The sequence below is a fragment of the Chryseobacterium taichungense genome (genome assembly GCF_900109935.1).
GTDB lineage: Bacteria > Bacteroidota > Bacteroidia > Flavobacteriales > Weeksellaceae > Chryseobacterium > Chryseobacterium taichungense.
The window spans coordinates 115,343-173,013 of sequence record NZ_FOBV01000008.1 but is presented as its reverse complement, the minus strand read 5'-3'; the positions used below and the strand labels follow the sequence as shown (position 1 = coordinate 173,013).

Here is a 57,671-nt window from a genome sequence, read left to right as displayed (position 1 = left end):
GTGGTAAGCTGTCTTTAGAAAGTTATCTCACAGAACATTTGGTCTTCCTAGTCAACGGTCAGCTACGCTATTTGCCGAACAGTCAGCTTGGTCAATTTTACGCTTTGTATGGTTTTGGAATGCGATTTAATTTTTAAAAAAGCTTGTAAAATGAAAAATATAATCAACAAAAAGATCTTACAATTATGTACTAATTCACTGGTAATTTTCGTAATCAGTTTTGTCCTTTATTCATGTCAGGACAGCGATCTGGAAATTCAGCAAGACTTTCCTTTTGAAGTCCATATAATGCCTGTTCCTGATAAAATTGCTAAGAATGAGACGGTAGAGATTCGTATCTCACTCATTACTCCTTATAATTTTAAAGGGACTACTTACAATGTTCGTTATTTTCAATATGAAGGAGCCGGTCAACTTCAATATTACAGTGATCCTCCATATCTACCGAATGATGAATACCCTTTAAAGCAAAAGCAATTCAGGCTATACTACACATCTCAGGTTTCTGAATCACATCAATTCAGTATTTGGATCAAAGATAGTTTTGGTAATGAAAGAAGGGTCGATTTTGAATTCGACAATGCATCTTAAAATTTGCAATTAATTTCTAGCGGCTTGGTTTTTAAACCAAGCCGCTTTTTTTATTAGGACATTAAAAGCAAATTCAGGTCAGGGTCGGACGAATTAAAGTGTAGGCGGCATTTTACGAGAGATTGCAAATAAAAATGAATTATTTGGGATCTAAAAAAAGACTATCGGGGTTTATCTACAATGTCATTTCTCATGCTGTAGGATATCAACTCGCTGATTGTAGCTTCTGCGATCTGTTTGCAGGAACAGGAGTAGTAGGAAACTATTTTCATGATAAAGTTAAAAGTATCATTTACAATGATAGGGAATACTATAGTTTTGTGATTACAAGTGCATTCTTTAGCAAAGTGCCAGAAGAGAAATACAGGGCAATCCTTTCGGAGCTAAATCAATTAGATGGCACGGAAGGATTTATATTTAATGAATACTCGGAAAGTGGGGCAGCAGGAAGACTCTACTTTTCATCCGAAAACGGTGCAAAGATAGATGCAATAAGGACGGATATTGAAAAACGATTTCAAAGCTCTGACATAGATCAAGATTTTTATATACTTTTATTGGCTACCTTGTTAAAAGCGGTCGATAAAGTTGCTAATACAGCCTCCGTGTATTGCGCTTACCTAAAGACACTAAAAATAGCCGCCACCAAAAACTTACAATTACTTCCTCTTAAAAGAACGTCATTATCACATCCGGACTGTCAAATATTTAATCAGGACAGCAACGAATTAATTGATCAAATACAAGGTCATATCCTTTATTTGGATCCTCCGTACAATGGAAGAGAGTATAGTTCGTATTATCATTTGCTGAATACCATCGCTTTGTATGATATCGATTTTGAGCCTCGGGGAAATACTGGATTGAGATCCTATAATACATCAAAGTTCTGTTTAAGATCAGAGGTTGAAAATGTGATGTTCGATCTTTTACAAAGATGCAATTTTCAACATGTTTTTCTAAGCTATAATAATGAAGGGTTTCTAGGACATCAAATCATTTCGGAGATGATGAATAGTCTGGGCAAATACCAATGTTCAAAAATAGATCATCAGCGATTTAAAAGTAATAAAGGGATGGATAAAGGACGAACTGTAGAATATCTTCATCATTTAATTAAATGATAAATATGTAAAAGCTCACAACTTTTATGATACAGTGGCTTCGTGAGGTCTATCATAGGAGTTGTATCAATATTCTTTGCGAAAAGACGTTTTCGACCGTAGGAAGGAATTGTCTTTTCGCCCGAATTTGAAAATACACGACAATAAAATCTTGTCGTGTATTTTGTTAATAATATGAATTTATTTATAAATGACCCTCGTCGGCAAATGATAAATAATCGGTTGATGTAAGGATGACATGATCCAGTAATTTTAAGTTTAAAAATTCTGATGCGATTTTAATGCTCTGCGTAATTTTCAGATCTTCGGCAGAGGGTTTCAAATTTCCGGAGGGATGATTATGTGCCAATATTAAAGCTGAAGCGTTACAAAGCAGTGCCGCCTGCATGATGATACGGACATCGACAACCGTGGAAGAAATTCCCGATTCAGAAATTTTTCTTATCCCTAAAACTTTGTGAGCCTGATTTAAATATAAGGCAAAAAATGATTCTCGATAATCTATTTCATCACGGTCAAAATGCTGACGGAATATATCCACTGCATCGCGTGAACTACTAACTAATTTTTCAGAATTTCCTTTTCTGGAATAACTTAATTTTATCTCGTTGACAATATTAAATTTCATAATGGTCGCTCTTATACGGTAGAGACTTGAATTTCCCGTACTTAATTTTTAAAACAGTTTTAATTCATGATCAGAGTTTCTGCGCCAGAAAGGGCAAAACTTTCGCATAGATCAAAAGCCTTTTGAGACCTTAACTGTGCTGTCCCTCCCAAGACAATGGATTGAAGTTTGGCTTCGTTATCTTTGTAATTTCTGACATTCTGAAAATAACCTGTGACAGCATTATATGCTCCGAACAAAGTTCCCTTCGTTGTTTCCATTTGTTGGCTTTCGCTGATCATCGCATAAGCAAAAGCATCATCAACTGTATTTTTAAAAACAGTTGACAGATCATCAAAATTCCCTCTTTGTAAATGCTCTAAGGTTTCTTTATTGGGGCAGAGTGCCAATTGGATCAGCTTTTTCATTTCATCATCACCGACCTTTATTTTTGCCCAATGATTAAACGTGCTTTCCAATTCATTACTTAGTTTATTCGCTAATCCCATAACCTTGTGGGCATCGTCCAAACGCTGTTTTGCTCCTGCAGTATGTCTGATCCGTACCACATTGCTCATATTTTTTAGTGAAGCGTTTAAAGTATTTTGACAAACAATGCGAACGGGGGTAAATGCGGCGGTGATGCTTCCGCTCCCATCGTGGGAGGTGGTCAGGAAAATATATTTTTCCGTAATATCATCACCATTTCCAACACGGATATAATCAGGTAATTTAGCCGTGATAAAAATTCGCTCTCCATTTCCCAAAGCTCCTGCAGTCTCGTATAAAATTCCATCTCCACCGCCTACAATAGAATCAAAAAATGAAAAGGCTTCACGGTTTTGTACGATCTGGTAATCTTTTCCGACCACGCCTAAAACGGTGTTATTATCGGTGCGGATATTGGCAAAGTAGTTGGGAACTTCCAATTCTGAATCGATCATTTCTATTCCGTTGGTATTTTCGATAATGCCTGCACCTTTTGTAAAGAGGGGAGACTTTTCAACCTCGTAGTCAAGTCCTGCAAATTTGATGGATTCTTCACTTGTCGGGTATTCCTGTACGATCTGCCCCAAGTTGTGCCATGCTTTTTCCTTTACGCTGAAAAATGAATATTTTCCTGTTCTGTTGTTGAAATTTAAATTATGTGCCATGATGTTAATATTTAACTGTTAGAGAATTCTGTTTGATGATCTTAAAATGGTAGGTTATCATCGTTTTCACTGTCGTTAGAATTAGAATTAGAATTAGAATTAGAAGTTTCCTTCTTAACTTTTTTATTCGATTCAGTAAACTTATTTTCAGTTCGTTTACTACAGCTGTGAACTTTGATCTGCGAGGTGTGGAAATTCAGACCTGCATGGGGTTCTCCGTCTTTTCCTAACCATGCAGAGGTGTAGGCTCTTCCGCTTAATTCAACCAAAGTCCCTTTTGTTAAAAAGTCTGCAACTTTTGGAGAGATCCAATAGGCGCATTCAAAATAGGTGGTCTGTTCGATTCGTTCGCCCTGTTTGTTGCGATAATTGTCATTCGTAGCAATTGAAAAATTAACTACCTGTTTTTCATTTGGCAAGTTGCGCACTTCCGCATCCCTGGTCAGTCTTCCGATAATGTTCATAATCGTAGGTTTTTAAGATTGTACATTTTGATTTGTTCTCAATCTCTTCTCCGTCATTTCTCTGAAAGCCCTTTGGGCTTCGCTGAATATTTTTCAAAAGAAAAACCGGAAAAAAGAAAGCAGATAATCTTATCGGGCAAAGGGCAAAGCCAAAAGGAAACGGAATAATTGGAGGGTACCTTCAGGGAGGAGACCGTTTATGCCGTAGTCTTTTGGCTGGTTGAAGAAATGGATGACCGATATACCTTAGCTGCCTTTTTACCGGTTTATTATGAAAAAAATTAGTTGTATGTAATATTTAATAATTTCTCCCTGATGGTTAGTTTTAGTGTTTTTCGATTTGTATTTTACACAGTAAATACACTATATTTACATTATTCATTTAAATCTTGAAGACCTATGCAGATCAGTGCTTTTAACGAATACTACGATAAGCTTACTACCGTTGAGAAAAAGAACAGTCCCAAAGAGTTGTTTTACAAAGGGGATTTTTCGTTACTGGAAAATGGAAGAAGGGTAGCGGTCGTTGGATCCAGAAAGGTTTCTGAACTGGGTATAAGAAGAGCAAGAAAGATAGCGAAGCTCTTGGTTCAAAATGACATTACTGTAGTCAGCGGCTTAGCAGAAGGTGTCGATTCTATCGCACATAAAACTGCCATTGAATTTCAAGGTCACACCATAGGTGTTATCGGGACACCCCTTGATAAATATTTCCCTGCTGAAAATAAAGACCTTCAGGATTTTATTGCTGAAAATCACCTGCTGATCTCGCAGTTCCAGGAAAACTATCCCGTAACTCCAAAAAGTTTCTCTATAAGAAACCGCACAATGGCGTTGATTAGTGACGCAACGATCATCATTGAGGCGAGTGAGAAAAGCGGAACAAAACATCAGGGTTGGGAGGCATTGAGGTTGGGAAGACAGTTGTTCATTATGGAGAATGTACTCAACGATAAAATCTCATGGGCAGAAGAAATGTTAAGCTATGGTGCATAGGTATTGACCAATGATAATTTTGAATTTTTGATCGAAAGTATTCCCTATTTAACAACAAAGAAAGAGTATGTCTTTTGAGTTTCCTACTTTTCTGGCCTATTCTCCAAGAGGTAAGTCCGAGATAGAAATTTCTTCAAGGACGGTTGCCGGTTCCTGTAAAAACGGAGATGTAAGCTTCAGTACGAGATTAAGCCAAAGAATAAAAGAAGCAGATCTATCAGAATTTTTTGCTAACTCAGCTTTAGTTCCGGTACCAAGAAGTACACCTCTAGTTGATGGCGCTGTTTTTCCGGCGAAGATCATCTGTGAGACGCTTGCCAGCAATGGAGTGGGAGAGAGTGTGGCAAATTGTCTACAACGTAAATATGCAATTCCCAAATCAAGTGGACAATTTCACGCAGACACCAGAAATACAGTGCAAGCACATCAGGAAAGTTTAGAAGTGACCCCGATATTAATCACTGAACCAACTATTATTGTAATCGATAATATTCTGACTTTAGGAAGAACATCTATGGCTTGCGCACTAGAACTTCAGAAAGTTCATCCTGATAAAGAGATCAAAATATTCTGCGCGATTAGAACAAGAGGTTTAAGAGAAGTTGATAAAATAATTGATATCAGCAAAGGGACTATGCATTTGACCGCTAATGGTAATGTAAAATTACCTGATTGATTATTCAATTTTTTTTATTTATTCCACCTTTTGTTTATTAATAGGTGCAAAGATCTTCACGGGAAGTTATTATAAAATCAGGTAGTGAATATTTTTTTGAAACAAGGGAAGGAATATTGAATTTTATGCTCATTACATCTATTTCTTTTGTCCCATTTTTATCTCCATATTATTCAGCATTGGAACTAATAATTCTTATATTTTTCTCATGAATCCTTTTTTGAAGCCATTGCGTAAGCTGATCCCGGTCAACATCCTTACCGGAATAAAATAAAGTAAACTGCAGTCTTGCGCTGTCTGTCCTCGGATATTGCTCGATTTTTCCGTAAGAAATATCACCAATGGCAGGATAAAGGATCTTTATTTCTTGAATAAGTGTTGAATCTGTCACTTTATAGCTGTCCAGTTCCTGTCTGAGCTTAGAAATAGCAATGTCTTTTTCCGAAATGTTATTATCAAACTTATTGATCTCGTTTAAGATTTCAGACTTAATATCGGTATCATTCTGACGTATGCTAAGCTTGGTATCTGTAAGTCCGTTGTCTACCAGCATTTTATTAAATGAGGTAATTTCACTGTCCGTAAATTTTTTGTTGAGAAAAGCAAGGTCAATCGTTTTAGGGCTTGAGTTATAATTGATCTTCTTGTAAATAACCGTATAACCGTTATTTTCAAATTCCTTCTGGACAAACTGTTCAGCGGTCTTCGTAAACTTCTTTTCTTTATATAGGTTATAAGCCAGATAAAAGCTTGGTACAATCATAACGATGATCAGGATAGAGATCCCGTACCTGATTCTTTTCTCATATTTGTTATCAATAATAGAAGATGGGTATTGCAGAAACTTTACCACGAAAAATGTAGCAATACAAATAAAGAAGCAATTAATGGTATAAAGATAAAAAGCCCCGAAAAAATATGAAAAATTAAAAGTTGCCAAACCAAAACCTGCGGTACATAGTGGCGGCATCAAAGCGGTGGCAATGGCAACGCCGGGAATCGGATTTCCCTTTTCAACCCTTGTTATAGCAATCACACCCACTAATCCACCAAAAAACGCGATGAGGACATCATAGATATTGGGCGCTGTTCTTGCCAGAAGTTCTGACTGCACGTCTTTAAACGGGCTGACATAAAAGTAGATCGCAGACACTGTAAGACTTACAAAAGTGGCGATCAAAAGGTTTTTAAACGACTTTTTCAGCAATGAAAAATTGTAGGTTCCCAGAGCAAACCCGGCTCCTACGATCGGTCCCATTAACGGAGAAATCAGCATCGCCCCGATAATTACTGCCGTAGAATTAACGTTTAGACCAATTGAAGCGATAATAATCGCACATGCCAGGATCCACAGATTTGAACCCCGGAAAGAAATGTTGGAAACAACATTCTCAAGAACCTTATCTTTTTTTTCTTCACCATTGTGAAGGTTGATAAAATTGAAGATATTTCTGATCATCCGTAACTATTTTGCAGATCGGTTGAGAATTACATAGCCTATAATCCCACCAATGAGTGATGCGGCAAATATACCGATTTTTGCCTGGGTCTGGTATTCTTCATGGCTGAAGGCGAGTGAGGTAACAAAAAGCGACATGGTAAATCCTATAGAAGCTAAAAATCCGAGTCCCAAAAGATTTTTAAAGGTCATACCATCAGGTACTTTTGCGATTTTCAGTTTGATAAAAAGAATACTGAATCCTACAATTCCCAGGACTTTACCTATGAGAAGACCTAAAGCAGTTCCTAATGCGATATTGTTGTCAAAAAGACTTTCCATATCAATGCTTAAGGAAACCCCAGCGTTCGCTATCGCAAAAATGGGAATAATAAGAAATGATACGGCAGGATGCATGGCATGTTCCAGTCTTTGTAATGGAGGTGTAGCAGCCAGGGTTGCTTCGTTCATTTTTTCAAGGACATGAAGCTGTTCATTGGTAAGCGTCGGTGTATTTTCGGTCGGATCAATATTTTTGAATCGTTCCAGATAGGAATTAATTTTCGCAATGAAAAGATTTTCTCTGATCTTCACATCCGCAGGAATTGTAAAGGCGGCCAGTACAGCGGCGATCGTTGCGTGAACTCCTGATACCAGAAAGCACGTCCATACTCCGCCAATTCCGAGCACAGCATAAAAAATAATGGATCTTACACCAAGCTTGTTTCCTAAATACATTAAAGCAAGGATGATAAGTCCTGCCAGTAAAAACGTCATATTGATTTCTGCAGTATAGAAAAATGCGATGACCAGTACCGCACCCAGGTCGTCCACAATAGCCAGAGCAGTTAAGAAAACTTTGAGCGCAAGAGGAATCTTTTTTCCTAACAGGTAGAGAACGCCCAATGCAAAGGCAATATCAGTAGCCATCGGTATTCCCCAGCCCTTGTGTGGTTCTCCTGAAGGATTGAAAAGAAGATAGATGAGGGCAGGCATCACCATACCGCCAACAGCGGCCACAATAGGTAAGAGAGCCTTTCTGACATTGGAAAGTTCTCCACCGATAATTTCCCTTTTCAATTCCAACCCGACCACGAAGAAAAATATTGACATCAGACCGTCATTGATCCAGTGGTGGATGTTGTAATCAAAGTAAGTGTGATCGTTCCACCTGAAACCGAAAGATTGTGCGAGGATCTCGTGATAGGCATGAGAGAGTGGTGTATTAGCCAGGATCAAAGCAATGATCACGCTGATTCCCAACAGAAGACCTCCCGATTTTTCCTGTTGAATAAACCGTTGCATAGGCTGCACGATCTTATCGATCGGTTTCTGGTTATAACCGTTACTCATTGTTGAATTTTTAAATGCGCCTAAATTTACGGCTTTCAAAACTTTTTCCCAAGTGAATACTTTTCCAATAAAGTTATAAGGATAGTTTCACAGTAATACAGCGTCGGAGGAGATGTTGATTTTTAGAACATTGTCTGATAAAATTTAAGCATAAATTTTAAAATAAAAAATAGCACTGGCTGTAAATTAATTTATAATATTACATGTCTAAAACAATAAATCAACAAAAATGTCGACAAAAAAACTTGGCGAATGGTATGCCACTGCCATCTGTGGAAACGATATCACTTCTTCCTGTTTGTATGTTTCTGCACTTGCTATTGTTGCAGCAGGGCAGTATGCCTGGATCGCTCTTCTGCTCGTTGCAGCGGTTCTGTATCTGTTCAGAAAGATCTATGGTGAAGTTGTTGGAGCGCTTCCTCTTAACGGCGGCGCTTATAATGTTTTGCTGAACACAACATCGAAAAGCAATGCATCTGTTGCCGCTTGCCTTACCATTCTATCTTATATGGCCACTGCGGTGATCTCCTCCAGTGAGGCAATGCATTATCTCCATCACATCCTGCCATATTTCAACGTAAACATTGCTACATTTGTTTTGCTGCTTATATTTTTAGGACTGACGATTCTGGGGATCTCAGAGAGTGCGGTCGTTGCGCTGGTTATCTTCATTTTTCATCTTACGACAATGGCTTTGCTCATTGGTTCGTGCATCTATTTTGTTTTTGAGAATGGCCTGTCTATATTGATAGAAAATTTTCACCTGCCTGTTCGAAATGGCAGTATTATGACAGCTATTTTTTTTGGTTTTTCAGCAGCGATGCTGGGTATATCGGGTTTTGAAAGCTCATCCAATTTCGTAGAGGAACAGAAAAGGGGGGTATTTGCAAAAACGCTGCGAAATATGTGGATCGCCGTCTCTATCCTGAATCCACTCATTGCATTCCTTGCCATTTGCATTATTCCAATCTCTGAGGTTCAATCCCATCAGAATTCTTTTCTGAGCTATGTAGGAACACTTACCGGAGGCAAGTGGTTGGCAACCATTATTTCGATCAATGCGGTATCTGTTTTAAGCGGTGCCGTTCTTACTTCTTTCGTTGGTGTAAACGGACTGATTAAAAGGATGACCCTGGACAGAATACTTCCCAATTATTTCCTGAAGGAAAATAAAAGAGGGAGCACCTACAGGATCCTGATTTTGTTTTTTCTGCTTTGCTGTTCGGTCCTTTTGGTGACTCGTGGTCAGCTTGGGCCTTTGGCAGCGGTCTATGCTTTGTCGTTTCTTACCGTAATGGCTTCTTTTGCTTTGGGTAATATTCTCTTAAAGCTGAGACGCTCCCGTCTTCCACGGCCCGAAAGTGCTAGGCCGGGCGCTGTGGTCATCGCCTTATTTGCAATTATAATTGCTTTGTACGGTAATATTAAAACCAAGCCTCAGTATCTCGTCACTTTTCTCCAATATTTTATTCCCTCTGTACTTATTATTCTCGCGATGCTGATGAGGAAAGATATCATGCATTTTGTAGTTAATATGCTGGAATCCGTATCCCGCGGATATAAAAAATACACCGTCACAAGACAGCGCTTCCTGAACCGAAAACTTAAAAAACTCTATGAGCAGAATTTCGTATTCTTCTCAAAAGGTGACGATATCGCAACCTTAAATAAGGTGATGATGTATCTTCATGAGAATGAAGTAACCAATAAAATGAAGATTGTAACAGTCCTTGAAAAGGAGCAGATCCCTGACCCGAAGTTCCTTGCAGATTTTGAAGTTTTGGACCGGGCTTATCCGGATGTTGACATGGAATATATTACTTTGGTTGGTAAATTCACGCCGGAACTCGTAGAAGATCTCAGCAACAAATGGAACATTCCGAAGAACTTCATGTTTATCAGCAGCCCTGGCGACCGGTTCAGTTATAGAGTGGATGAACTGGGAGGTGTACGATTGGTATTATAACACCACTGGAACTTTTTATGAATAAATTACGTATACGCTTTAACAAAAATTTGTAATTTTTAGTAAATATTTAACACTGCTTAAAAAAAGATTAAAAACCAAAGGGGCTACCTTTGTATGTGCCACATATGATAGTGTGGAATTTTCAAAAATTTCTGTAGATAATGGTATTTAAGTCATCCGTATTTATATACATTCTTACAATCTTTACTCTTGTTAATTCGAAATGGACCAAAATGTCTATTGCGAATATTTTGACGACCCAAGATTGTGCACAGAAAGGTTTTAATGTTTGTTCTCAATCTTATAAAAATGTAAAAGCGCTGCCCGTTTGCGGTAAAAATTTCTCTAAGTTTTTAAGCTCAGCGGATGTTGATGGAGATTATGAAAGTTCCACAAACGAGCATTTTGAAATCTGTGAGGTTTTTCCTTCTGCTTCTACTAAACCAATTTATAGTTTTTTTACTTCTTATCTCCATTTACTGCAACTTTTCTGAGAATTACTAAATGTTAATGTTTAATCAAGTTTAGTAATCAAAAATTTTCAATGAAAACAAAAAGTCTCATATGGTGCAGTCTCGCATTGATATGCACATGGTCATGTGGTAAAAACCATCAGAATAAAAATAAAAGCACTAAAGAAGTTCCTGTTTATGTCGTAAAGCAGAAAGATACTTTGGTAACCAATCAGTTTGTAACCGATATTCAGGCTAAAAGAAATGTAGAAATACGTTCCCGGCTGAGTGGCATCATTCAGAAGATATATGTCAACGAAGGTCAATTCGTAAGAAAAGGACAGGCATTATTTAAGATCAATGATGCCGAGCTTCAGGTTGAATTGCTGAAGGCAACTGCAAGCCTGAAACAAACTACGGCCGATGTTCGTATTGCAGAAGTAGAACAGAAGCAGGTCCAAAGTCTGCACAGCAAAAAATTTGTTGCCGATAATGAATTGGAGCTTGCCAAAGCCAAACTTTCTTCTGCAAGGGCAAAATATGCGTTTGCAGATGCCGAAAGAAAAGCAGTGTTGCAAAAGATCGATTTTTCAACCATTAAAGCTCCTTTTGACGGTGTTCTTGATATTATCCCGCATAAAGACGGCAGTCTTGTGACCAACGGAACATTGCTTACTACCTTATCGCAGCTCGATGAAGTCTATGCTTATTTTTCGATTCCGGAAAATCAGTATTTTGAACTGTTGGCTCATGACAAATTGGGAAAGCATCAGAAAATCGAATTGACATTACCTAATGGTGCAGCTTATCAATTTAGCGGCACTTTGAAGTCGGCTGAAAGTGAGATCGACCGGGCAACGGGTTCCATTCGCTATAAAGTTCTGTTTCCCAATCCTGATCATTTGATCAAACACGGTGCGTCCGGAAAACTTTCTATTTCGGAAGTTCAGAATAATGCCATAATGATCCCTCAGAAAGCAACGTTTTCCATTCAGGATAAAACCTACATTTTCAAAGTGGATAAGAACAACAAAGTAAAGATGACCAACATAGAGGTCAAAACGGCTCTGAAAGATTCATACGTCGTGGAAAGCGGCCTCAAAAAAGGAGATTTGATTATTTACGAAGGCACGCAATCGCTGAAAGACGGAGATCAGATCACAATCAAAAACAGACTTTAATTCTTAAATAATCAATCATGGTAGAAATGTTTATAAAGCGAAAGGTTCTTTCGCTCGTGATTTCCATTGTCTTTGTTTTGGTAGGAATTATGGCCTTAATGAAGATGCCGATCACCCAATTTCCAGATATCGTTCCGCCTTCGGTAACGGTGACGGCCAAATATACCGGAGCGAATGCCGAGGTGTCTGCAGATGCAGTGGCACTGCCTTTAGAACGTGCCATCAATGGCGTTCCGGGAATGACCTATATGTCCACAGTGACTTCCAATGACGGTTTGACGTTGATCCAGGTGTTCTTCGAGGTAGGAACGGATCCAGATCTGGCGGCAGTCAATGTTCAGAACAGGGTAACCACCATTCTGGATGAATTGCCGGAAGAGGTGATCAGAGCCGGGGTTACCACCGAAAAAGAAGTGAACAGTATGTTGATGTATCTCAACATCACCAGTACAGACCCAAGTCAGGATGAGCAGTTTATTTACAATTTTACAGACATCAATGTTCTTCAGGAACTGAAACGTCTGGATGGAGTGGGCCGTGCTGAAATCATGGGGCAGAAAGAATATTCGATGCGGGTGTGGCTTGACCCTCAGAAAATGGCAGCGTACAATATTTCGGCGGATGAAGTGGTAAATTCCCTTCAGAAACAGAATATTTCCGCAGCTCCCGGAAAAGTAGGGGAATCATCCGGTAAAAAGGCCGGTCAGCTGCAATATGTTGTAAAATACAAAGGTAAATTTTTTGAGCCTAAGCAGTACGAAGAGATCCCGGTCAGGGCCGATGAAGAAGGAACGATCTTAAAGCTGAAAGATATTGCCAAAGTAGAATTTGGGGCAATGACGTACGGAATGGTTTCGAAGACCGACGGGAGGCCTTCCGCATCGATAATGTTAAAGCAGAGGCCTGGTTCAAATGCTTCGGAAGTCATCCAGAATGTAAAGGATAAGATGGCTGAGCTGAAAATGAATTCTTTTCCTCCGGGAATGGATTACAATCTGGCGTATGATGTTTCGAGATTCCTGGATGCATCCATCAGTGCAGTATTGCATACTTTGATCGAAGCATTTATTTTGGTAGCTATTGTCGTATTTCTTTTCCTTCAGGATTGGCGTTCTACCTTGATCCCTGTTTTGGCAGTTCCTGTGGCATTGGTCGGAACGTTTGCCTTTATGGACATGCTTGATTTCTCCGTGAATTTATTAACGCTTTTTGCGTTGGTTTTAGCCATCGGAATTGTTGTCGATAATGCGATTGTCGTTGTCGAGGCAGTCCATGTTAAAATGGAAGAGGGTTTTCCACCTTACCAGGCCACGGTTATTGCGACAAAAGAGATTGCAGGAGCGGTCGTGGCGATCACCTTGGTCATGTCGGCAGTGTTTGTTCCGGTGGCATTTCTGGATGGTCCGGTCGGCGTTTTCTATAGACAGTTCTCTTTAACGCTGGCGATAAGCATCGTGATCTCGGGGATCAATGCCTTGACACTGACTCCGGCTTTATGTGCTTTAATTTTAAAACCTCACAACCACGATAAAAAGAAAGGAATTATTGACAAATTCTTTATTAAGTTCAATATTTTCCTTGAAAAAATAACCAAAGGATATGTGAAAGTCTTATCTAAGTTTGCCACCCGAACCATGGTTACTTTCGGACTGCTTTTCTTATTTGTTTTCCTGATCGGATTGACTTCGAAATTTTTGCCTTCAGGCTTTATCCCGATGGAAGACCAGGGAATGGCCTACGTGAGCGTTACAACTCCTCAAGGTGCGACTGTTGAACGAACGGAAAAGGTTTTAGATGAAATTACAGCGATTGCCAAAAAAATCGATGGGGTAGAAAATGTAACGACTTTGGCGGGTTACAGCGTAGTGACTGAAATAGCAGGCTCGTCATACGGTATGGCAATGATCAATCTCAGAGACTGGAAAGAAAGAAATAAGTCTGTTGAAGATTTTATTAAAGAACTTACTGAAAAAACAAAGGGAATCTCTGATGCTGAAATTGAGGTCTTTGCACCACCTACCGTTCCGGGATTCGGTAATACGAGTGGTTTTGAACTCCGGCTTCTCGACAGGACAGGCGGAAGTATCGAAAATATGGATAAGGTCACCAAAGATTTTGTCAAAAAACTGAATGAAGCACCCGAACTGAAAAACAGCTTCACAAGTTTTGATGCCACTTTCCCTCAATACATGATCAATATCGATTATGACATGGCGGCAAAAAAAGGAATCTCGGTGGATAATGCGATGTCGACCTTGCAGACGATGTTAGGTTCTTATTATGCTACCAATTTTATCCGATTCAGGCAGATGTACAAAGTAATGGTTCAGGCAAGTCCGGAATATCGTGAAACGCCGGAAAGCATCCTGAACTTATACTTAAAAAATGACAAAGGGGAAATGGTTCCTTTTTCAACCTTTATAACAATTGAAAGAGTTTACGGACCGGAAGTTTTAACACGATATAACATGTATATGTCCGCGATGATCAACGGTGAACCTTCCGAAGGGTACAGTTCCGGAGATGCCATTGCGGTGGTTGAAAAAGTCGCTGAACAAAGTCTTCCGAAAGGTTTTGAGATTGAGTGGTCGGGAATGACAAGGGAAGAGATCTTATCGGGTAATCAGACCATTTATATCTTTATTGTCTGTCTGGTTTTTGTGTATCTTTTATTATCTGCACAATATGAGAGTTTCCTTTTACCACTGCCAGTTTTACTGAGTTTACCCACGGGGATTTTCGGTTCTTATATTGCGTTGCTGGTTTGCGGATTAGATAACAATATTTACGCACAGGTCGCCTTGGTCATGCTGATAGGATTGCTGGCTAAAAATGCCATCCTGATTGTAGAATTTGCTGTTGCCAGTCATAAAGACGGCAATGCTATTATTCCCGCAGCAATTGAAGGCGCAAAACAACGTCTCCGTCCGATCCTGATGACATCCTTTGCATTTATTGCAGGTTTGATTCCGCTGTGTGTCGCTTCCGGAGCAGGAGCTATCGGAAACCGTTCGATCGGAACCGCGGCCGCTGGAGGAATGCTTATCGGAACCGTTTTCGGACTGGTGATCATTCCTGGATTATACATTTTTTTCGCAACCCTTGAAAACAGAAAGAAGAATGAAATTAGATAAATTAAAATTTGCGGTCTGGAGTACAGCCACATTGGCATTAACGTCTTGCGCTGTTCCAAAAGTAACCGCCATAAAAGAAGTAAAAGAAACGCCTGAATTACAAAACTCTGAAACCATCGCAACCAGGGGAGATTTTACCGGAATTGATCTGAAGACCTATTTCACAGACCGGAATCTTCTGAAACTTTTTGAACAGGTAAAACAGGCCAATCCGGATTTTAAAATTGCTCAGCAACGTGTTGAAATGGCGAACAGTTTTCTGAAACGTTCGAGGACGGAACTGCTTCCGTCTTTAGATGTCGGAGCGACTATATCGGGTGACCGTTATGGAAAATATACGATGGAGGGCGTAGGGAACTATGATACCAATCTTTCTTCAAACATCACCGAACAACAGAAGATCAATACGGATTTCACACCCAATTACTGGATGGGCGCAAGAAGCAGCTGGGAAATCGATGCCTGGGGAAAACTGAAAAACAAAAAGCTTTCTGCACAGAATAAATTTCTGGCTTCAGAAGAAGGCTTGAAACTGATTCAAATTGATCTGTTTACCGATATCGCTAATCTGTATTATGATCTTATCGCTTTAGACAAGCGTCTGAAAATTTATCAGGACAATTACAATTTGCAGAAAAGAGCTTTTGAAATCATTAAGGCTCAGCGTGAAGTCGGGAAAGTCACCGATCTTGCCGTTCAGCAGTTTAAGGCTCAGAACAACAACTGGCTGGCGGAAATCGAGCACATAAAAGTCGAAATTGTAACGGTAAAACAAGCTATTGCAACTTTGACAGGAGTCTACGGTGGTGAAATTGAAAGAGGTTCGACACTTGTGTCAACTAATTTTGAGATTTTGAATAAGAACATCAATGTGGATGCAGTCATTCATTCGAGACCAGATGTCGTAGCCAATTACTATTCACTGAAGGCTTCACACGCTGATGCAAAAGCGGCAAGAGCCGCATTTTACCCCAGAATTGATCTGGGTGTAACCTTTGGACTGAACTCTTTTTCAGCAGAAACATTTTTTAGGCCGGCTTCTCTGGCAGGTCAGCTTTTAGGCGGATTGATGGTTCCTGTTTTCAACAAAGGACAATTGAAATATGACTTCAATATTGCCAACAGTGAGCAGGAAATTGCCTTTTTAAATTATCAGAAAAGTGTAACGACTGCTTTTAATGAACTTCAGTCTATTGTAAAACAGACAAAGATATTTCATCGCGTTCTGGATTTGAAAGAAGAGGAAGTCCGATTTCTTGAGAAAGGGATTGAAGTTTCCAATGATTTGTACATTACGGGCTACGCCAATTATTTTGAATTGATCAATGCTCAAAGAAGCAAGCTTCAGGCAGAACTGGATCTGCTTAGATTCCAGCATGAGAATACAAGGAATAATGTATTGCTGTTTAAAGCTTTAGGAGGAAGGCTGCAATAACACATTAAATTTCTAATATTTAATCGATAATATTATGGACGTTTTTTTTAGTCCTCAGTTAATTACTTGTAATATGTTGACTTAAAAAGTTCTGAGAACCTGGTTAAAATATTTTTTGTAAATTACTTATCGTTTAAATGACTAACAGGGCAGGGTTTGCTGTTTTGATACATATCCATTGCCCATTTAAATTATATATGATTATGAAGATAGGCCTTATTGGTTTTGGAAAAGCCGGGAAAGCCGTAGCTAATGTAATTCTTGGCAGTAAGGACTTTTCCTTAGAGTGGGTGTTAAAAAACAAAAGTGAACCAGGACTGTCAACAGCCAAAGTAGCTTTGAATATAGAAGCTGATGACGCAAGTATTATTTATTCGAGATCAGGGATGGAGATGGATCGATTTTTTGAGATACATCCTGTAGATATCATCGTAGATTTTTCAGATGCGGAGAGCATTTTACAATACGGCAGCACCGCCGCAAGTCATCGGATAAAGATCATATCTGCCATCTCACATTATCAGGAGGAGCAGATTGCCTATTTGGAAGAACTTTCTAAGTCTACAACGGTATTCTGGTCGCCCAATATTACGCTGGGTGTCAACTATCTCCTGTTTGCTGCCTCACTGTTGAAAAATATTGCCCCCGGTGTCGATATCGAACTAATAGAAGAGCACTTTAAAGCCAAATCCGGTGTATCAGGCACAGCGGTTAGAATTGCCGAAACATTAGACCTTGAGACCGACTCTATCAATTCTGTCCGTGCTGGAGGGATTGTGGGCAAACACGAGGTTATCTTCGGATTTCCCTACCAGACCGTGAGACTTGTTCACGAATCCATATCCCGTGAAGCATTTGGAAGCGGGGCATTGTTTGTAGCGGAAAATCTGAAAGACAAAAAAGAAGGCTTTTACAATTTTGAGGACATACTTCGCCCTTATTTCTTCGATCAGGCCAGCTCATTATCCTAATGATGCATCAGCGTAGTCTCTCGATCATTCTTTTCATCTCATCAATTTCCCTTTGTTGCGATCGGATGATGCTGTCAGCCAATTTTCTGACCTCAGGATCTTTGATATCTGCATTTCTGCTGGTCATAATTGCAGAGGAATGATGAGGGATCATCGCTTTGAGATATTGTTCATCATCAATGGGTACCTGCTTCCTGATACCTGTTAAGGTGAGTGCGAAAACCAAGGCTGAAGCCACAATTATTATGCGGTTGTACTTTTTATTAGGATACATTTTTTCCATCATAATGATCATCAGAATAGCCATTGGACATATCATCATAACCGCCATGTAAATTCTGGTAAGACTTGTATAATAATCGTTGATGGAATTCATATTCAGGAACATCATCAAATACATCAGAACAGCTGATATGGCGAGCGTGATCAATAATTTTTTGTAGTTCATAATTTTGGATTTATATTAATTACAGCAAATAGCAGACCTAATAAAGATATATAGGAGTTATTTAAATTTATATACTTGGTTTAAAAAAATAATATATTGTACTCTATTTTTGATTATAGATGATTGTTGAAAGTTCTTCAAGTTTATTCAAATCTTCTACAAAAGTGTTCGGAAAATGCACCGCTGAGTCACTTAAGGAGACAACTATTTTTTAGTTGTCTCTTTTTTGTAGCCATAAATATCTCTTTGTCAAACCTTTATGATTTGACTTTTAGTGTTCGACATTTTAAACGTAAAATGCTTAGTCTGTTTGAAAAAAACAGTCTGAAATTACCACAGTAGGCTTGTAGTCTACAATTGTTAAGTGTTCGAAATCTTCTTAAGGTTAGGGCTTTTTCTCTTTTTGATTTATTGTAGATCTTTGATATTAAAGATAATAATTCTAATATAATTTTACCTTTCTTTTATTTCCCATACTATCATTCTTGTCTGTAATAATAATTGCTTGTTATTAATAGATATTCTTCTGAAAAATCTAAATTCTGATAAAAAGACTTTTGGATTAAATTTTATTTCTAAATTTGCCATATGAATTTCTTGAGACTATTCCTTACAATCTATTTTGCGGTACTAACTGTATTACCGTGCAATGATGTCAAGGCACAGTCATCCGCTGGAGAATTCACAAAAATATCCAGCTATTCAGAGGATTCTCACTCCAAAGACAAAGGAGATATATGTTCTCCACTTTGCATTTGTAATTGCTGCCAGATGACAGTAGGTTCATTTAAGATAGAGCCAATATTAAGTTTTCCTGAGCAGATAAAATTGTATTATTCCAAGAAAATTCTTTTCCACAAGAATGATTTTGCTTATTTGGTGTATGACCAGATATGGCAACCGCCTAAGATTTAATTTTTATTTTTTTTTTGAAAGTTAACTTTCAAAATATGTTGTAAAACATTGCAATATCATTGCATTGTTTACAGCTCTACATTTGCTGTAACCTTATGTTTGGGAATTTCCAAACTTATTGTGTTGGCAGTTTCAATAAAAATTAAATCAAAATTCTGTGTTAGATAAAATCATAAAATTTAGCATCAAGAACAAGATTGTCATTGGTATTATGACCTTGTTGTTGATTATATGGGGTATTTGGAGTGCAACCAAATTACCAATAGATGCTGTTCCCGATATTACAAATAATCAGGTACAAATAATTACAGTATGTCCAACTCTTGCGGGACAGGAAGTCGAACAATTAGTAACATTTCCAATAGAACAAAGTATTGCAAACGTTCCAGATATTGAAGAAACTAGAAGTATTTCGAGATTTGGACTTTCTGTGATAACAGTTGTGTTCAAGGAAGATGTTGATATTTACTTTGCCCGCCAGTTGATTAGCGAGCAATTAAAACAGGCTGTAGAAGAGATTCCAAAAGGAGTCGGTACTCCGGAAATGGCTCCTGTAAGTACGGGGTTAGGAGAAGTTTACCAATATATCCTACATCCAAAGAAAGGAAGTGAAAATAAATATACATCCAAGGAACTAAGAACAATGCAGGATTGGATTGTTAGGAGGCAGCTTAATGGAACTCCGGGTGTGGCTGAGGTCAATAGTTTTGGTGGAGAATTAAAGCAATATGAAGTTGCAATAGACCCGAATCGTCTTAAAGCGATGGATATTAGTATTACGGATATTTTCACTGCTTTAGAAAAAAATAATCAGAACACAGGTGGTGCGTATATAGATAAGAAGCCTAATGCCTATTTCATTCGTGGAATTGGTATTGTAACATCCTTAGAAGATGTTAAAAATATTCCTGTAAAAAACAATACCGGAAGTGTTCCTATTTTTATCAAAGATGTAGCAGATGTTCAATTTGGTAAAGCGGTAAGATACGGAGCAATGACCTATAACGGAAAGGTAGATGCAGTTGGAGGTATTGTGATGATGCTGAAAGGTGCTAATAGTAATGAAGTAGTGAATAACATCAAGGATAAAATTCCTACAATTCAAAAGTCTCTTCCAAACGATATAGTAATAGAACCTTTTCTGGACAGAACCGATTTGGTAGGTAGAGCTATCAGTACAGTTGAGAAAAATTTAATTGAAGGAGCGCTAATCGTCATTTTTGTACTAGTTATTTTCTTAGGTAATCTTAGAGCAGGTCTCATTGTGGCATCAGCCATTCCCCTTTCTCTTTTGTTCGCTCTGGGGATGATGAATGTTTTTGGCGTTAGTGCCAATCTGATGAGTTTGGGAGCAATCGATTTTGGATTGATTGTGGACGGTGCTGTAATTATTGTCGAAGCCACGCTTCATCACTTAGGTTTAAGGAAAAGCACCAAGATGCTGACTCAATCTGAAATGGATGAAGAGGTTTTTCTTTCAGCGTCTAAAATTAGAAGCAGTGCTGCTTTTGGAGAGATTATCATCCTAATTGTTTACATCCCAATTTTAACACTTGCAGGCGTAGAAGGAAAGATGTTTACTCCAATGGCAAAAACAGTTGGTTTTGCTATTCTTGGAGCATTGATTTTGTCTTTAACATATATCCCTATGATGAGTGCTTTGTTCCTTTCAAAAAAAGTATCTCATAAAGAAACGTTCTCAGACAAGATGATGAATAAGTTGCAGAACATTTACCAACCGATGTTGGAAAAAGCGATTAGATTCAAATATTGGATAGTTGGAGCAACTCTATCATTGTTTGTTGTCAGCTTATTGATTTTCAAAAATATGGGTGGCGAGTTCATCCCACAATTACAGGAAGGAGATTATGCCTTTCACTGCATTTTGCCACAAGGAAGTTCTCTTAGTCAGAGCATAGAAACATCTATGCAGGCATCCAGAATTATTAAAGAATTTGATGAAGTTAAAATGGTTGTTGGAAAAACAGGTTCAGCAGAAGTTCCAACTGACCCTATGCCTCCAGAAGCTACGGATTTGATTGTAGTACTTAAACCTCAGGACGAATGGAAAACCAAGAAATCTTATGAAGAATTAGCAGATGAAATCAGTGAAAAATTAGAAGTAATTCCCGGTGTTTTCTTTGAAAAAAATCAACCAATCCAGATGCGTTTCAATGAATTGATGACTGGAATCAGACAAGATGTAGCGGTTAAGATTTTTGGAGAAAATCTAGATTCTTTAGCAATTTACGCAGATAAAGTTTCAAAGGTTATTCAGACGGTAGATGGAGCAACGTCTCCACAAATTGAAAGGGTAAGTGGTCTTCCCCAAATCAATGTGGAATATGACAGAACCAGAATGGCAAACTATGGATTGAATATCGAAGATGTTAATAATGCTCTGAGTACAGCTTTTGCAGGAAAATCAGCTGGGCAGGTTTTTGAAAATGAAAGGAGATTTGATTTAGTGGTAAGATTAGACAGTCTTCACAGAACCAATATGGATGATGTCAATACTCTAATGATTTCCACCAATTCCGGAGCGCAGATTCCTCTTTCTCAAGTTGCAAATATTAGCTATAAATTGGGGCCGGCTCAAATCAGCCGTGAAGAAGGAAAAAGAAGAATTGTAATTGGTTTCAATGTGAAAGGTCGTGATGTAGAAAGTGTTGTGAATGATATTCAGCAAAAGCTGGATAAGCAGATAAAACTGCCTTCAGGATACTATTTCACTTACGGAGGTCAGTTTGAAAATCTACAGGCTGCAAGTAAAAGGTTGATGATTGCTGTTCCGGTTTCTCTCTTACTCATTTTTATGCTATTGTATTTTACATTCAGTTCTTTCAAACAAGCAGGATTAATATTTACGGCAATTCCGATGAGTGCAATAGGAGGTGTATTCGCATTAGTCATAAGAGATATGCCATTCAGTATCAGCGCAGGAATTGGATTCATCGCATTGTTTGGTGTTGCTGTTCTCAACGGTATAGTACTGATTGGAACTTTCAACCAATTGGAAAAAGATGGAGAAACTGATGTTTTAAAAAGAGTGATGGAAGGAACTAAGACAAGGCTTCGTCCGGTATTGATGACTGCTGCAGTAGCCTCTTTAGGATTTTTACCAATGGCTATCTCTACAGGAGCAGGTGCTGAAGTACAAAAACCTTTGGCAACTGTAGTCATCGGAGGATTGGTTACAGCGACTTTCCTTACATTATTCGTTTTGCCGATGTTATACATTATTTTTAATACAAAAATTAACAGAAGAAAATTGAAGGTAAAACCTTTGACGACTGTTATAATTTTTGGAATGCTGATGTTTGGTCAGACTCTTACAGCGCAAAGCAGAGCATTGTCTATAGAGCAGGCGACACAGATAGCTTTGGAAAATAATGACCAGATAAAATCAAAAGATTTGGACATCAAAGTTAGTGAAGCATTGAAGCCAACAGCGAACGAACTGCCTAAAATGAATTTTGATGCGTTACTTGGTCAGTACAATAGCCCAAAGTTCGACCAGTCATTTTCCATTTCGCAAAATATTCCGTTTCCGACTTTATTTAAAGCAAGAAAAGAACTTATTGCAGAAGAAATCAAAGCAAAGCAGATTGATAAAGCTGTTTCTGCGAACGAACTCGCTAAACAGGTAAGAACCTATTATTATCAGATTGAATATTTACAATATAACCAATCACAACTTTCTTATCTGGATAGTTTGTATCAGGATTTTATAAGGATTGCAACTGTTAGATTCAAAGCAGGAGATATCAAGAAAATTGAAATCAACACGGCTGAAACACAAAGGGGTGAAATCAATCTTCTACTCAACCAAAACAAGGTTTATCTCAGCAATGCTTATCAAAATCTAAAAATTTTATTGAATACTAAAGATGAATTTCAGATTTCAGCTAATAGAAATTATGAGCCGTTAAAAGCAGAGTATATTTTGGATAGTACAGCTATTGCTAATCATCCAACCGTGAGAGCTTTTTATCAGCAAATGGAAATTGCAGAAAAAAATAAAGCAGTACAAAAGTCTCAAGGTATGCCGGAATTTAATATTGGATATACGAATCAATCGTTAATTGGTTTTCACACTGCCAACGGTCAGGAAAAATTTTATAATGCTGGAAATCGATTCAGTAGCGTAGGCTTAGGTGTCGCTATTCCTCTGACTTTCGGAGCAACAAAAGCAAGAGTTCAGTCTCTGGAATATGAAAAGCAAGCGGCAGAGACTAATGCAAAGTTTCAACAGAAGCAGTTGTCAGTACAGTTGGAGAATATGCTGAGTCAGTACCAGCAGAATGTTTTACAATATGATTATTATGTAAAGCAAGCTTTGCCAAATGCCGAAAAAATTGTGAAAGCAGGACAGCTTGGTTACAAGACAGGAGAAATCTCTTACGTGGAATATCTTTTTGCTTTACAGACAGCAACCAATATTCAATTAAAATACCTTGAGTCCATCCAACAGGTCAATCAAGCTGTAATTACTATTAATTCATTAATCAATAAATAAAATGATGATAAAAGGAAAAATCATATATATCGCACTAATTTCTGTCTTACTTGCTAGTTGTGAGAAAAAAGAAGAAGCTGCCACAGAGAATGCCGAAAAAGTATCTCAAGAAAGCACTCACGAAGAAGCACCTCAAACAATCGCCTCTCTAACTGAGGAGCAGATAAAAGCGGTAGGTATTACATTAGGCAAAGTAGAAATGAAAGAATTGACCTCTACTATCAAAGCTAATGGAGCGTTGCGTGTTCCCAACAATAATAAAGCAACTGTAACATCGCTTTATGGAGGTGTCATCAAAACACTAAATGTACAGATTGGAGATTACATCAAGAAAGGACAGGTCATTGCTACCATCTCTAATCCAGAATACATCCAGTTGCAGGAACAATATCTTACTGTAAACAACAGAATTATTTTTGCCGAACAGGAATATAGAAGACAAAAAGAATTGTTTGATAATGATGCAGGAGCAAAGAAAAATCTTCAAAGTTCCGACGCTGAACTCAAAACATTGCGTACTCAAAGAGCATCATTGTTAAGACAACTTCAAATGATGGGCATCAATCCTGGAAAAATCAATAATGGTAATTTAAGAGCAGGATTGAGTATTACTTCTCCGATAAGTGGTACAATAAGTAATATCAATGCACAAATTGGAAGTTATGTAGATATTTCCGCACCTGTTGCTGAGGTTATAGACAACGGCTCGATTCATTTGGACTTACAGGTTTTTGAAAAAGATTTACCGAAGATGCGAGTTGGTCAAATTGTTCATTTCAAATTGACCAACAATCCGGAAACCGAATATGATGCGAAAATATATAGCATTGGCTCATCATTCGAAAATGACAGTAAAACAATTTCAGTTCATTGTGCTGTAACTGGTAACAAAGCTGGGTTGATTGATGGAATGAACATCACAGGGATTGTAAGTCTTGATAAAAGCACAACACCAGCAGTTCCAGATGAAGCCATCGTTGAAGCTGACGGAAAATATTATGTTTTCGTAAAAACCAACAAAAAGATTGAAGAACATAATGAAGCGGAAGGCGAACACGCAAATGAAAAGAAGATATCAGAAAAAGAATCAAAAACGATAAATTTTGAAAAAACTGAAGTTGTTAAAGGCTCTTCTGATATGGGTTATACTGCAATTACTACAGTAAATGCAATTCCTGCAAATATTGATATAGTAATAAAAGGAGCATTTTTTGTGAATGCTAAATTATCTAATGCTGGAGAACACGAACATTAACTAATTTCTAAAATATTAAAAATGGCTTTAAAAGAAGAACTTGAAAAACAAGGAAATTGGCTTTTCAGATACAGAAGTTTCTTACCACTTATAGTTTTGGTTGTTGGTTTAGCGGTTTTAGTCCAAACTAGTTTAAAAAAAGAAAGTTTTGATTGTTCAATTTACTATGAACTGTTTTGTCTGTTTGTAAGCATCATTGGTTTGGGAATAAGAATTTATACCGTAGGTTTTACACCTAAGAACACTTCCGGAAGAAATACAAAAGAAGGTCAGGTTGCAGATAAACTTAACACTACGGGTATTTATAGTATTGTTAGAAATCCACTTTATTTAGGAAACTTTTTTATGTGGCTTGGCTTGGCAATGTTTACTGAAAATGTTTGGTTCATTATTTCCTTTATTCTTTTTTATTGGATTTACTACGAGCGAATCATCTTTGCTGAAGAGCAATTTTTGGAAAGAAAATTTGGAAATTATTACAGTTCTTGGGCAGAAAAAGTTCCTGTATTTATTCCTAATTTATCATTGTTTAAAAATAACGAGTTGACTTTCAGTGTTCAAAAAGTATTACTGAAAGAGAAAAACGGACTCTTTGCACTGTTTTTAATCTTTACAGTTTTTGATTTAATCGGAGAAACTATTCAGAATCACGGTCATTATAATTTCATTTTTATAGTTGGTGGTTTTGTAACTATGATGCTATATGTGGCATTGAAAATTGTAAAGACCAGAACTGCTTTTCTTAAAAATAACAGATAAAATCAAATTTCAAAACACATAAAGTTATGCTACTCAACAAAAGAATTTCAATTGGATACTTTGTTCGTCAAATCAAATTTCAAATTTTACTTATTGTATTGTTTGCCTTTGTAATGGGCTTTTTGGATGATATTGCAGTGTTTAAGAATATTTCGATTCCATTAAGTATTCCAGCACTTCTGGGTACGGCAGTTTCCCTGCTTCTAGCTTTTAGAACTGCACAATCGTATGAGAGATGGTGGGAAGCACGAACGGTTTGGGGGGCTATTGTGAATGACTCAAGGTCTTTGATAAGATTGGTTAAACAATTTGCCACCAATAATGATAGAGAGACGAAGATATTCGCTGAAAGACAGATTATTTGGGTTTATGCTTTAGGTGAAGCTTTAAGAAAACAGACTTTTTCAAATAGAGTAAAAGAATACTTGCAGTCACATCAAATTGTGGCTGCGAATATTCCTAATGCTTTACTTGATGAACACTCGAATCAAATCAGGAAAATTGCACAAGAAGGACATATTTCTGATTTTAAAGAAATTCAAATGAATGAGGTTGTTATGAGACTATGCGATAGTATGGGGAAATGTGAAAGATTGAAGAATACAGTATTTCCTAGAGCATACAGTATTTTGCTTCATACATTGATTTACGTGTTTGCATTTCTACTTCCTTTTGGGTTAGAAGATTCTCAATTAACGGTTGAGATTGCAACAACGATAATAGTTCCAATCATCTTCATTGCCATAGAAAAGACCGCAATCATAATGCAAGACCCATTTGAAAATACACCAGTTGATACCCCAATGACATCTTTGGCTCAAACTATAGAAATCAATATTCTTCAAATGATTGGCGAAGTAAACGTGCCAACAAAGAAAGAAAACACAAATTATTACGAAATGTAAATAGTAACCAATAATCATTAAATATTATGGAACATAAACATCAATATGATTCTAACGGAAAACAACTATGTTGTTCCCCTCAAGAAGAAAAAATAGATAAAAATGCAAACAAGCTTTTAAAAGAAGAAAAGCACAGCTCAGAAGATGGACATAGTCACGGTCATAGCGACGATGATGGTCACGACCACGGAAGTACGGATAAAACTACATTTGAAATGTTTTTGCCAGCCATTATTTCCTTAACTATTTTGTTAGCGGGGATAGGAATGGATAATTTCTTTCCACAACAATGGTTTACTGGATGGGTAAGAATTGTCTGGTATGCCGCAGCTTATGCACCTGTAGGCTTACCAGTATTGAAAGAAGCATACGAAAGTATTATGAAAGGTGATGTGTTTTCAGAATTTTTCCTGATGAGTATTGCAACCATCGGAGCATTTATAATAGGAGAATATCCGGAAGGAGTTGCAGTAATGCTGTTCTATGCAGTAGGAGAAGTTTTTCAAACTTTGGCAGTTACTAGAGCAAAAAGTAATATCAAAGCTTTGCTGGACCAAAGACCGGATGAGGTTACCATTTTAGAAAATAATACTCCCAAGACAATTAAAGCAAAAGAAGCAAAAATCGGAGATATTATTCAATTGAAATCAGGCGAAAAACTGGCTTTAGACGGAGAATTGATAAGTGATTCTGCATCATTCAACACCGCTGCTTTAACAGGCGAAAGTAAACCCGATACTAAAAATAAGGGCGAAGTTGTTCTGGCAGGGATGATTAATCTACAAACTGTAGCCCAGATTAAAATTACTACAGCATATGAAGACAGCAAGTTAAGTAAGATTCTTGAATTGGTTCAGAACGCGACTTCACAAAAAGCACCAACAGAACTTTTCATCAGAAAATTTGCAAGAATTTATACGCCAATAGTTGTTGTATTAGCTATTCTTATATGTGTAGTACCTTATTTTTTTGTAGATAATTACATATTTAGGGATTGGTTGTACAGAGCATTGATTTTCTTAGTGATTTCTTGTCCTTGTGCGTTGGTAATTTCAATTCCATTAGGCTATTTTGGGGGAATCGGAGCAGCTTCCCGCAATGGAATTTTATTTAAAGGAAGTAATTTCTTGGATAAGATTGCAGAAATCCAAAACGTTGTGATGGATAAAACCGGAACAATGACGGAAGGCGTGTTTGAAGTCCAAGAAGTGAATATCAATCCTGCTTTTGACAAAACTGAACTACTTCAAATGGTCAATACATTGGAAAGTAATAGTACACATCCTGTAGCGACAGCTATTCATCAATATGTTGGAGAAATAAATCAGTCCCTAAACTTTCAGAACGTTGAAGAAATAGCAGGACACGGTCTGAAAGCAAACGTAAAAGGTGATGAACTGTTGGTAGGGAATTTTAAGTTAATGGATAAATTTAATGTTAATTACGATATTAATCCTGCTGATATTATTTATACAGTTATTGCAATAGCTTATCAGGGGAAATTTGCGGGTTATATTACCATTGCTGACAGTATCAAAGAAGATGCAAAACTGACAGTAGAAAAACTGCACAATCTAAATGTAAAAGCCACAATGTTGAGTGGAGATAAAGGTACAGTAGTAAAATATGTAGCGCAACAATTGGGAATTGATAATGCTTTCGGAGACTTACTTCCGGAGGATAAAGTAAATAAAGTCAAAGAAATAAAATCTAAGAATGAAAGTGTAGCATTTGTTGGAGATGGTGTCAATGATGCGCCTGTGGTTGCTTTAAGTGATGTAGGTATTGCTATGGGAGGTTTGGGAAGTGATGCTACTATAGAAACAGCCGATGTGGTAATTCAGGATGACAGACCGTCTAAAATCCCAATGGCAATTAATATTGGAAAGAAGACAAAACAAATTGTCTGGCAGAATATTATTCTTGCTTTTGTTGTGAAAGCAATCGTTTTGGTTTTGGGAGCAGGTGGACTAGCTACAATGTGGGAAGCTGTTTTTGCAGATGTTGGTGTAGCATTATTAGCAATCTTAAATGCTGTGAGAATTCAAAAAATGAAGTTTTAATAATAAGAAATTGTATACAATTTTTTAAATACCAAATGGCATTGGTGGCATTTGGTATGTGTAAACTTTAGCAAAACTTATAAATAAAGAGTAGTGTCTATCTAACTTACACAGTTAGTTAGACATTACCAGAAAATATAAAAATATTGTAGATATTATTACCTATGATAATTTGTTAGAGCGTTTATACTTTACAATTGAACAAATTCAAAAGATATAAACATCGTTTCTGTTCTCTTTAAAAATCCATATTTAACTTATATTTTTAGATGATATTGATTTTCGCAAGCTCTGCAAGTTTATTCAAATCCTCTACAAAATTTTTCGAAAAATGCACTGCCTCACTTAAGGAGACAACTATTTTTTAGTTGTCTCTTTTTTATAACCATAAATATCTCTTTGTCAAGTCCTTATGATCTGACTTTTAGTGTTCGACATTTTAAACGTAAAATGCTTAGTCTGTTTGAAAAAAACAGTCTGAAAGCGCCACAACTGGCATGTAATCTACAATCCTTAAGTGTTCGAAATCTCCTTAAGGTCAGAGCTTTGTCTCTCCTTTACTTATTGTAGGTTTTTCTATTAAGTATAGTAGTTCTGATATGATTTTAAATTTAGTGATAGTTTTTTAAACAATAATTTGAGATAAGGACACTAAAGACTTTGTATATTTTACAAAGGAAATGCTTTAATTTACTTGTGGATTTTAATTATTATCGTAATATTGCAATATAAAAATATAAATTATGGGACTTACTAAAACTGAAATATTCACAGATGAGCAAAACAGTCTAGCTTCTCTCTTTAAAGTTTTGGCACATCCTGCAAGAATCGCAATCCTCCAATACATCATTAATCAGAAAGCTTGTATCTGTAATGACCTAGTGGATGAACTTGGACTGGCACAGGCAACTATCTCTCAACATTTGAAAGAACTGAAAAGTATCGGGATTATTCAAGGGACTATCGAAGGAAAATCTGTTTGCTATTGTATCGAAGATAAAAAATGGAAAGAGATTCAAGGATTGTTCAATCAATTTTTTGAACAAGATGTAAAAGTTGGGCAATGTTGCTAACAACTTTTTTTATAATCTTTATTATCGTCATATTGCAATATATAAATTAAATAATATCAAATATTAATTATTATGAAACTATCAAAAATCAAAGCAATCTTACCTACACTGAACAATGTCGAATTTCAGTTAGAGAATGGAAAATTTGTTCCTGAGCATTTCCACGTTACAGAAATAGGGGTTATCACAAAGAATTTTATAGACTGCGGTGGCAATACCAGAAATGAAAAGGTTGTCAATTTCCAATTGTGGGATGCGAATGACTTTGAACATAGGTTGAAACCTACCAAACTCTTAGACATCATCTCACTTTGTGAGGACAAACTAGGAATCGAAGATTCAGAGATAGAGGTTGAATATCAAAGCGAAACTATCGGTAAGTATGATTTAGATTTTAACGGGAATAATTTTGTTCTGAAAAATAAACAAACTGCTTGTCTGGCAAATGAGGCTTGTGGAATTCCTGAAGGAAATCAAACTGTGGAATCATCTGATTCGAATAATACTTGCTGCACTCCCAAGTCAGGTTGTTGCTAAAAAAAGACTGCATTATGGAAATCAAACCTATAACCAAAGACAACTTTTCGGAAGTAATCGAAATCTACAAACAAGGCTTGGCCACCAATATAGCCACTTTTCAGAACGATTCTCCACAATGGGAGGAATGGGATAACGGGCACCTAGATTTTTGCAGGATCAGTATTTACGATGATGAAAAAATGCTTGGTTGGACATCTCTAACACCTGTTTCCAGTCGGTGTGTCTATTCTGGTGTCGCAGAAGTCAGCGTCTACGTCGCACAGGAAGCACGAGGAAAAGGAATTGGAAAAATATTGTTGAAAGAATTGATCAATCAGAGTGAAGAAAATGGGATATGGACATTGCAGTCTGGTATATTCGCTGAAAACGAAAATAGTATCAGGCTGCACGAGAAATGCGGATTCAGATTAGTTGGCTACCGAGAAAAGATAGGTAAAAAGAATGGGGTTTGGAAAGACAATGTCCTTATGGAGCTTAGAAGCAAAAATGTCGGAATAGATTAATAAACAATAAAACTTAAACAACGCCTATGTATTCAGAATTAACAAATACTTTTGAACAATTACATTATCAAAACATCAGCGAGGAAAGAAAAATGACATTGCAACCATTAATTGATTTTGTACAGCAAAAAATGGATGAAGGAAAAGATATTAATATCAATTTCATTTGTACCCATAACTCGCGCAGAAGCCATCTATCACAAATCTGGGCACAAGCAGGAGCTGCTTATTTCAATATTCTAAACGTACATTGTTATTCGGGAGGTACGGAAGAAACAGCATTATTTCCAAAAGTGGTTGAGACACTCATTAATCAAGGCTTTAATATCTTCAAAATTGCAGACGGCAATAACCCCATATATTCTATTAAGTACAATGAAGATTCATCACCTGTAATTGGGTTTTCAAAAAGATATGATAGTCCGTTCAATCCTACGTCTGGGTTTGCAGCAATTATGACCTGTTCCCAAGCAGACGGTGGCTGTCCTTTCATTGCAGGAGCAAAAAAAAGAATTCCTATCACATTTGAAGACCCTAAAATCTCTGATAACACACCACAGCAGTCACAAGTATATGCAGAAAGAAGCTTGCAGATAGCTTCTGAAATGTTCTACGTTTTCTCTAAGATTAAAAAATAGTTTTATGCAACCAAAACTAAAATTTCTTGACCATTATCTTACCTTATGGATATTCCTTGCAATGGCAACAGGTATTGGCTTAGGATATTTCTTTCCTGCAATTTCACAAATAACAAACGCAATGTCGGTAGGAACGACAAATATTCCACTGGCAATAGGCTTGATTTTGATGATGTATCCTCCTTTGGCAAAAGTTGATTATTCATTATTACCTCAAGCTTTCAAAGATAAAAAAGTAATAGGTCTTTCGTTATTTCTCAATTGGTTTGTTGGTACGATGCTGATGTTTGGATTAGCCGTTTTATTCTTACGAAATGAACCTGATTATATGACAGGATTGATACTGATAGGCTTGGCGAGATGTATTGCAATGGTCATTGTTTGGAGTGACTTAGCAAAAGCCAACAGAGAATATACCGCTATGCTGGTTGCATTGAATAGCATCTTTCAAGTGGTGTCTTACAGCCTTTTAGTTTGGTTGTTCATCAATATATTGCCCGCCAAATTAGGTCTAGCCAACTTCAATATAACCGTATCAATGAAAGATGTTACCGAAAGTGTATTGATTTATTTAGGTATTCCATTTCTAATAGGTTTTCTAAGTCGTTATCTTCTTATTAAATTAAAAGGTATAGAATGGTATAACAGAAAATTTGTTCCAAGAATATCGCCAATCACATTGTATGCTTTACTATTTACCATAATAATAATGTTTAGTCTGAAAGGAGATAAAATATTAGAACTGCCTATGGATGTGATAAAAGTTGCCATACCGTTGGTTATTTATTTTGTACTAATGTTTTTTGTTAGCTTCTTTATCAACAAATCTTTAAATATACCCTATGATAAAAATGCTTCAATCGCATTTACTGCTACCGGCAATAATTTCGAATTGGCGATAGCAGTAGCAATAGCAGTTTTTGGCATTCACTCTCCACAAGCTTTCGTAGGTGTTATCGGACCATTGGTGGAAGTTCCTGTGCTTATCTTATTAGTGAAAACAAGTTTGTGGCTGAAGAAAAAATATTATTAATATAAAGACAATCTAAGAAAACTAAAAGTATTTTTATATACGTGCGTCGACTTACTTAAGTAGACAACTATTTATTAGTTGTTTACTTTTTTTAATCCATAAATATCTCTTTATTAAAATTTTATAGTCTGATTTTTTGTATTCGATATTTTAAGCGTAAAATGCTTATATTTTTTGAAATAAACAGTCTGAAATTGCTACAATAGGCTTGTAACATACAATCATTAATTGTCCGAAATCTCCTTAATATTTTGGATTTTTCTTTCTTCTGATTTGTTGTGATTTTTTGCTATTAAATATAGTAATTCTAATATAGTTTTAGCTTCATCATCGCTTACCAAGATTCCATTTTTAGCCAAAATAATAATTGCTTGTTCTACTGAAATATTCCTATCAATGAAATTCATTTTTTCCAATATTTTTTTTGTTGCTTTTTTTGAGAATATTTTTGAGAATGCATGATTTAAATTTAAAGAAAGACTTCCTGTTTTATAGTCAATATCAATCGGAGGAATAAGATCCACCAGATGTTTTTTATCCGAAATATCAAACTCTGAAAATTTTTGAAAAATTTTGACTAATGCTTTATCTTTTATTTGATTACTGTTATCAATAGCTTTTAATTTATTAGAAATATTACGGCTTTCCATTTTAAGGTTTTTTGTATTGACTTGATTCTCTTTTTTTTAATGCGTTATAATCATCAATTTTTAAAATTCCAGCTATAAGTAATTTTCTACCTTTGGAAAGAGTTAAATTCTCTTCTTTTATTTTTCTTTCTACTAAGTATTGAGTGTGTAAATAACTTGTCTTCTGAGTCTTTATATTCTGATCTTCCAATATTTTCTTAAATAATTCAATACAACTATTTGATAGTATTAATTCTTGAAGTTTATTTTGATAGCAATCATTAAGTAAAACTGCGCCAATCCTAATACTGCAGGCCATTATTGCAATGGTAGTAGGGATATCTTTTCAGCTTACCTTTTGAAAAACTCCCAGTAAGTTTTTGACTACAAACAGGACAAATCAAAAAACCTCTAAGGAAAAACATTTCTCTTATATCATCTCTTTTAGCCGTAATTTTTCTTTCTGTATTAATCACAGACTGTACCTGATAAAATAATGACTCTGAAATCAAGGGCTCATGTAGTCCCAGGATAATTTGGTTTTCATTAGTGTTATGCTTTATTAATATATGCCCACAATAAACTGGATTACGCAAGACTCTGAAAAAATACGATCTTGAACATATAAGTCCTTTATCATTAGCTATTCTATTAATTTCAGATATTTTATGGTCATTCATAGCAACTTGATTGAAAGCCCATTTTATAATTTCGGCTTCAGGCTCTTTAGGAACAATAGTTTTTTTTCCATCCATTAATGTCACATTGAGGAAACCTATGGGAGCTTTATTAGGATATCTTCCCATTAATTTTGCCCGACGAATGCCATTAGAAACATTTTGAGATCTCCGAGTATTTTCTGCTTCTGGAAAAGCTAAATGTAGAGCTTGCAAAATTATATTTTCTGGCACAGATAAATCAATGTATTGATCAATTGCCATTGGTGTCGTTTTATATTTTCGTAGTTTTCCAATCATCTCATAAGCATATTCGATATTTCGACTAAATCGATCCCATTTTATAAATAATATGTTCTTATCTTCTGTTGGTTTCTTTTTAATTTCGGAGAATAATTCCTTCCATTTAGGCCTATTAAAATTTTTAGCAGAGTAGTCTTCGCGATAAATTCCTTTGACTTCAATATTGTTATATTTACAATATTTCAGTAATCGGTCTTCCTGATCCGGTAATGAGTAACCCTTTCTTTTTTGTTCGTCAGTACTTACTCTGACGTATAAGTAAGCTGTTTTCATAAATGTGACGTAATTAACATCTAATTTAAAAACATTTAAGTTAGGTGTTTATACATCATCCATACACTACAGACCAAATAATGAAACTAACAAGAATTTTTAATGATACTCATGAAAGTGTTTTATAGACTCTGTTTGAGAGTATCACTGTCGGATAGTTTAATTAGATTTCCAATAGCGTCAACATCTTCGAAATGTATAGCAACAGGAATTACTTCATATCCTAATAAATAAGAAGTTTTAACTCGATGACGGCCGTCCTCGAATTCAATTTTTTTCTCAAATACGTTGAAATGTATTTTTGGAGGATCAAGATATTCCTTATTGATCCAATGTTGTATGATTCTATATATTCTATGATTATTATTACTTTTAATATTCTCAGGAAGAAATAAAGATGTCATATCTACCTCTCTAAAATCAGAATTTTTAACCAATTCCTCGGTTCTTACAAAATGTATTTTAAAAATACCTTCTTCCGGAAGTAAGTCTGAAGCTTTTATAGAGGAACTGTTTTCATTGACAGCCCAGTAAGGTTTAGGTGTTAATAATATTATTTCTTCAACTGTTTTTGATAAGAATTTTTTTATTAAATATGCCATAATCAAAGGTAATAATTCTTATTTAGAATAATTTTCTTATTAATATCGCCCCAAAAAACTTTTTTTTCTTTCCCACTCACCGTATTCAAGATGGTGATCGATTTTATCATTTATATGACGTTTAATTGGAAGTAGAGAAATACCTAGAGATGACCTGCCCACAATAGATAATATATTTCTCCATTCGGCAGCGTTGATGTCCCCAAATATGACATTACCGGTTACTACGGTTCCTCCATTACCTATCCAGTAAATCTGCTCAAATAACTTTACATCTTGTGTAAAGGTTAGGAATAGTAAGATTATTTGCTCAAATAATTCTTTGAATGAGTGTCTGACAATATTAATCAACAGATTCATACGGTCGGGATTTTCATAATTATCAATACAATACTTTCTCAAAAAAGTAGCAGCTCTTTCACGATGCAGAATATCTATATTCTCAAAAAACACATTGCAATCATGTGTTCCAACTGCAATAAGATAACTTTCTTTAGAAGCGAAATGGTCTAAGGTCTTAGATAATGAGGACTCAATATCTTTAATCTGCCAAATGAGCTTTAATTTTTTATTGTTTCCTGAATTCTTGTTATTAGCATCTTTATAAAAGTAGTCAGTGTAATCGGCAAGAAAGCTTGTATCTTGTTGCAGTATGTTCAAAAATATTTTACCATTATAATCATAAAGCCTATGAATTTTACTTTGCTGAATAAATAGCTTCTTAACTAATTCTAAATCATTATTTAGTAACTCCAGACTTTCTTCAAGAAAGTCTGTTTGAACTATAATTTCGATGTTTTCTGATTCGTCTTTTTCTGTTATAATGTTAATGAGTTTATGGAAAATTGTAGAGTCTATTCTCAAAAACTTGTGCAAGTATTCAAAGTAGATGTAAGTTCTCTCATTTATCTTTCTAATACTATTAATAAGTTTTTTAATGTAGGAATTGTTAATCAATGAATCATCTAAATAATAGAAGTAAGACAATTCCCAAGATGCTTGATGTTGATATTTCTCTTCAGTTATTATATTCCAAAGGGAAGCGCTCTCTTTTTCATTTTTAAGATTATTTTGAAAAATCTTTATTGGTATGTAATCTACTGAGTTATCGTCTTTAATAATTTCCTTTAAAAAAGCAAGACCGAGCTCTTTGTTATGCTTATAATTTTCATCAACCACAAAATCCAAAGAATTATTATATTCAAAGTCATTTGCTGCCTGATTTTTTAAATATTTGAAAGTATTATAAAAATTAGTTACTTCTGCTACATTACAAAACACAAATGAAGATCTAATTTCTTTTTCTTTTAATCGATCATATTCGCGATAATCTTCGTAATCATATCTTTCTTTGTCTCTAATTCTATCCCAGTCTAATTTCAGATATGCTTTGTAAATATCATTAGTGTATTTATTCAACAGTCTACTGAACGCAGCGTTCTTTATTTTATGTTTTTTCCATAATCTAACTTGATTTTGAACATACCTACAATCGACAAATGACTCTGATTGCAAATGTTGTTCAATAATTTGAAGAACAAAGGGCATATCAAACGTCATCAATTCCTTTGAGATACCTGGATAAGGCTCTCCAAAATTTTGCAGTAAGCTTAAGGCTTGTTTGGGATAGCTGCTGTAATATTGATTAAATGTAATCCATATATTTCCTCTAAGGTCTTGTATTTTCTTATCGTTAGGTGTACGATAGATACGACTTGTGACTATATTATTATGAAATCCGTGAGATGTAAATTCAATTTTTAAGAATGTTTTTGACAACTCAAAAAATGCGACGGCATAAATCGTTTCATTGTTTTGTAGGTTTTCAATCAGAAGTTCAAAAAGGATGTTCTGTCTTGAAAAATCAATTGATTCATCCTCTCTATCAAAACCGATTACCTCTACTATTTTATGAATAAGCTCTGGAAGGTGTTGTGGTTTCTTTTTAGCATACTCGAAACCTAATTCTAAAGATTCTTTAAGATAATAGGTATTACGAAAAAAATGACCAAGAAGCTTTATTATTTTATTTTGATTGTATACAAAATCATTTGGTTCATAGCTTACATTATATTGATCCAATTCAAGATTTGGCAGAGGTTGAAGTGTTAGGTATATATATTCAAGTGTCTGATTTTGAAGATAAAACCAAAAAGAGGACAAAAATTTAATTGCTTTTTCCTCTTCATTGTTTTTAGTTTTATTCCAGAATCGGACAAGTGAATCATATAATTTCTCCTTAACATGATTATGATCAAACATATTGTTAGCAGATATTACATTTTCATCAAACCTTTTTTGATGAGATTCAAAGTACTTGTCAACAAGAATATCAAAAGATAATAGCTTGTCTTTTATAAATGTTCTATAAAAAAAATAGATTGTTAGATTTTGTTCAGCTATTTTGACATGATTATGTTGGATTTCGACGAGTTCTAATCTGTCAAGTTTTTCTATGGCATGAAAAAAATCTGAATAACCAATATCAAAATGGTTGAGGATTGATTCTGTTATTTCTCTATCATGAAAAGGGATTGTGTGAAAAAAGGCTATTAGACCTAAACATTTAATGTTGAAATCATTCGAGAACTCTCCATTGTCTTTTATAAACGTGCTAAAATACATTTCAAACAATCCAGAAATGTCATTTAACACATTAATATCTTTCTTAGCAACTGCCAACTGTGTTGCCATTATTGCAATTCTTGGGTTTCCATTAGCAATGTTAACGATAGTGTATAAATAATCATGGTTCGTAATATTAAAAGGTTCAGTTTTAATAATATCTGTGATTTGTTCATCACTTAATTTTTGTAGATGTAATTTGTGAGGTAAAAAGTCAGTACATAGAAGTTTAAGACTTTCATATGCGTAATCGCGAACTGTGCAAATAATTTTTAAATTTCCACTTCTTATTCCTCTGTTAAAGCCTAAGATTTGGTTAAAAGCATCAATTCGGTTTGCATCATCTACAAAAAGTATGTAATCTTTGTCATCATTAAAATATTGATTTAAATCGTCCAATAATGAATGATGCTTATAAGAAATACAGAAAGACTGATATGACTTATTTTCAGTAACAAAATTCTTGATGCATTCTAAAACTAATTTCGTTTTACCAACGCCCGGAGCTCCAGTTAAAATAATAAAGTCATGCTTTAATAAATCGGTTTTAAGTGAGTACAGCTCTGATTCTCGATGTAAGAATGGGTTATCTAAAGGAGTTGCAATACTTTTAGAAGCTTTATTGTATTCATTTATGAATACATCCATTGATACGATCTGTCCAGTATCTAAAGTAATACCAAGGTAGTGGCTAGCCAAATCTCTGTGCTGCAAGTGGAGTTCCATGGCTAAGGAATCTAAAGTGTTGATCGTAAGGTTGATATTTGTGTGTTCAAGAACTTTGTGTAACTTTTCAATTTCATTAGTCTTCAGTTTAAAGTTTACACATAAAATAATTTCTTCTATTTTTTCAGGACTAATTGTAGTCTTAGAATGATCGATACAATTGGAAATATCTTTTATCAATTTGTTGACTCCTTCTGAAATATTTGTGGAATATTCCACAAAAAGATATTTTCCGTTTGGGAGAAGTATTAATGTATCGGGGGTTCCTTTGATTGTTTTTTGTTTACCTTGCTGGCTTCCTGTTCTGGAAAAAGCTCTATATTTTGGATTTTTTCTCAGAAGAAAACTATCACACAGTTCCTGAAAAACTGTTTCGTTGATTTCTTTTAATGCATTCTCGATCGACTGTAGCCTGCTCATTAGGTTTAAATTTGATAATTGCGAGGGAATTTAGCAAATTTACAAATCAAACGTAAAAATTTTGATAATAATATACTATAGTTTGGCTTGCAGAGAAATATTTTTGTGAGGCAACCTACGAAAGATCATTAAGTATATTTTAATATCAATAAAGAAAATCGGAAGATTACGGGAAACCGTATTTTTTAAATTTATAATAATTATATCTTTAAAAGATTATCAAAAATTAATTATTATTTGGGATTTGAGACCTATTAGAAAATGGGTGAAAGTATAGCTTTTTAGAAGTTATCGATGTTAACTCAACTATAAATGTGCTAAAATAAAAGGATATATTAAATCTTCAAATAGAGGAATATAGCTTTGAGAAGAGGTTTCTGGTGGAGAGGGACATAAGGATTTAATTTATATCTTAGGGATTATATAAACTATACTAATACTATAACCGTGTACTTATCTAATTTAAAACTGTGGAATTTCAGAAAATTCGGTTCACAAGGGGATATAAATCCTGAAATTCCAAATCTGGATTTAAATCTTACTAAAGGTTTAAATGTGATTATTGGTGAAAATGATAGTGGTAAAACGGCCATTATTGATGCCATAAAACTTGTACTTAAAACGCATAGTTATGACTATATACGAGTTGAGGATAAAGATTTTTATAATGGTACAAACCATTTCAAAATAGAATTGACTTTCGAAAGCTTAGTACCCGATGAAGCTAAAAATTTCACAGAATGGCTGGGCTGGGTAGGCAGTGGAGAAAATTCAACGCCTTTTTTAAGATTAAGTTATGATGTCACAAAACAAGATGGAAAAATATTGCCCGCCGATATAAGGGCTGGTGTTGATGAAGATGGTTATCTGCTAACGGCAGAAGCAAAAGAATACCTAAAAACAACGTATTTGAAGCCGTTGCGAGATGCGGAAAATGAATTGGTTGCCAAGCGTAATTCAAGATTGTCACAAATTCTTTTAGGTGATGAAGCATTTAAAGGGAGAGAAAATACAAATGAGTTGGTACATATTTTTTCCAGTTTGAAGACCAGTTTAGAAGATTATTTTGAGGGGGAGTTTGAAGTCAAAACCACAAATGAAGCAGGCGAAGAACAAATTAACAAGCCACAGGATGGAAAGCAAATAAAAGATAAGATTGACATCTATATTAAAGGCTTCTATGGTGATAATTTTGAAGCAGCGTTTAATGCGACTTCCAATGACATAAAAAGCATTCTGGAAAAACTAACCTTATTTTTGAAAGATGAACTCAACCCAGGTTTGGGTACGCTGAACCGATTATTTATGGCAGCCGAATTACTTCATTTGAACAAATCAAATTGGAGTGGCTTACGTTTAGGATTAGTAGAGGAACTGGAAGCACATCTTCATCCACAAGCCCAGATGCAAGTGATAGAGGCATTTCAAAAACAAGGAGCAATTCAATTAATTCTAACAACCCATAGTCCAAATTTAGCATCCAAACTAAAACTGGAAAATTTAATAATTTGCAATAATGGCAATGCTTTTCCAATGGGTGATCCTTACACCAAATTAAGTGGAGACAATTATAAGTTTTTAGAAAAATTCCTTGACACTACAAAGGCAAATTTATTTTTCGCAAAAGGTGTCATTTTAGTAGAGGGTTGGGCGGAAGAAATTCTCTTGCCAAGTATAGCAAAAGCTATAGGAATTAATCTAACAGAAAAGGGTGTTTCGATTGTAAACATTGGACATATAGGCTTTGAACACTATTCGAAAATTTATCTTCGTAATGTAGAACCATTTATGACAATTCCTGTGGCCGTAATTACTGATTCTGATGTAAAAGAATATGAAAAAGACGCAAATGATTACATAAAAAGGGATATGGATACTGTTCAACAGGAAACACAACAAAAAATAGAAAGTATAATTGGACAAGCAGAGCAAAGTGTACAATACTTTGTAGCTCCAAACTGGACATTAGAATATTCGTTGTTTAAATCAACAAGTTTAACAACACTGTTTCAAACGGTAGTTAAAGCAATTCATACAGGTACCGATTGGACTGATTTTGAAAAAGCCCTTGCGAAAAAATTGATAAATAAAGGTTTAAAAAAGACTGAAATTGCTTATCAAATTGCAAATGTTATTGATGAAGATTTGATTAAACCTGAAAGGGAAATTCAAATTGGGGAAATTGATGCCATAAACTATCTTGTAAACGCCATTAAGTATGCTACAGGGAATTGACATAACCGACGACGATATTCGGTATGCTGAAAGAATACTTTTGCCTGAAGGAAAAGAATTTGATGATGAACGAAAAGCGTTTATCAGAAATCTTAATACCATAGATTTACAAGCCGTTCCCGGTAGCGGAAAAACAACAGCACTTTTAGCAAAATTGCTTATTATAGAACGAAAGCTTCCTTTTTCTGATGGCTCAGGAATTCTTATAATATCTCATACAAACACAGCCATAGATGAGATAAAGGAAAAAGTACAAAAACATTGTCCTAAACTTTTTTCTTATCCAAATTTTATTGGAACAATTCAAAGTTTTGTAGATACCTTTTTAGCAATACCAATGTTTGTTCATTGGAAGGGCAAAAAGCCTATCAGAATTGATTCTGAAATATTTTGGGAAAGCCTGCATAAAAGCCTGCCCTATGGCAGCAGATTAGCATTAGAAAAAAGGCTTGGAAACAAATTCAAACAATTTATGGAGGAATTATCCATTGGCCCAAATGATAAACTCTTTCATTTCGATTCATTTGAGGAAATTAGTATTCCTAAAATCGGTAGCCATACAGATACTTATAAGAATTTGTTTGCCGTCAAAAAGCGATTATTAAATAAAGGAATCTTAAACTATAGTGACGCATTTACCTTAGCAAATATTTACTTAAACAAGCACAATTCAATAAAAAGCCTCTTACAAAAACGCTTTTCTTTCGTGTTTGTAGATGAAATGCAAGACATGGATACACATCAATATAATTTGTTAGAAAAAGTGTTCTATGATGATGGAAACAGCATTTCAATAATCCAACGAATTGGAGATAAAAATCAAGCTATATATAATTCGGTTAAAGCGATTGATGTTTGGGAAGACAGGGCAGAGGTTTTACGATTAAACGGTAGCCAAAGACTTAGTAAACCAATTGCAAATTTCGTGAAAAGATTTGCCTTGTATAATGATGTCAACTTTAATATTGTTGGTATGAATGTGTGTGTTATAAAACCCCATATCTTGAAATTTGAAAATGAAACAATTGGTAATCTTATCCCTCAATTTGCACATATAGTAAAGGCATACAAAGAGCAGGGCAGTTTTACAAATCCTGAAAGGCCTATAAAGGTTGTTTGTTGGAATACCGATTGGAAAGAGGATGATACCAGTCGACAAGATGATGCCAAATTGAGATTAGAAGATTATCATATAGGATTTAGAAAAGAAAAGAGCAAGCCTAAACAAGATTATGATTGTTTGAAAAGCTACTTACTTTTTTATGATAAGAGTAAGCAGACTTTAGAACCTTTAAGAAAGAATATTTTGAATTCTTTTCTCAAAATTTTACGCTTAGAAAATATAAACACTTTAGATGGGCGTCCTTATACGAAGAAAAAATTAATTGACTTTATTAGAGTAAAAGATCATCAAAAATATGAAGAGTTAAAGCTAAATATTTATAACTGGTCAATGGGTGTAATTAAAGGAAATGCAAATGATGTGTTTGAAGGGATTAGAGCGTACATCCCAAATTTCTTTGCAATATTTTCTGAAGCTGCACCTTCGACAAGTATATCGTTTATCAATAATGATACAACCAGATTATTTGAAATTAATGTAGAGAAATTAGAAATTTCGAATCATTACAAGGAACAAGGGCTTGAAATTGAAATTACAAGCGTTCACGCCGTAAAGGGGCAAACACATTGTGCTACTTTATATTTAGAATCGTATTTCCAAGGTAATTATGAATCTGAAAGACTAACAAATCAATTCTTGGGGAATGCCTTTGATGATAAGAGAGTACATCATAAGAGCTCTACAAAAATGGCATATGTTGGATTTTCACGACCAACAGACCTACTATGTATTGCTGTTCACAAAGATAGATTTGATAAATATCTCTCGGGTATTAACAAAGAAGAATGGGAGATAATAGATATACAAAATGATAGATAACACGTATGATTAATTTTTTGAAAAAAGATGACAGGCTGATTTTGTGTTACACTCCTGAATATGCAGGTTCTGTTAATTGGATAACAGATACGATTAAAGCTAAAGGGTTGGTAAAACTTAAAAAAACCTTTCGATATACAGAAGGGGATATTTTGAATAATGCCGAATTTGAGGAGACAACAGAAATAGACGATTACGTTGATCCCGAAATGGAAGTAACCACATTCTTCAGATTTGCAGAACTTACTGCAGATTATTATAAAGTAAAAAGGGGGATTCTTATCGACAACTTTGATATATTCATATATAAGAATGTTCCATTAAAGACAAATTTTTTTGTTGCGGATTCAGACGTTTCTGTTTTCCAAGTAATTAAAAATATATCACCTAATGATTTTTATTTGGGTGGGGATAACCCAAGTGCTGTTCCCGTAGAAGAATTTGAAAAACTCTTAAAACATTTTCCAAATTCTTATGAAAGGCGTAAATACGTCGAAGCCAGACTCTCCTCCTTGTTAAGAAATTATTTAGAAGGAGTCAAGGATGCCGAAAAGGTATACCAGAAGTATCTTGATACAAAGTTGTTTATGCATGGGACAAATTTGACCGAAATTTTCCGCAATGTAGAACTAGTAAAATATCAAACGATTCTTGAAAAATTGCGAGAAATGTTAAAAGATGAAAACCAGTATAGTGAACACCAGTGGCAGGAAGAAATTTTACAGATTATTTTGTTGCTCTATCCAAAATATATTTTGGCTTTTAAATCAGTTCCTATACAAGCTAGGTTAGCAGATGGGATAAAAGACAAACAACTTGACCTTCTTTTAGTAGATTCTAATGGGTATATTGATGTTATAGAAATAAAGAAACCTTTTGAAAATGCCATTATGACTAAAGGTGTTTATCGGGAAAACTATATTCCTCTTAGAGAACTTTCGGGAACAGTCATGCAAATTGAAAAATACATCTATTATCTGAACCGCTGGAGCCTGGAAGGAGAATTTTTTTTAAGTAAAAGATACAAAACTCAATTGCCTGAAGGCTTTGAGATTAAAATAGCAAACCCAAATGGATTAATTATTATGGGAAGGGAGAATAATTTATCATCACAACAAAAAAACGATTTTGAGGTAGTCAAAAGAAAATATAAAAATATTGTTGATATAATTACTTACGATAACTTATTAGAACGTTTACATTTCACAATTGAACAATTTCAAAAAATATAGTCTTATATGGTTTTAATAATTTAATTTTGTAGATAAATATATTTAATTTAAGGAGTTATTTAAATTTATATCTTGGTTTATAAAAAATATTATACGATACTCTATTTTTGATTATAGATGATTTTCGATAGTTCTACAAGCTTATTCAAATCTTCTACAAAAGTGTTCGGAAAATGCACCGCTGAGGTCACTTTTAAAGAAAAAGCACTTTTAGAAGTGCTTTTTTTTGCTTTGTGAGTTATTGGAAATTAATATGATATGTCAGGATGCTGAACTTAGAGAAGGTGATCAAAAAGTTCTTCCTTCTTGACATTAATATTCTTCTGTCTATTTTTAAATTAATAATATGAGTTCTTTTATTAATATATTGGAGATTTTATGGAATTCATCTTTTTTTAGTTCTTTTCAAAAGCTGCGTTTATTAGTTCTGTGTTATTGATAAACAACTATTTTATTACATTTTTAAATGTTTTAAGATAATTCAGAATATAATTTCGACACCCTATTTTAAAAAACGAGAACTGATGTATTTACTCTTCGGTAAGTGTTTATATTGTACCACATTTTTGGCTTATAAATTGCTAGTATGAACGGTATTGAATTTTTTGGTGAATTGATGAAAAAATCGATTGTAATTTTGGTTTTATTGTTAAGCAGTTTTTCTTTTTTTTACGGACAGGAGAAAAAAGATTCCATTTATTACAAAATTGAAAAATTTTCGGATAAAAGAAAAGTCACCAAATTCATACATCGCTTCATATTCCGTAGAGAAGCAGATTCAGCCTCTGTGAAGACAACAACTGAAAAACTGTCGCAGGAAACTTACAAAGGAAAATATATCAGAAATATTCGGATAGAAACAATTGATCCGTTTGGATATGGTTCCAAAGACAAAAAGGAGAAATCCAGATGGTACGATTGGTTTACAAATCATTTACATTCCAACACAAGAATTTCTACGGTTAATAATTATCTTCTTTTTGAAAAAGGAGAGGAATACAATGCGCAAAAAATCTATGAATCTGAGCGTTTACTTAGAGCAATGCCTTTTATAAACAGGGTACATATAAGCATTTCAGACAGTACTTCTACCAAAGACTCCATGGATGTTGTGGTGAAAGTTCTCGATTCCTGGAGCTTAAAACCGAGAGTGAGTTATTCCGGAAGCAAGATAGGATTGGGAGTTACGGAGGAAAATGTATTCGGTTTGGGACATGAACTCAATTTGCTTTACAGAAACGATTCGAAAGAAAAGCAGGACTATATTTTTGGAAGTTATACGGCGTACAATCTTTTTGGCTCATATATTAATGCTCAGGTGTTGGGAGAAAGAGATTTCTTTAAAAATGAAAGAATCAATTTTAATGTAAAAAGAGACTTTTTCTCGCCATTAACGAAATGGGCAGGTGGTTTATCTTTTGAATATTTTATGCGTAATGTTGCGCTTCCGATAGAAACGGCTACCACTTTTCCGGAAGTCCAGATCAAAGTATACAGTCAGGATTTGTGGGGTGGTTATCAGATTCCGGTTTCTTCGAGTTCCAGTGAAAAAATATCCAGCAATATAGCACTCATTGGAAGATTTCAAAATTATCAGTATAAAGACAGTCCTGGAATTGACCAGTATCAGTATTTTAAGTCATACAGCAGTTTTCTGATATCCGCAGGATTTATTCAGAGAAAATTTGAAGTGCAGAAAAATATTTTTCAATATGATTTACCTGAAGATATTGCTTATGGAACTTCTGTAAATCTCACTGGAGGATTTTTATCGAGAAGCAATAAAGTGATACCGTATACCGGAATTTCTACTACATATGGCAGCTTTATAAAACTTGGTTATTTCAGTCTCAAGGCTCAGTTCGGTAGGTTTTTTAACCAGGATCGGCAAGACCGCGAGTCTTTCCGTCTGGATGGAACGTATTTTACAAATCTTATGGATTGGAAATTTGCGAAAGTAAGACATTTCTTTTCTCCGACTTTGGCACTGGGAAATCCGCAGAATAACTATTCTTACATCGATAGAATTAATCTTTCTTCGGGGGATGAATTTCCTGTTTATAATGCAGATTATATCGGGACTAAAAAATTGGTTTTAAGGTATCAGCTTCAGCTTTTCATTAATAAAACCTGGAAGAATTTTCATTTCAGTCCATACTTAACTGCTGCAGCTGGATGGTTAAGTATGCCTGACGAGAAATTATTGAAAACAACAACAAACACAAAAATAGGAATTGGAGTTTTGATCAATAATCCGTACCTTGTTTTTAACAGAATTCAAATTTCTTTTATGTATTATCCTCGAGTTCCATTCGATAATAATTCGCTTTTCGATTTTAACAGTAACCGAAACAATGTTTTGCCGATGAACAGTTTCGCAACCGATATTCCGCATTTTGTGAACTTCGGCAATTAATTTATAACATCTTACATTTAAATATTTATAGGTATTTTTATAAGTGTTTTCTAACAACAGAAGTAAAATAATCGTTCATTATTGCTTTTTTAAACCCTACTTAACGTTCTATTTTATGTTTTTATCGTAAAAATCATATATCTTATCGATCAAAATTGATTAAAGCAGGTTATCCTGATACTTTTGAGTCATAATTCTTATGATGATGACTAAATCAGTTTTTATAATTGCGGCATTCTTTTTAGGGTATGGGGCTTTGTACGGACAGACGACGGTAAATGGCCGTGTGACGGACAATGAAGGCAGACCTTTATCTTTTGCTTCTTTAAAATTCTATAATGTAAAAGATCCTTCACAACCTCTTACAGAAAAAATAGCTGATGAAAACGGAAAGTTCCAGGTATGGTTTGCGGAAAGCGGAACCTATAAAGTGGTTACGTCATATAAAAATTTAGTTCCCTTCATTCAACAATACAATTTCAATGATCCGGAAGTTACCGTATCTATTGCATTGCCGAAAGAAAAAGTTACAGATATTCAGGAAGTAGTAGTAAGTAAAAGAGCAAAATCTACTATTGTAAGAAAGATCGACAGAATTGTGATGAATGTCTCTGATAATCCTATTGCAGCGGGGAAATCATCTTTAGACCTGTTCAGGCTTGCTCCGGGTGTTTTTGTAAATAATGGTAAAATTTCTATCAACGGTGTTTGGGGAACACGGGTAATGGTCGACGGAAAGATGCTGAACATCAGCGGGGTCGATCTTAAAAATTATCTTCAGAATTTAAGATCAAATGAAATACAGTCGATCGAAGTAATCGCACATCCTCCGGCAGAATTTGATGCGGAAGGTTCGGGAGGAATTATTAACATTATTCTAAAAAAGAATACTAAAGAAGGTATCAACGGATATATCGGGAGTGATTATTCCATTGGTCTGGGGAAATATCCGAGCTACAATCCATATGCAGCTATTAATTATAAGAAAGGAAAATTTGGTTTAAGTTCAAGTTATTCTTATACAAATAGTAAAAGTTATGAAGAGCTTACACAAAAAAGGGATTTTACCAATGGCGGAAAATATGAGCAGTCTTCAACTGATATTCAAAAGAATAAAAGTAACAGAGTAAAGATCGGTTCAACATACGATTTTTCAGATAAGCAGTCAGTTGGGTTGCAATATACAGGACAATTCAGTAATTTTTCAAGCAATTCTGTTTCAGATTCTTACATTTATTATCCTACTGCAGCCAATAATGTAAGATCAATAGGAAGCTTTCCTACAGAATCTAAAACGAATTATCACAATGGAGGTCTTAACTATAGTATTAAAACGGACACGCTGGGTTCAAAATTCAGTTTTGTAACAGATTACACCTACAACAAGAGAACAGGAAATAGTATAAGTGACAGCAGGGATTTTAATGCAAACAATATCATCGTAAGAGATACTTTGTTTAAATTTTCCTATCCCAGCACGGCGAAAATCTTTACGGCAGATGCAAAATATAACTGGAATTTTAAATCCGGACATAATTTGAGTTTCGGTGCTAAAGCAACAAGTACCGATATCGATAACGATAACAGCTATGAAATCTTTCAAAACTCCTGGTACAGCGTTCCTGAAAATAATTTCAATTTTAAATACAGAGAAAGAATTTACGCAGCTTTCGCAAGTTTCAGCGGAGAATGGAAAAAATTTGAATATAAACTGGGCGTAAGGGGAGAGCAGTCGGATGTATCGGGTGATCTTTCAGGCAGCCAGCAGGGCGAAGTTTCCCAGAATTATTTTAACTGGTTTCCGTCATTATTCCTGAAAAGAAATTTAGATGCGGAAGGAAATAACTTTTTGGCTTTTTCATACAACAGAAGAATAAGAAGACCTTCTTATTTTGATCTGAATCCATACAAATATTATATTGATAATTATTCAGTAACGACAGGAAATCCTTATCTCAAACCACAGTTTACCAATTCATTCGAGGTAAGCGGCATGTGGAGCGGGAAATATTATACGGCATTGAGCTACAATTATACTACCGATATTATTGCCCAGATCATCGAAAATTATCCGGGGCAGGAGCTGGTGACTGTAATTAAGTCAAACGCAGGAACAAGCAAAGTGCTGACAGCTACCTTAAGTGTGCCTGTAAATATTGCAAAATGGTGGACGACCAACAATAATTTACTTTTGACGTATACAGTTTCAAAATCACCCTATTTCTTGATAGAAAAACAATCGTTTATCCTGCAGTCTGAACAGGAAATCACATTAGGAAAGGGATATACTTTTACGTTAAATGGATTTTATACGCCACAGATGGTTACCGGAAATATCGTCACAAAAGGAATTGCCGGGGTAGACGTAGGATTACAAAAGAAGTTTTTCAAAAATAAGCTTACGGCGAGAGCATCGGTGAGTGACGTATTTTATACCAATAATTATAAGGCAACGAGCTACTTTAATGATACAAGAATCTATATCAGTCATAAAGAGCAATCCAGGGTACTTTCACTTTCGTTGATCTATAATTTCAAAAGTGGAGAAAATTTCAAGGCGAAGAAAATTGAATCCAGTAGCGCGGATGAAAAAGGAAGACTTTAAATTGTAACTGGGCTAAAAACTAATAACCATAAAAACTAAATCAAAATGAAAGAAAATAATTCAAAAAATACAAAAAATCGGAATACGTTAAAAAATAACCCAATGGAAATTGAAAGAATAAATGAAGATGAATCCGGGCAATTATCAGGAGGCTTTTCAGAAGCTGTTTCGGAAGAACCCATTCGTGAAGATGGAGAGATTACAGGAAATTTTTTTAAATGTAAATGTGTAGTGAAGCCTGATGCCGGAACAAATCCATAATCTCACATAAAAGTAAGACATAATAAGCTGTCGAAAAAAAGACACGCTCTAAAAATATTGTTGCAACAACCACGGGGAAAACTGAAAACCGGTATAAAAGAGTAAGTAATAACCATAAATTAAATTAAAATGTCTAAAGATTCTAACAACTCAAATGACAAGGCTCTTGAGCACTTATCCAAATCATTACAATTCGAAGCTGTAAATGAAAACGAAGCCGGACAATTAGCCGGAGGTTTTTCAGATGCTGTTTCAGAAGAGCAATTGGAAGATATCAACATCAATATCTTCAAATGTAAGTGTTCTGTGAAGCCGACTGAGCCTACAACCAGTACCAACTAAGCCTTAATTTTAAATTTTAAGTCAGCCTAAATTTTTTTTAGGCTGGCTTCTCTAAAAAACTAATTATGAAAACAAGCCAATTTAATCACAGTATTTTTCATAATAACAAGAACTATATTTATAATTCTTTCAGTAACAAGTTTATAGCGATCGATTCAACGATATTGGACCTGTTCAAAGCATTGAGAACAGAAGAAGATATTCAGGATCTTTCCGGCTATCATCCTACTTTTTACCAGTCATTGTATAAAAATGGTTTTATTGTGGAAAAAGAAGTAGATGAGGTTGATAAAGTGCGTACACTGAGCAAGAAGATTGACAGTGATGAAACGCATTACTCACTGATCGTCAATCCAACGATGAACTGCAACTTTAAATGCTGGTACTGTTATGAATCCCACGTGAAAGGATCGAAGATGAACAACGAAACGGTTACCAAAACCTGTCTTCTGATCAACAATATCATTACCACGAAAAAGGAGCTGAAAACTTTTCATATTTCCTGGTTTGGTGGGGAACCTTTAATGTACTACAAAGAAGTGATTGCTCCTATTATGGCATTTGCAGACCAGATCTGTAAAGAATACGGGGTGGAATTTGATACTCAGTTTACGACCAATGGCTTCCTTTTCACAGACGAAATGATTGAAGAACTGAAAGCCTATACTGTAAACGGTTTCCAGATCACGCTGGACGGAAATAAAGCGTCGCACGATACCGTAAGATATGTAAATGCAAAACGCGGTTCTTACGATGTGATTATGCAAAACGTAAAAAAGCTTTGTGAAAATGATTTTAGCGTTGGAATCAGGGTAAATTTTACGAATGATAATCTTGATGATTTCGAAGAAGTGTACAAAGATCTTCAGAAGATCGATGTGGAAAAGAGAGATTATGCTTCTATTGCTTTTCATAAAGTCTGGCAGGTTGTAGAAAATGAAGAGACTATAGAGAGAGTAAATGATCTCATCAGAAAGGTAAAAGAACTTGGATTTGCTGCCCACGAAGGAGCTGTTCCGGATAATGTGAAGCATTCTTGTTACGCCGATAAGATCAATAATGCGACGATCAACTATAATGGGGACGTTTTCAAATGTACTGCCAGAGATTTTTCGGGAGGTTCCAAAGAAGGTACTTTGCAAGCTAACGGTGAAATAAATTGGAATGAAAAGTTCGATGAAAGAATGAACATCAAGTTTAAAAACAAACCTTGTCTTTCATGCTCCATACTGCCTTTGTGCAACGGAGGCTGCTCGCAGCACGCATTGGAAAATAAAGACAAAGATTATTGTGTCTATGATTTTGATGAAAATCAGAAAAAAGAAATTGTAAGGAAAAAACTGATAAGAATAGCCGGCTAGATTATGCAGAAAAATATTTCCTCTATTCTCAATGATGATCTCTTTACCGGTATCTATACCAGGGAATTTATAAATAAGAGATCTTTAGATGACGCTGCCCTGTACAATAGCCTTGAGAATACATTTTTTGACGCCTTCAGTCTTGTGAAAGAGAATAAAATTGAGGAAAGCTTTTCTCAGTTTGCGTATGGTGAAAAAATGTTTCCGATGGAAAATAGTGATGAAACTTTTAAACTGATTTTAAAAGACACCCTGTATCCAAAGAAAGCCTATTTATATTATAAGACCGGAAATATAAAATTAGCCGCATATCTTACTTTAAAATCAATAGTTACCAATCAGAAAATTAAAGAGCAAACGAAAGTAGATTTGCCTGTTTTTGTTCAGATACAGCAATATCAGAATATATCAAGGATATGCTTCAGAACTAATTATTTTTCAGAAGGAATTGTCCTGAACTGCAAATTGCTGCTGTTCCTTATAACAAAGAAAAATGTTGGGATAAGATATCTTTCCGAATTTACTTTTGATGACAAAACAGAAGAATCTGCTCTTAAATGCACAATGATTTACCAAATCGTTTTTGATACGGTAAAGATTCTTTACAAATTGCAAAATAAAAAATACCTGCGTTCTTTCATTGATTTTATATCAAATATTCTTTCCCAATTTATACCTGTGTATGATGATGAAATGATCCTGAAAGAATTTTTAAGGCTGATTTCAAAGCCAGGTTCAGAAGCTCAATCGGAAGAAATGCATCATTTTATCGGGAACAATCAGGATGTATTATTCCCCGGGACTATTCCGATACTCACGCTAATCAAAAAAATATATGAAAATGAAAAAGTTGTTTCAGAAATTACGGATTACCAAAGCTAAAAGCAAAAATATAGATAGCTGCAAACAAAAGCTGGATATCCAGGACCAGGCAGAATCTGACAGTTTTTTCGGAGGCTTCAGAGAATATAAGCCACCTATTTACACCCAAAATCACATCGAAAATACAGAACTTAAAATCAAGAACCTTTTCTCGGATACAAACGCCTAATACCTTTTAACAAGATGAAAAATTCAGATAAAAAAAACAAAAACCAGACAGATAAGCACAACAAAACTTTGGTAGATAAGCAGAAAGTAAAATTTCTGGGAATTACTAAAGAATTGTCATCAGATATTGAGCCTGTAGATGCAGAAGCCATTACAGGAGGCAAAAAAACTGATCCTACCGTGATGACCCAATGGCCGACCTCTAATTTGTAATACCATCATTAATGTCAATTCTTAGTAAAAAATATAAATTTTATAAACAGTTGGACTACATGGATTGTGGTCCGACCTGTTTGCGGATGATATCTTCATTCTACGGAGAAGAATATTCACTCGACTATTTAAGAGCCAATTCCTATATTACTAAGAATGGGGTAAGTCTTCTTGGGCTAAGTGAAGCGGCTGAAAAAATAGGATTCAAAACACTGACTGCCAAACTGAGCTACGAACAACTTGTCAATGATGTTCCGCTTCCCTGCGTCCTGCACTGGAATCAGGAGCATTTTATTGTACTCTATGACATCAAGAAAAAGAATCTTTTTCGCAAAAAAGAACAGATTATCATCGCCGATCCCGGGCACACGATGGTAAGAGTGGAAAAAGATGTTTTCGAAAAATGCTGGCTCTCTACCGCCAACAACAAAGGAGTGGCGCTTTTACTGGAACCCACACCTGATTTTTATCGTAATGAAGAAGGGATAGAGAAAAATAAAAGCGGTTTTGGTTTCTTGCTGGGATACCTCAAACCGTATAAAAAATATTTTGCACAGCTGGTTCTGGGGATGGTGCTGGCAAGTTTGATCAGTATGTGTTTTCCTTTCCTCACACAGAGTTTGGTAGACTTCGGGATTAACAGGAAAAATTTAAGCTTTATTCATCTTATTCTATTTTCCCAACTGCTTTTATTTCTGGGAAGTGTAGCAATAGATATGTTGAGAAACTGGATTCTCCTGCACATCAGTACAAGAATAAGCATCAGTATCATATCCAATTTTTTAATAAAACTGATGAAGCTTCCTGTCAATTTTTTTGAATCTAAAAATGTTGGTGACATTACCCAGAGAATAAACGATCATCACAGAATCGAAACATTTTTAACAGGTTCTACCTTAAATACGCTTTTTTCGATTATCAATCTGTTTGTGTTTTCTTTTATCCTTGGGATTTATAATATTCAGCTTTTAGGTGTTTTTGCCGTAGGAAGCTTACTTTCAATAGGATGGATACTGCTTTTCCTTAAAAGAAGAAAAAATATTGATTATAACAGATTCCAGAGATCGAGGGAAAACCAGAACAGCCTGTATGAAATTATTACAGGAATGCAGGAAATCAAATTGTACAACAGCCAAAAAAGCAGACGTTGGGAATGGGAAAGAATTCAGGCTAAATTATTTAGAGTTAATATTAAAAGTCTTTCTCTTGAGCAGTATCAGGAAATGGGTGCTACATTTTTCACCCAGCTTAAAAATATTTTTATCAGTTATCTCGCGGCGAGTCTTGTTGTCAATCAGCAGATTTCACTAGGGGTTATGCTAAGTATCTCGTACATCGTTGGACAGATGAACAGTCCTCTTACACAGATTATTTCATTTATAAAAAGCATTCAGGATGCGCAGATAAGTTTAGACAGATTAAATGAAATTCATAACCGGAAGGAAGAGGAAAGTGATGAGGATTTAATTGGTTTTAATGACAGCAAATATCCTATCCGTCCTGAAAATGATTCAGATTCGCTCTATCTGAGCCATGAATTATTTACTAAAAGATTAAAAGAAAACACGGGTTCCGGGATCGAAATTTCAAATTTATCTTTTCGTTACGGTTCTCCTAAAAGCCCGCTGGTACTGAAGGATATTAATTTATTCATTCCTAAAGGTAAAATTACGGCTATTGTAGGAGCGAGCGGAAGTGGCAAGACAACATTACTGAAATTGCTTCTTAAATTTTACGCCCCAAGTGAAGGAAATATATCAGTCGACGGAATTTCACTTCAGGATATTTCAGCCCAGCTTTGGAGAAACAACGTGGGAACCGTTATGCAGGAAGGATATATTTTTTCTGATTCCATAGCCAGAAATATTGCGATGAAAGGAGAAAGAATCGATGAAGAGAAGCTTTTTGAATCCGTAAGAGTAGCAAACCTGCATCCGTACATTTCAAAGCTTCCGTTAGGATTTACAACCCGGATAGGAAACAGTGGTTCCGGGCTGAGCGGAGGCCAGAAACAGCGGTTATTCATAGCAAGAGCCGTTTATAAAGACCCTAAATATTTATTCTTTGATGAAGCGACAAGTGCGTTGGATGCCAATAATGAGAAAATTATCATGGAAAACCTAAATGAGTTTTATGAAGGCAGAACTGTCGTGGTGATTGCTCACAGATTAAGTACCGTAAAGCACGCAGATCAGATCATTGTAATGAAAGACGGGGAAATTGTAGAACAGGGAAATCATTATGAGCTTGCTAAGAACAAAGGATATTATTTTGAATTAGTAAAAAACCAGCTAGAACTTGGCGCAGCATAATTATGGCAGAATTAGATCAGATATTAGAAGAGAGAAGTGCCGAGATGGAAGAAATCGTAGGCATCATCCCAAGCTGGATTACCCGTTGGGGACTTACATGTCTTTTTATCATAGCGATGATGGGACTATTTGTTTCCTTCTTCATAAAATACCCGGAAACACTTCAGACGACCGTCATTGTACAATCTGAAAATCAGCCCGGAAAAGTGACGGTGAAAAGAGATGATGCCAATCAGATCTTCAACTTTTTAGTGAAAAACGGAGACGAGGTAAAACCAGGAGATACACTTCTCATACACATCGATAAAAACACAGGGAAAGAATACACGACTATAACTCCCATGGCGGGCAAGATCTATCTTTCTAACGGCACAAATGAAAATAATACACTGGACAAAATCATCTGGGTAGTTCCCGAATCTACAGGTTCTGAAATTAAAATAAAATTTCCGGTGAAAGGATCGGGTAATGTGAAAACAGGCCAGACGGTAAAATTCAGCCTGCATGGGTTTCCAAGTCATGAATATGGTTTTATAGAAGGTAAAATTTCTTCGATCTTACCTGTAGAGATAGACGGAATGCATCAGGCGTATGTAAAGCTTCCGGGGAAAAAAATATGGACTTCCGAACAGAAAGAAATTCCTGTAATGCCTGTAATGCAAGGCGAAGGGGAAATCTTGTTAAGTGATAAAAGTATTTTTTATCGCATTTTCGGAAGTGTCTTTTAGAACTGAACTAAATATTTATGTTATCAGAAAATTCATTTAAAAATTATCAGAGATATATCATAAGAAAGCCCACTTTTTCTTATGATATTCTTTTTTTGGAAAAAAATAAAACTAAATCCCTTGAGGAAGTTGTACAAAGCTTATTAGAGAATACATTGTTTACCACATCCATTTTTTGGAGCTCTCCGGATCTGTATAAGACAATTCAGTTGTATAAAAAAGGTGAATTAAAAAAATCAAAAGAGGAGAAGCTGTTCAGTACCCTAAAAAAATACGCCCTGAGAGCCAGCACGAGAGCAACGCCATATGGAACTTTTGCAGGATTGGGAATTATAAATTTTAACAAAGAATGTAAAAGTCAAAAAAAACGTATTGCCAGGATAGATCTTGAGTTTTTGGATGAATTAAAAAAAACAATCGAAAATGATGAAAGAATAAATCCGAGGCTAAAATATACCGTTAATAGTTCTGTCTACCAAATAGCGGGTAATTACAGATTTACAGAGCCATTTTTCTCGCAAAAAGAAAACAAGATAGAATATCAGCTTAGCGCTCTGGAAAAAACTGAATTTATAGATCTTATTTATGATAGCCTGCAGCAAAAAGGTAAAACCTCTTTGGACGACATCAGATCCATGCTTCCTGATGATTTTACTGAGGAAGAAATTATGGAGTTTATTAATGATTTAATTGATTCCGGATTTTTGGTAAGCGAAATTTTTGAGATAAAAGATCTCGATAGTTTAAACGAAATAATCAGTAACATCGAAAACGATCATTTTCCTGACGACAAAAAATATTCAACGTTATTGAAAAAACTGGCAGACTGCATTTCAGTAATAAACAATACAGAACCTGACTTTTTGCCATTAGAAGAAATTAATGAATTAGAAAGCCTTGTTGATCAGTATAATATTGGTTATAAGCATTTTTTTCATATTGATTTTTTAAACAGCGATAAAGATGATTTAAAATACCAGGAACTTTACGATGCATATGCTTCAGATATAGCTTCAGCGATCAATTTTGTGGGTAAGATTCCGAATAGTGAGTCAAGCAATGATAAACTGATAAAGAATTTTATCAATCTTTTCAGAGTTAAATACGAAAATCAGGAATTACCGCTTTTAACGGTTCTGGATAATGAATTTGGGATCGGTTTTCCTGCCGAGAAGTCTCTGGGAAATATCCCTTATGATGATCATTTTTCAGGATACGATAAGAATAAAAGCAGCGAAAGTAAAATAATTGCGCCCAAGCCCAATGCGGCCTGGCTGTATGATAAAATAGAAAATTCCGGACAGGCTTACACGCTTGAGGTAACAGATTCTGATCTTCCGAATACTGCTGTTTACAATAAGAAAATTCCCGGAAATATTACACTCATGGGAAGTTTTCACCAGGAACATTTCTTCATCCAAAATATGGGTGGAGCGAACGCGTCTCTCATCGGAAGGTTTGCGTATCTGGATCGTGAAATTGAAAATTTATGCCTCGATATCCGGAATACTGAAAAAGAGAATAATCCTGAGATTATCTTTGCAGATATCCGTCATATTCCAGCCGGAAAAATTGGTAATGTTGCGCGTAATCAGTCGTTTTCCGATTATGAAATAGGTATTCTTACAGAAGGATCAGTAAAAAAAGAAAATCAGATTGTATTGGGAGATTTGATGATTTCAGTAGAGAATGATGAGGTAATCATACGGTCAAAAAGTTTAAATAAAAGAATTATTCCTAGGCTTTCGAACGCGTATAATTTTAACAACAGTACGATCCCGGCTTTTAGATTTTTATGCGCGCTGCAGTATCAGAATGTTTCAGGATTAAATTTCAACATCGATTACAGTCTCAGTCACAAAAAATTTTTTCCCAGAATTGTATATAAAAAAATCATTCTGCACAGAGCAACATGGATTTTGAGAGAAACGGACGTTGCAGAAATTTTAAAACATCCATCGCCTGTAGATGCTCTTAAGGATTATCTGAAAAGCATCCGGATACAGCAGTTTGTTTCATTGATACACGGGGACAACGAATTGTTTTTAGATTTACATAATGACTCTTATCTCTCACTTCTTCTTGAAGAAATCCGGAAAAAAAATAAAATTGTACTGACAGAATGGCTAATGCCGGCGGAAGATTCGAAATTTGCAGGGCAGATGGTTATTCCATATAGAAACATGAATCCTTATCATTTTAGATTGCCAGTTGAAAAAAAATATCAGAAAGATATCGAGAGAGATTTCATACCCGGTTCAGAATGGTTTTATGCTAAAATATATTGCAGTTCTCCTTTTTCAGATGTTTTAATAAAAGAAGTTTTGGAACCTTTATTATCTGTATGGAAATCGAATGGAATGATCAGGTCATTTTTTTTCATCAGATACACAGATCCCCATTATCATATCAGATTAAGATTGAATTTAAATAATACTTCCTATTTTTCCGAAATTTTACAAAGTTTTTACAAAGCTGTTGATCCTTTCATGAAAAATCATGCGGTGTGGAATATTCAGTTAG

At 35.3% G+C, this 57,671-nt stretch carries 47 protein-coding genes (2 of these 47 running past the window's edge); 36 read left to right on the top strand and 11 right to left on the bottom strand.

The annotated features are described in order from the left end of the window. The 3 genes from BMW64_RS16665 to BMW64_RS16655 all read left to right on the top strand — a co-directional run. Window positions 1-137, top strand: the final stretch of a protein-coding gene (locus BMW64_RS16665; RefSeq protein ID WP_090001171.1) for a conjugal transfer protein TraO. 424 nt of this gene lie to the left of the window's left edge; only the last 137 of its 561 coding nucleotides appear in the window; its start codon lies off the left edge, out of view; the stop codon is at window positions 135-137. A gap of 13 nt (window positions 138-150) precedes the next feature. Continuing rightward, the gene (locus tag BMW64_RS16660) at window positions 151-591 is read left to right on the top strand and encodes a TraQ conjugal transfer family protein (RefSeq protein WP_090001253.1); all 441 of its coding nucleotides are present in this window, start codon (window positions 151-153) and stop codon (window positions 589-591) included. A gap of 134 nt (window positions 592-725) precedes the next feature. Further along, window positions 726-1,715: a DNA adenine methylase gene (locus BMW64_RS16655; RefSeq protein WP_090001169.1), complete on the top strand. Its 990-nt coding sequence runs from the start codon at window positions 726-728 to the stop codon at window positions 1,713-1,715. Between the two features lie 184 nt (window positions 1,716-1,899). On the opposite strand, the gene BMW64_RS16650 is transcribed toward BMW64_RS16655, so the two are convergent. Genes BMW64_RS16650 through BMW64_RS16640 form a run of 3 tightly spaced genes read right to left on the bottom strand, consistent with a single transcriptional unit; the run spans window position 1,900 to window position 3,940 of the window. Next, the gene (locus BMW64_RS16650) at window positions 1,900-2,343 is read right to left on the bottom strand and encodes a JAB domain-containing protein (RefSeq protein ID WP_090001167.1); all 444 of its coding nucleotides are present in this window, start codon (window positions 2,341-2,343) and stop codon (window positions 1,900-1,902) included. 59 nt (window positions 2,344-2,402) lie between these two features. Beyond that, window positions 2,403-3,476 (bottom strand): DUF932 domain-containing protein, encoded by a 1,074-nt coding sequence (locus BMW64_RS16645; RefSeq protein ID WP_090001165.1) that lies wholly within the window; start codon window positions 3,474-3,476, stop codon window positions 2,403-2,405. Between the two features lie 41 nt (window positions 3,477-3,517). Continuing rightward, window positions 3,518-3,940, bottom strand: coding sequence for a single-stranded DNA-binding protein (locus BMW64_RS16640; RefSeq protein ID WP_090001162.1), 423 nt, complete (start codon window positions 3,938-3,940; stop codon window positions 3,518-3,520). Between the two features lie 399 nt (window positions 3,941-4,339). On the opposite strand from BMW64_RS16640, the gene BMW64_RS16635 reads away from it, so the two are divergent. Together BMW64_RS16635 and BMW64_RS16630 are read left to right on the top strand one after the other, a co-directional pair. After that, window positions 4,340-4,936, top strand: coding sequence for a DNA-processing protein DprA (locus BMW64_RS16635; protein ID WP_090001160.1), 597 nt, complete (start codon window positions 4,340-4,342; stop codon window positions 4,934-4,936). Between the two features lie 67 nt (window positions 4,937-5,003). Beyond that, window positions 5,004-5,612: a hypothetical protein gene (locus BMW64_RS16630; RefSeq protein WP_090001158.1), complete on the top strand. Its 609-nt coding sequence runs from the start codon at window positions 5,004-5,006 to the stop codon at window positions 5,610-5,612. Between the two features lie 169 nt (window positions 5,613-5,781). Here the strand turns inward: BMW64_RS16630 and BMW64_RS16625 are convergent, their stop codons facing one another. Together BMW64_RS16625 and nhaA are read right to left on the bottom strand one after the other, a co-directional pair. Continuing rightward, window positions 5,782-7,071 (bottom strand): DUF389 domain-containing protein, encoded by a 1,290-nt coding sequence (locus tag BMW64_RS16625; protein WP_090001156.1) that lies wholly within the window; start codon window positions 7,069-7,071, stop codon window positions 5,782-5,784. Window positions 7,072-7,077: 6 nt separating this feature from the next. After that, the gene (nhaA, locus tag BMW64_RS16620; RefSeq protein ID WP_090001154.1) at window positions 7,078-8,403 is read right to left on the bottom strand and encodes a Na+/H+ antiporter NhaA; all 1,326 of its coding nucleotides are present in this window, start codon (window positions 8,401-8,403) and stop codon (window positions 7,078-7,080) included. Between the two features lie 229 nt (window positions 8,404-8,632). Here nhaA and BMW64_RS16615 point away from each other — a divergent pair, with 229 nt between their 5' ends. The 6 genes from BMW64_RS16615 to BMW64_RS16590 all read left to right on the top strand — a co-directional run bounded on the left by BMW64_RS16615 (window position 8,633) and on the right by BMW64_RS16590 (window position 17,545). Next, window positions 8,633-10,369, top strand: a complete 1,737-nt coding sequence (locus BMW64_RS16615; protein ID WP_090001152.1) for an APC family permease — start codon at window positions 8,633-8,635, stop codon at window positions 10,367-10,369. A 236-nt stretch (window positions 10,370-10,605) separates the two neighbouring features. Next, a complete protein-coding gene (locus BMW64_RS16610; RefSeq protein WP_143052719.1) occupies window positions 10,606-10,866 on the top strand; it encodes a hypothetical protein in 261 nt (86 codons plus the stop codon). A gap of 50 nt (window positions 10,867-10,916) precedes the next feature. After that, window positions 10,917-12,005: an efflux RND transporter periplasmic adaptor subunit gene (locus tag BMW64_RS16605; protein ID WP_090001148.1), complete on the top strand. Its 1,089-nt coding sequence runs from the start codon at window positions 10,917-10,919 to the stop codon at window positions 12,003-12,005. A gap of 17 nt (window positions 12,006-12,022) precedes the next feature. Continuing rightward, the gene (locus tag BMW64_RS16600; protein WP_090001146.1) at window positions 12,023-15,139 is read left to right on the top strand and encodes an efflux RND transporter permease subunit; all 3,117 of its coding nucleotides are present in this window, start codon (window positions 12,023-12,025) and stop codon (window positions 15,137-15,139) included. Then, complete coding sequence (locus BMW64_RS16595; protein WP_090001144.1) at window positions 15,126-16,574, top strand: TolC family protein; 1,449 nt, start codon at window positions 15,126-15,128, stop codon at window positions 16,572-16,574. Before BMW64_RS16600 ends, BMW64_RS16595 begins: the two co-directional genes overlap by 14 nt. Window positions 16,575-16,777: 203 nt before the next feature. Next, entirely contained in the window at window positions 16,778-17,545 is a 768-nt protein-coding gene (locus tag BMW64_RS16590) for a 4-hydroxy-tetrahydrodipicolinate reductase (protein ID WP_090001251.1), read from the top strand. Between the two features lie 7 nt (window positions 17,546-17,552). Here the strand turns inward: BMW64_RS16590 and BMW64_RS16585 are convergent, their stop codons facing one another. Beyond that, window positions 17,553-17,993 (bottom strand): DUF305 domain-containing protein, encoded by a 441-nt coding sequence (locus BMW64_RS16585; RefSeq protein WP_228400941.1) that lies wholly within the window; start codon window positions 17,991-17,993, stop codon window positions 17,553-17,555. A gap of 588 nt (window positions 17,994-18,581) precedes the next feature. Between BMW64_RS16585 and BMW64_RS21080 the strand changes: the two genes are divergently transcribed. The 11 genes from BMW64_RS21080 (at window position 18,582) to arsB (ending at window position 32,196) form a co-directional block, all read left to right on the top strand. Then, window positions 18,582-18,908, top strand: coding sequence for a DUF6660 family protein (locus BMW64_RS21080; RefSeq protein ID WP_090001140.1), 327 nt, complete (start codon window positions 18,582-18,584; stop codon window positions 18,906-18,908). 157 nt (window positions 18,909-19,065) lie between these two features. Continuing rightward, complete coding sequence (locus tag BMW64_RS16575; RefSeq protein WP_090001138.1) at window positions 19,066-23,427, top strand: CusA/CzcA family heavy metal efflux RND transporter; 4,362 nt, start codon at window positions 19,066-19,068, stop codon at window positions 23,425-23,427. A 1-nt stretch (window position 23,428) separates the two neighbouring features. After that, window positions 23,429-24,682 carry an efflux RND transporter periplasmic adaptor subunit gene (locus BMW64_RS16570; RefSeq protein WP_090001136.1) on the top strand — a complete coding sequence of 418 codons (1,254 nt, stop codon included), beginning with the start codon at window positions 23,429-23,431 and terminating at the stop codon, window positions 24,680-24,682. A gap of 21 nt (window positions 24,683-24,703) precedes the next feature. Next, on the top strand, window positions 24,704-25,441 hold the full coding sequence (locus tag BMW64_RS16565) for a methyltransferase family protein (RefSeq protein WP_090001134.1): 738 nt from the start codon (window positions 24,704-24,706) through the stop codon (window positions 25,439-25,441). A gap of 26 nt (window positions 25,442-25,467) precedes the next feature. Continuing rightward, window positions 25,468-26,346 (top strand): bestrophin family protein, encoded by an 879-nt coding sequence (locus BMW64_RS16560; protein WP_090001131.1) that lies wholly within the window; start codon window positions 25,468-25,470, stop codon window positions 26,344-26,346. 26 nt (window positions 26,347-26,372) lie between these two features. Next, window positions 26,373-28,409, top strand: coding sequence for a heavy metal translocating P-type ATPase (locus BMW64_RS16555; RefSeq protein ID WP_090001128.1), 2,037 nt, complete (start codon window positions 26,373-26,375; stop codon window positions 28,407-28,409). Between the two features lie 743 nt (window positions 28,410-29,152). Beyond that, window positions 29,153-29,482 carry an ArsR/SmtB family transcription factor gene (locus tag BMW64_RS16550; protein ID WP_090001126.1) on the top strand — a complete coding sequence of 110 codons (330 nt, stop codon included), beginning with the start codon at window positions 29,153-29,155 and terminating at the stop codon, window positions 29,480-29,482. A 72-nt stretch (window positions 29,483-29,554) separates the two neighbouring features. Beyond that, on the top strand, window positions 29,555-30,019 hold the full coding sequence (locus tag BMW64_RS16545) for a DUF6428 family protein (RefSeq protein WP_090001124.1): 465 nt from the start codon (window positions 29,555-29,557) through the stop codon (window positions 30,017-30,019). Window positions 30,020-30,033: 14 nt separating this feature from the next. Further along, window positions 30,034-30,525 carry a GNAT family N-acetyltransferase gene (locus BMW64_RS16540; RefSeq protein WP_090001249.1) on the top strand — a complete coding sequence of 164 codons (492 nt, stop codon included), beginning with the start codon at window positions 30,034-30,036 and terminating at the stop codon, window positions 30,523-30,525. A 26-nt stretch (window positions 30,526-30,551) separates the two neighbouring features. Beyond that, window positions 30,552-31,163 carry an arsenate-mycothiol transferase ArsC gene (locus tag BMW64_RS16535; RefSeq protein ID WP_090001122.1) on the top strand — a complete coding sequence of 204 codons (612 nt, stop codon included), beginning with the start codon at window positions 30,552-30,554 and terminating at the stop codon, window positions 31,161-31,163. Between the two features lie 4 nt (window positions 31,164-31,167). Continuing rightward, window positions 31,168-32,196: an ACR3 family arsenite efflux transporter gene (arsB, locus tag BMW64_RS16530; RefSeq protein ID WP_090001120.1), complete on the top strand. Its 1,029-nt coding sequence runs from the start codon at window positions 31,168-31,170 to the stop codon at window positions 32,194-32,196. A gap of 224 nt (window positions 32,197-32,420) precedes the next feature. On the opposite strand, the gene BMW64_RS20955 is transcribed toward arsB, so the two are convergent. The 5 genes from BMW64_RS20955 to BMW64_RS16515 all read right to left on the bottom strand — a co-directional run bounded on the left by BMW64_RS20955 (window position 32,421) and on the right by BMW64_RS16515 (window position 38,451). Then, the gene (locus tag BMW64_RS20955; RefSeq protein WP_228400940.1) at window positions 32,421-32,846 is read right to left on the bottom strand and encodes a hypothetical protein; all 426 of its coding nucleotides are present in this window, start codon (window positions 32,844-32,846) and stop codon (window positions 32,421-32,423) included. Between the two features lies 1 nt (window position 32,847). After that, entirely contained in the window at window positions 32,848-33,144 is a 297-nt protein-coding gene (locus BMW64_RS20950) for a hypothetical protein (RefSeq protein WP_228400939.1), read from the bottom strand. Beyond that, on the bottom strand, window positions 33,128-34,078 hold the full coding sequence (locus BMW64_RS20945; protein WP_228400938.1) for a recombinase family protein: 951 nt from the start codon (window positions 34,076-34,078) through the stop codon (window positions 33,128-33,130). Before BMW64_RS20945 ends, BMW64_RS20950 begins: the two co-directional genes overlap by 17 nt. Window positions 34,079-34,200: 122 nt before the next feature. Continuing rightward, on the bottom strand, window positions 34,201-34,680 hold the full coding sequence (locus BMW64_RS16520) for a hypothetical protein (RefSeq protein ID WP_090001118.1): 480 nt from the start codon (window positions 34,678-34,680) through the stop codon (window positions 34,201-34,203). A 39-nt stretch (window positions 34,681-34,719) separates the two neighbouring features. Then, window positions 34,720-38,451, bottom strand: a complete 3,732-nt coding sequence (locus BMW64_RS16515; protein ID WP_090001116.1) for an nSTAND3 domain-containing NTPase — start codon at window positions 38,449-38,451, stop codon at window positions 34,720-34,722. 447 nt (window positions 38,452-38,898) lie between these two features. Between BMW64_RS16515 and BMW64_RS16510 the strand changes: the two genes are divergently transcribed. The 14 genes from BMW64_RS16510 to BMW64_RS16445 form a co-directional block, all read left to right on the top strand. Further along, window positions 38,899-40,686 (top strand): ATP-dependent nuclease, encoded by a 1,788-nt coding sequence (locus BMW64_RS16510; RefSeq protein ID WP_090001114.1) that lies wholly within the window; start codon window positions 38,899-38,901, stop codon window positions 40,684-40,686. Then, on the top strand, window positions 40,670-42,628 hold the full coding sequence (locus BMW64_RS16505) for a UvrD-helicase domain-containing protein (RefSeq protein ID WP_090001112.1): 1,959 nt from the start codon (window positions 40,670-40,672) through the stop codon (window positions 42,626-42,628). The genes BMW64_RS16510 and BMW64_RS16505 overlap by 17 nt, the downstream gene beginning before the upstream one ends. 17 nt (window positions 42,629-42,645) lie before the next feature. Then, window positions 42,646-43,860 carry a Shedu immune nuclease family protein gene (locus tag BMW64_RS16500; protein WP_228400937.1) on the top strand — a complete coding sequence of 405 codons (1,215 nt, stop codon included), beginning with the start codon at window positions 42,646-42,648 and terminating at the stop codon, window positions 43,858-43,860. 586 nt (window positions 43,861-44,446) lie between these two features. Beyond that, a complete protein-coding gene (locus BMW64_RS16495) occupies window positions 44,447-46,276 on the top strand; it encodes a hypothetical protein (RefSeq protein WP_228400936.1) in 1,830 nt (609 codons plus the stop codon). Between the two features lie 199 nt (window positions 46,277-46,475). Further along, entirely contained in the window at window positions 46,476-48,881 is a 2,406-nt protein-coding gene (locus BMW64_RS16490) for an outer membrane beta-barrel family protein (protein WP_090001108.1), read from the top strand. A gap of 45 nt (window positions 48,882-48,926) precedes the next feature. Then, entirely contained in the window at window positions 48,927-49,142 is a 216-nt protein-coding gene (locus tag BMW64_RS20745; protein WP_090001106.1) for a hypothetical protein, read from the top strand. Between the two features lie 129 nt (window positions 49,143-49,271). Continuing rightward, window positions 49,272-49,484, top strand: a complete 213-nt coding sequence (locus BMW64_RS16480; RefSeq protein WP_090001104.1) for a hypothetical protein — start codon at window positions 49,272-49,274, stop codon at window positions 49,482-49,484. A gap of 65 nt (window positions 49,485-49,549) precedes the next feature. After that, window positions 49,550-50,845 carry a radical SAM/SPASM domain-containing protein gene (locus tag BMW64_RS16475; RefSeq protein WP_090001102.1) on the top strand — a complete coding sequence of 432 codons (1,296 nt, stop codon included), beginning with the start codon at window positions 49,550-49,552 and terminating at the stop codon, window positions 50,843-50,845. Between the two features lie 3 nt (window positions 50,846-50,848). Continuing rightward, window positions 50,849-51,727: a hypothetical protein gene (locus BMW64_RS16470; RefSeq protein WP_090001100.1), complete on the top strand. Its 879-nt coding sequence runs from the start codon at window positions 50,849-50,851 to the stop codon at window positions 51,725-51,727. After that, the gene (locus BMW64_RS16465) at window positions 51,687-51,896 is read left to right on the top strand and encodes a hypothetical protein (protein ID WP_143052718.1); all 210 of its coding nucleotides are present in this window, start codon (window positions 51,687-51,689) and stop codon (window positions 51,894-51,896) included. The genes BMW64_RS16470 and BMW64_RS16465 overlap by 41 nt, the downstream gene beginning before the upstream one ends. Before the next feature lie 14 nt (window positions 51,897-51,910). Then, window positions 51,911-52,108 carry a hypothetical protein gene (locus tag BMW64_RS16460; protein WP_090001096.1) on the top strand — a complete coding sequence of 66 codons (198 nt, stop codon included), beginning with the start codon at window positions 51,911-51,913 and terminating at the stop codon, window positions 52,106-52,108. An 11-nt stretch (window positions 52,109-52,119) separates the two neighbouring features. Further along, window positions 52,120-54,420 carry a peptidase domain-containing ABC transporter gene (locus BMW64_RS16455; RefSeq protein WP_090001094.1) on the top strand — a complete coding sequence of 767 codons (2,301 nt, stop codon included), beginning with the start codon at window positions 52,120-52,122 and terminating at the stop codon, window positions 54,418-54,420. 2 nt (window positions 54,421-54,422) lie between these two features. Then, window positions 54,423-55,148, top strand: a complete 726-nt coding sequence (locus BMW64_RS16450) for an HlyD family secretion protein (RefSeq protein WP_090001092.1) — start codon at window positions 54,423-54,425, stop codon at window positions 55,146-55,148. Between the two features lie 17 nt (window positions 55,149-55,165). Then, a protein-coding gene (locus BMW64_RS16445; RefSeq protein ID WP_090001089.1) for a lantibiotic dehydratase crosses the window boundary here: on the top strand, window positions 55,166-57,671 show its 5' portion. It continues 506 nt past the right edge of the window; only the first 2,506 of its 3,012 coding nucleotides appear in the window; the start codon lies at window positions 55,166-55,168; the stop codon falls past the right edge of the window.

Bases quoted from the DNA above. Each gene is read 5' to 3' on its own strand.
- BMW64_RS16660 (WP_090001253.1), top strand. From the start codon at position 151: ATGAAAAATATAATCAACAAAAAGATCTTACAATTATGTACTAATTCA.
- BMW64_RS16655 (WP_090001169.1), top strand. From the start codon at position 726: ATGAATTATTTGGGATCTAAAAAAAGACTATCGGGGTTTATCTACAAT.
- BMW64_RS16650 (WP_090001167.1), bottom strand. From the start codon at position 2,343: ATGAAATTTAATATTGTCAACGAGATAAAATTAAGTTATTCCAGAAAA.
- BMW64_RS16645 (WP_090001165.1), bottom strand. From the start codon at position 3,476: ATGGCACATAATTTAAATTTCAACAACAGAACAGGAAAATATTCATTT.
- BMW64_RS16640 (WP_090001162.1), bottom strand. From the start codon at position 3,940: ATGAACATTATCGGAAGACTGACCAGGGATGCGGAAGTGCGCAACTTG.
- BMW64_RS16635 (WP_090001160.1), top strand. From the start codon at position 4,340: ATGCAGATCAGTGCTTTTAACGAATACTACGATAAGCTTACTACCGTT.
- BMW64_RS16630 (WP_090001158.1), top strand. From the start codon at position 5,004: ATGTCTTTTGAGTTTCCTACTTTTCTGGCCTATTCTCCAAGAGGTAAG.
- BMW64_RS16625 (WP_090001156.1), bottom strand. From the start codon at position 7,071: ATGATCAGAAATATCTTCAATTTTATCAACCTTCACAATGGTGAAGAA.
- nhaA (WP_090001154.1), bottom strand. From the start codon at position 8,403: ATGAGTAACGGTTATAACCAGAAACCGATCGATAAGATCGTGCAGCCT.
- BMW64_RS16615 (WP_090001152.1), top strand. From the start codon at position 8,633: ATGTCGACAAAAAAACTTGGCGAATGGTATGCCACTGCCATCTGTGGA.
- BMW64_RS16610 (WP_143052719.1), top strand. From the start codon at position 10,606: ATGTCTATTGCGAATATTTTGACGACCCAAGATTGTGCACAGAAAGGT.
- BMW64_RS16605 (WP_090001148.1), top strand. From the start codon at position 10,917: ATGAAAACAAAAAGTCTCATATGGTGCAGTCTCGCATTGATATGCACA.
- BMW64_RS16600 (WP_090001146.1), top strand. From the start codon at position 12,023: ATGGTAGAAATGTTTATAAAGCGAAAGGTTCTTTCGCTCGTGATTTCC.
- BMW64_RS16595 (WP_090001144.1), top strand. From the start codon at position 15,126: ATGAAATTAGATAAATTAAAATTTGCGGTCTGGAGTACAGCCACATTG.
- BMW64_RS16590 (WP_090001251.1), top strand. From the start codon at position 16,778: ATGAAGATAGGCCTTATTGGTTTTGGAAAAGCCGGGAAAGCCGTAGCT.
- BMW64_RS16585 (WP_228400941.1), bottom strand. From the start codon at position 17,993: ATGAACTACAAAAAATTATTGATCACGCTCGCCATATCAGCTGTTCTG.
- BMW64_RS21080 (WP_090001140.1), top strand. From the start codon at position 18,582: ATGAATTTCTTGAGACTATTCCTTACAATCTATTTTGCGGTACTAACT.
- BMW64_RS16570 (WP_090001136.1), top strand. From the start codon at position 23,429: ATGATGATAAAAGGAAAAATCATATATATCGCACTAATTTCTGTCTTA.
- BMW64_RS16565 (WP_090001134.1), top strand. From the start codon at position 24,704: ATGGCTTTAAAAGAAGAACTTGAAAAACAAGGAAATTGGCTTTTCAGA.
- BMW64_RS16560 (WP_090001131.1), top strand. From the start codon at position 25,468: ATGCTACTCAACAAAAGAATTTCAATTGGATACTTTGTTCGTCAAATC.
- BMW64_RS16555 (WP_090001128.1), top strand. From the start codon at position 26,373: ATGGAACATAAACATCAATATGATTCTAACGGAAAACAACTATGTTGT.
- BMW64_RS16550 (WP_090001126.1), top strand. From the start codon at position 29,153: ATGGGACTTACTAAAACTGAAATATTCACAGATGAGCAAAACAGTCTA.
- BMW64_RS16545 (WP_090001124.1), top strand. From the start codon at position 29,555: ATGAAACTATCAAAAATCAAAGCAATCTTACCTACACTGAACAATGTC.
- BMW64_RS16540 (WP_090001249.1), top strand. From the start codon at position 30,034: ATGGAAATCAAACCTATAACCAAAGACAACTTTTCGGAAGTAATCGAA.
- BMW64_RS16535 (WP_090001122.1), top strand. From the start codon at position 30,552: ATGTATTCAGAATTAACAAATACTTTTGAACAATTACATTATCAAAAC.
- arsB (WP_090001120.1), top strand. From the start codon at position 31,168: ATGCAACCAAAACTAAAATTTCTTGACCATTATCTTACCTTATGGATA.
- BMW64_RS20955 (WP_228400940.1), bottom strand. From the start codon at position 32,846: ATGGAAAGCCGTAATATTTCTAATAAATTAAAAGCTATTGATAACAGT.
- BMW64_RS20950 (WP_228400939.1), bottom strand. From the start codon at position 33,144: ATGGCCTGCAGTATTAGGATTGGCGCAGTTTTACTTAATGATTGCTAT.
- BMW64_RS20945 (WP_228400938.1), bottom strand. From the start codon at position 34,078: ATGAAAACAGCTTACTTATACGTCAGAGTAAGTACTGACGAACAAAAA.
- BMW64_RS16520 (WP_090001118.1), bottom strand. From the start codon at position 34,680: ATGGCATATTTAATAAAAAAATTCTTATCAAAAACAGTTGAAGAAATA.
- BMW64_RS16515 (WP_090001116.1), bottom strand. From the start codon at position 38,451: ATGAGCAGGCTACAGTCGATCGAGAATGCATTAAAAGAAATCAACGAA.
- BMW64_RS16505 (WP_090001112.1), top strand. From the start codon at position 40,670: ATGCTACAGGGAATTGACATAACCGACGACGATATTCGGTATGCTGAA.
- BMW64_RS16495 (WP_228400936.1), top strand. From the start codon at position 44,447: ATGAACGGTATTGAATTTTTTGGTGAATTGATGAAAAAATCGATTGTA.
- BMW64_RS16490 (WP_090001108.1), top strand. From the start codon at position 46,476: ATGATGATGACTAAATCAGTTTTTATAATTGCGGCATTCTTTTTAGGG.
- BMW64_RS20745 (WP_090001106.1), top strand. From the start codon at position 48,927: ATGAAAGAAAATAATTCAAAAAATACAAAAAATCGGAATACGTTAAAA.
- BMW64_RS16480 (WP_090001104.1), top strand. From the start codon at position 49,272: ATGTCTAAAGATTCTAACAACTCAAATGACAAGGCTCTTGAGCACTTA.
- BMW64_RS16475 (WP_090001102.1), top strand. From the start codon at position 49,550: ATGAAAACAAGCCAATTTAATCACAGTATTTTTCATAATAACAAGAAC.
- BMW64_RS16470 (WP_090001100.1), top strand. From the start codon at position 50,849: ATGCAGAAAAATATTTCCTCTATTCTCAATGATGATCTCTTTACCGGT.
- BMW64_RS16465 (WP_143052718.1), top strand. From the start codon at position 51,687: ATGAAAAAGTTGTTTCAGAAATTACGGATTACCAAAGCTAAAAGCAAA.
- BMW64_RS16460 (WP_090001096.1), top strand. From the start codon at position 51,911: ATGAAAAATTCAGATAAAAAAAACAAAAACCAGACAGATAAGCACAAC.
- BMW64_RS16455 (WP_090001094.1), top strand. From the start codon at position 52,120: ATGTCAATTCTTAGTAAAAAATATAAATTTTATAAACAGTTGGACTAC.
- BMW64_RS16450 (WP_090001092.1), top strand. From the start codon at position 54,423: ATGGCAGAATTAGATCAGATATTAGAAGAGAGAAGTGCCGAGATGGAA.